We start from the raw sequence: 54,285 nt of genomic DNA on the forward strand, positions 1-54,285 counted from the left end.
CGTGACGATCGCGATCGCCCCTCTCGGTGGGGCAGGACGAAGGGGAAAATAATCACGATAGGGATGTTGTCAATAGTAATAGGAAAAAATGTTTGGGTGCTGTCTTGCGCCGCCCCACACTGTCATTCCGGGGCGAGCGCAAAACATGTCGGGATTCCGGGGCGCACTACGCGACTGCGCCGCTGCGCGCGCCCCGGAATGACGACCGTGTGTCGGGGAACGACATGCGTATGCAGTAGCTCGCGCTATTGCCCCTTCAGCGCGAGCTGGAAATCCTTCTCGGCCTGGGCGTCGCGCTCGTTCTTTTCCGGGCATTCACCCGGTTCGGCCTGGCACGGGCGGATTTCGTAATCATTGTCGAGTATGCGACGCGGAGTCGGCTTGGAGTCCTTGGCTTCGACATCGGTGACAAGGCCGCTCTCGGCGGCGAGTTTCCATACGTCAGCTTCGGTGGGGTAGGCTTTGCTCAGCTTCGCGTCGTCACAGAACAGTGCATAGGGCATCGGATTGCTCCGGTAAAAATTGATAACGTTCATGGCGGCGTCGGGTTCGCCCCGACGTATTCCCAGACATTTCAAAATTGCGCGACAGCCATCCGGCGACGTCGCGGGGGCGTTCAGCTCACCATCTTGTGAGGCTTGAACAGCCGGCCCTTTTCCGCCACCAGCACCACCGCGAATGCAGTGAGGGTGCAAAGGAAGAGGCCGGTCGCGAACGGCAACAATGTGCCGTCATAGTGTTGGCCGATGACCGTACCGATGGCGATACCCAGCAGCGTGGTCAGCGTACCGTAGAGCGAGGAAGCGGTGCCGGCGATGTGGCCCTGCGGCTCCATCGCCAGTGCGGTGAAATTCGAGAACATCAGGCCGAAGGCGAACATCATCAGCATCGACAGCGCGATGAACAGCCAGAGCGGCACGAAGCCCAGCGCCACGGTGAGCAACATCGCCGCGCCAACACTGACGAAGCCGAGCAGGGCGCCGTGGGAGAGTGAGCGCATGCCGAAGCGATGGACGACGCGCGAATTGAAGAAGCTGGCCGCAGCGACGCCGAAAGCGATGGAGGCGAATGCGAGCGGGAAATACGGCCCGAGATGGAAGATCTCCGTGAACACCTGCTGCGAGGTGAATACGAAGGCGAACAGCGCGCCCTGCAGGATGCCGGCTGCGAGACCGTAACCGATCGTCTGCCGATGGCTGACGGTCTGCCGATAGGCATGGAGCACGTCACGAATGGCGAGCGAGCGGCGTTTGGCGACCGGCAGCGTCTCCGGCATGCGCCAGGCGCTCCAGGCCAGCGTCAGCAGGCCGTACAGCATCAGCACGCCGAAGATGCCGCGCCATTCCGTCAGGACCATCAGGGCCTGGCCGAAAGACGGGGCGATGACCGGCACGGAAATGAACACCATGATGGCGAGCGACATGACACTGGCCATACGGCCGCCGGCATAGCAGTCCCGGACGATCGACACGGCGATCACGCGCGTCGCCGCGGTACCGACACCTTGCAGCAGGCGCGCAAGCAGCAGGATTTCAAACGACGGTGCGAACAGCGCGAGCACGCTCGCCGCGCAATAGACGGCCATGCCGCCGAGCAGGATGGGGCGCCGGCCGTAACGGTCCGACAGCGGGCCGATGGCGAACTGGGCCACGCCGAAACCGAGCAGGAAGACCGAGAGGACGGTCTGCAGGCGGTTGGCATCCGGGACCTTGAAGGCCGCGCCGATATGCGGCAGCGCCGGCAGCATGATGTCCATGGCAAGGGGGTTCAGCGCCATGATCGAAGCGATCACGACGACGAATTCGCCAAATTTCATGGGACGATGCGCGGGTGAAGCCACCGAGGCGTCGGCGTTGATGTCGGTCACAAAACGGTTCCTGAAAGCATTCCCGCCATTAGGGTCTTCATGCTGCAATGCACAAGTTGACTTTCGGCATGGCAGCGTCGCGGAAATCGGCGGATTTCCCCATTTAGTGAATTAATGTTCAGAAAATAGCCGGGGATCGTCGTCCCGGCGGTCTTAAACCCGGGAATTCCCGGCTGGCTCCCGCAGTTTGGCCCGGGTCAGCCGGATTATTTCCAGCAGGATCGCTTCACCCGCATCGGTGAGTTCGTCGGAGGTCATGCGCCGCGAGCTGGTGTCTTGTGCCAGCAGCGGCACATGGACGAAGGCGGCGAGGCGAGGGCCGCTCGGCGCGCGGGTGGCCTCGATGCCGCGCCAGGACAGATAATTGCAGAGATAGCGGCCGGCATCGCGTGAGGGGCGCACGTCAGCGCCGGTCGCGAGGGCGGCCCGGAACAGGCGCGCCGTGTGCGGGCCGAAGTTTCGCGCGCCGGCGCCAGGCACGATGCTGGCGCGGCGTACCGTTGCGTGGCCGGCATCAGGCCACAGCATGCTCACGGCATTGCGCGCACGCGTCTCGATCCGGATATAGGGCGTGCGTGCGGCGAGGCCGAACATCAGCAGGGCATCCGGACGATGGCGTGCGATCAGCTCGGGCAGTTCGCGATCGACGGTGGCGTAGGTGACGTCGAAAATATGCGCGATGCGGGTGACGTCAGCGAAAGCGGGGCGGCGCAGCGTTGCGAGTTTTCGCACCAGCGCCTGTGTCGGATTCACCGGCGCGCCGGGGAAGGGGCCGAAGCCGGTGATGAGGATGCGAGGGGATGTACCGGGACGGTTCAACATTCGCCTCCATGATCACAACGGGGCCCTAACCTCTCCCCGCTTGCGGGGAGAGGTCGCCTGTAACATGCGAAGCATGTGGAAGGCGGGTGAGGGGGACTCTCCACGAACTAGGAGCGAGTGGATAGTCCCCCTCACCCGTCTGGCTTCGCTGCGCTCCGCCAGCCGACCTCTCCCCGCGAGCGGGGAGAGGTTAGGGCGCGCTACTTCAACAACTCCGCGATCGCTTCCGCTGCGACAGCAGGCGTCATCCTGCCATCGGCGACGTCGCGCTCGGTCTGCTTGACCTTGCTGCGTATGGACGGATCGCCGCGCAGGCGCGCTTTCAGGCGATCCTCCAGCATGGTCCACATCCACTTCACCTGCTGCTCGCGGCGGCGGCCGGCGAAATCGCCGGACGCAGTCATGGCGGTGCGATGCGCGACGACTTTATCCCACAATTCGGCGATGCCGGTTTTCGCCAGCGCCGAATAGGTCACCACCGGCGGATGCCAGTGCTCCGAGCGCGGCGCCAGGATATGCAGCGCGCCGCGATAATCCGCGGCCGTGATATTGGCGCGCTTGAGATTGTCGCCGTCGGCCTTGTTGATGGCGATCATGTCGGCGAGTTCGATCAGGCCCTTCTTGATGCCCTGCAATTCGTCGCCGCCGCCGGGCAGCATGAGCGCCAGAAAGAAGTCGGTCATGTCGCACACCGCGGTTTCCGACTGGCCGATGCCGACGGTTTCCACCAGCACCACGTCGAATCCGGCGGCTTCACACAGCAACATGGCCTCGCGCGTCTTCGCCGCGACGCCGCCGAGCGTGCCGGAGGACGGCGAGGGGCGGATGAAGGCGTCGGGATGGGCGGACAGATCGTTCATCCGCGTCTTGTCGCCGAGGATCGAACCGCCGGTGCGCGCCGAGGACGGATCCACCGCCAGCACGGCGACCTTGTGGCCGCGCTCGATCAGATACATGCCGAGCACATCGATGGTGGTCGATTTGCCGACGCCGGGCGAACCCGTGATGCCGACGCGAAATGCACGGCCGGTGTCGGGCAGCAGCGCCTGCACCAGTTCGCGCGCTGCGGCCTGATGATCGGCGCGGCGGCTTTCCACCAGCGTGATCGCACGGGCCAGGGCGGCGCGGCTGCCGGCGCGAAGGTCACGTGCGAGCGCGTCGATGTCGATGGGGGCTCTTGTCACTGCGGCCCCTTGTCGTCGTCCTTCGGCCGCTCGCCGCCGAAGATCGCGCTGCCCTCAGCCGACAGATAGGGCTTGAGTTTGTCCCACGGTACGAAGGCGTCGTAATCGCCTTCCGCATAGGAGCCGTAATGGAAGGAGAGGCCGGAACTCTTGCCGGCCGCCGTCGACGGCGTCAGCGATACCGGCCCGATCTTCAGCAGTTTCGGCTCCAGCGCATCGACGAGGCTCATATCGGGATTGTCATTGTCGCGCTGTTTCTTCTCGACTTTCAGATCGGCGACGACCGCGTCGCGGATCGCCGTCATCGCCGGCCCACCATCGGCGAGCTCGGTGAAGAAGGGGCGGATGCTGATCATCTTGCCGGCCTGCCGATCCCACAGCAGCGTGTCGTTGGCACGATTGGGATGCGCGCCGCCGGTGAAGTTGTAGTCCGCGCGAATGATGCTGACATAGCGGCCCGCGACCAGCGAGCTTTGCGTATATGAGCGCTCGGACTCCCATGGCCGGTTGCGGATGTCGGCGGGCAGATCGCGCATGTCCTTGCGCTGCTCGGCCAGCTCCTTGAGCGTCTTCGCAGCCCAGCCATTGCTGGCGGATGTGAGATATTTCAGCAGCGGGGCATCGGACTTGATCGCGGCATCGAAGAAGACGGCGACTTCGGTGTATTTCGCCTTGAGCTGGATGTCGGGTGTCGGCTCGGCGGCGAGGGCGGCCTCACCGAACAGGAGACAGGTGAGCGCGACCAGCGCAAACGTCTTCAACACCCTTACTCCGCCGCCTCGCTATGGCCCAGCCGTGCATTCAGCTTGTGGATCAGCTCTTCGGCCGCTTCCGAGATCACCGTGCCGGGCGGGAAGATCGCCTCGGCGCCGGCCTTGTAGAGTTCGTCGTAATCCTGCGGGGGGACGACGCCGCCGATGATGATCATGATGTCCTCGCGGCCCTGCTTCTTCAGCGCGGCCTTCAGCTCCGGCACGGCGGTGAGATGGGCGGCGGCCAGCGACGACAGGCCGAGGATGTGCACGTCGTTTTCGACGGCCTGACGCGCAGCCTCATCGGCGGTGGCGAACAGGGGCCCGATATCGACGTCGAAACCGACGTCTGCGAAAGCGGACGCGATCACCTTCTGGCCGCGGTCGTGGCCGTCCTGGCCGATCTTGGCGACGAGAATGCGCGGGCGGCGGCCCTCGGCGTCCTCGAAGGCGTCGATCAGCGCCTGAACTTTCGCGACGTTGTCATTCATGGTGGACGCCTCGCGCTTGTAGACACCGGTGATGGATTTGATCTCGGCGCGGTGGCGGCCGAACACTTTCTCCATCGCATCGGAGATTTCGCCGACGGTGGCCTTGGCGCGGGCGGCATCGATGGCCAGCGCCAGCAGGTTGCCGTTGCCTTCCTTGGCGCTGCGCGTCAGCGCCGCCAGCGCGGCATCGACATCGGCCTGGCTGCGCTCGCTGCGAAGCCTCTTCAATTTGTCGATCTGCAGCCGGCGCACGGTGGAATTCTCCACCTTGAGCACGTCGATTGGGGCCTCGTTGTCCGGCTTGTATTTGTTGACGCCGATGACGGCCTGACGGCCGGCATCGATGCGCGCCTGGGTCTTGGCGGAGGCTTCCTCGATGCGCAGCTTGGGCACGCCGGCCTCGATGGCCTTGGCCATGCCGCCGAGTTCTTCCACTTCCTGGATATGCGCCCAGGCCTTGGTCGCAAGATCGTGGGTCAGGCGCTCGACATAATAGGAGCCGCCCCACGGATCGATGATGCGGTTGGTGCCGGTTTCCTGCTGCAGGAACAGCTGCGTGTTGCGGGCGATGCGTGCCGAGAAGTCGGTTGGCAGTGCCAGCGCCTCGTCGAGCGCATTGGTGTGCAGCGACTGCGTATGGCCCTGCGTCGCCGCCATCGCCTCGATGGTGGTGCGCATCACGTTGTTATAGACGTCCTGTGCGGTCAGCGACCAGCCGGAGGTCTGGCAGTGGGTGCGCAGCGACAGCGATTTCGGGTCCTTCGGATTGAACTGCGTCAGCAGCTTGGCCCAGAGCAGCCGCGCGGCGCGCATCTTGGCCACTTCCATGAAGAAGTTCATGCCGATCGCCCAGAAGAACGACAGCCGCGGCGCGAAACGGTCGACATCGATGCCCGCGGCGAGACCCGCGCGCAGATATTCGACGCCGTCGGCCAGCGTGTAGGCGAGTTCGAGATCCTGCGTCGCGCCGGCTTCCTGCATGTGATAGCCGGAGATCGAGATCGAATTGTATTTCGGCATCTTCGTTGAGGTGTAGGCGAAGATGTCCGAGATGATCCGCATCGAGGGCGCGGGCGGATAGATATAGGTGTTGCGCACCATGAACTCCTTCAGAATGTCGTTCTGAATCGTTCCGGTGAGTTTCTCCGGCGGCACACCCTGTTCTTCGGCAGCTGCGACATAGAGCGCGAGGATCGGCAGCACTGCGCCGTTCATGGTCATCGACACGCTCATCTGGTCGAGCGGAATGCCGGCGAACAGCGTGCGCATGTCGTAGATCGAGTCGATCGCCACGCCGGCCATGCCGACATCGCCCGACACGCGCGGATGATCGCTATCATAGCCGCGATGGGTGGCGAGATCGAATGCGACTGATAGGCCCTTCTGGCCGGCCGCGAGATTGCGCCGGTAGAACGCGTTGGAGTCTTCCGCAGTGGAGAAGCCGGCATACTGCCGGATCGTCCAGGGCTGGTTGACATACATGGTCGGGTAGGGGCCGCGCAGGAACGGCGCGATGCCCGGATAGGTGTCGAGGAAATCGATACCGGCGACGTCGGCCTCGCCATAGCCCGGCTTCACCAGGATGCCTTCGGGTGTGAGCCACGGTTCGCCCTGCGACGGCGCGCCGGCCGCGCGGGTGGCGAAATCGATCTCGGCGAAGTTTGGAATCTTGGTCATGGTCGTTTCTCGAATTCTCGATTGCGTTCGATGAGTCTCTGAACGTTCTTTTTGTAGGTCGGGTCGTCGGACGGGGGCGTTTCAGTTTTCCGCCAGAGTACCACGTCAAGCACTTTCTCAAGTACTGTCGCGATCGGCCACATCAGCAAGTCGAACAACAAACTGCCCATGCGTACGATCCTTGTTGAAACACTTCACCTCAATCATGATCCGGATGCTGATAGCTGAACACTTCCGCGCATTTCTCCGGTCCGTAATTCTGCATCGTGGTCTTGCTCGGCAGGTTCGCCACATTGCCGACCCAGCCGAGGCGCGACTCGCTGCCGAATTGCACCGTCGGCACCACGCGATCCGGGCGGTCGAAGGCGCCGGTCATGATCTCGATATTCGGGCCGCCGATGCGGCGGTAGCTCAGCGGTGTGCCGCATTTGGCGCAGAAGTCGCGCTCCGCAATCGACGATGACTTGAACGCCGACGGCTTGCCGCGGGTCCATGCGAAATTCTCTTTCGGGATATCGGCAAGCGAGGCGAAGGGCGCGCCGGTTGCCTTCTGGCACATGCGGCAATGGCAGATGCTCACCCGTGTCGGCGCAGCCGACAGCGCAAAGCGGATATTGCCGCATTGGCAGCCGCCGGTCAGCACGGGCTTGCTCGCCGTCGCCGTCGCCGTCATCGCTCACTCCCTCAGGCCGAATTCAGTAGATCATGGGCCTGTACCAGCATGGCCAGTGCATCGCCGCCGGCAAAGATGAAATCCCTCACACCTGCGGCACGCAAGGGCGCTTCCAGATCACCGGGGCGGCCTGCCAGATAGATATGTTTTGCGCCGGCGGTTTGCAGCGCCTTGGCGGCAGGCGCAGCCTGGCCGGCATAGAGCTTGTCGGAGGAGCAGATACATACCAGCGCAGCGCCGGAGGCCTGCCAGGCCCTGGCGAGTTCAGCCGGATCGGTGAAGCCGTCACTGTCGACGGCTTCGATGCCGCCGGTCTCGAAGAAGCTCTTGGCGAAGGTCGCGCGTGCGGTGAAATCGGCGGGCGTGCCGAGATTGGCGAGGAACACCTTCGGCCTTGCACCCTTGCGGGCCAGCAGGTGATCCGACTTGTCGCGCAGCGCCTCGAAGGGCGAGGCCAGCCGGATCGGTTCGAGCGGGTTGAACTTGATCTTGTCCTTGCCATAGGGCTTGCCGGGGATCGGCTTGACCTTCAGCACGGTGGCGCGGGCTTCGTGCAGGTTGGGGAATTCGCTGGCGCCGGTCAGCACCTCGCGCCGCTTGGCGATGCTGGCCTGGCGCGCGGCGCGGGTGGCGGCGATCCTGGGCTGGATCAGGTTGTTGCCCAGCGCCGGGAAGGCGCCGCCGGCTTTCTCGATATCCTGGAACTGGGCCCATGCGGCGTCGCACAGTTCGCGGGTCAGCGCCTCGATGCCGCCGGCGCCTGCTGCGGGATCGGAGACCTTGGCGAGGTTCGACTCCTCCAGCAGTATGAGCTGCGTGTTGCGCGCGGCGCGGCGCGCGAAGCCATCGGGCAGGCCGAGCGCCAGCGTATGCGGCAACACGCAGATGGAGTTGGCACCGCCGAGACCTGCGGCAAAGGTCGCCATGGTCGCGCGCAGCATGTTTACATAGGGATCGCGCTGCGTGAGCATGCGCCACGCGGTATCGGCCGCGATGAATATCGGCTTCGGCGTGAGACCGCAGCTTTCCTCGATGCGCGCCCACAGCAGGCGCAGCGCGCGGAATTTCGCCATGGTGAGAAACTGATCGGCGTCGGCTGCAAGACGCGCATAGACCATGCTGCGGGCGGTCTCGAGCGGAATGTTATGGTCTTCCATCGCGCGCAGATAGGAGACCATCACCGCGAGCACGTAAGCCAGCTCCTGCACTTCGGAGCCACCGGCATCGTGGATGATGCGGCCATCGGCGACAGCGAACGGGCCCTTGAAGCCTTGCGCCGCCAGTTTCTTGATGGCGTCGGTGACGGCGGGCGCCATTTCCCACCAGTTATAGGCGCTGGTGCCCCACACCGCGGTGGCGCCAATGGGATCGAGGCCAAAGCGGATATCGCATTTGGCGGGATCGATGCCCTTCGTCTTGATGTAATCGGCCAGATACGTCACGGCCATGCGCGACTGCGGGCCGGCATGGAGCTCGATGCCGATGCCGGCGTCGAGATAGATGCCGTCGAACAGCGTCTCGATGGTCTCGGACGAGGCGACGAGGCCGAAGCCACGCGCGCCATTGGCGCCCTCGAACACCAGCGTCAGCCCTGTGGCACCGTTTTCCAGATCGTGCAGCGCCTGCTTGTTGGACTTCGCGGCATCGGGGTGGTCGATCCGCTGCATGATCTGCCACGGCGCCGCGGGCGGGCGGCCGGCAATCGGCGCAGCATCATGGGCGCGGGGATAGATCGGCTGGATCTTGACGCCGTCATAGGTCTTGCTGATCAGCTTCTCGAATGGCGCGCCTTTCAGCACGCCATCGACGAGCTTGCGCCAGTCGTCATAGGTCGCAGGCGCAAAATCGGCGGCCAGCCGCAGGTCGTCAGTCGCAGTCGACATTTAGGAACTTCACTCCCGGCATTGCTTCGTTGTTGAACCGGAAAATGCCATGCCGAGAAGGGGTTGCCAATGCCTCTTAGGACATGGCCCTGCGCGCTTTTGGCGCGCGGAACAGGAAGCGGGGCTGTTTCCCTCTCCCCGCATTGCGGGGAGAGGGGTGAGGCCGGCGTTCAATCCAGGTCCGGCAGTCGCTCGATGCCGTCGGTTGAGAGGGCCTTCAGATGCTCGCTCACGGTCTTGCCCGATATCACCCGGTCCGGGGCGATCTCGGCCAGCGGCACCAGCACGAAGGCACGGGTGGTGGCGCGAGGATGTGGCAGGTGCAGTTCCGGCTTGGCCATGACCACGTCGTCATAGGCGATCATGTCGAGATCGAGCGGCCGCGGACCCCAGCGCCCCTCGGCAATGCGGTTGCGGCCGAACTTGTGTTCGATCTTGTGCAGCGTGAACAACAGCGCGTGCGGATCGAGATCGGTCTCGATCTCGATTGCGGCATTGACGAAATGGTCCTGCGGCACGTCGCCCACCGGCGGCGTGCGGTAGTCTGCCGAGCGTTCGACCAGCGCGGCCTGTGTCATGCCGCAGATATTGCTGATCGCCTTGCGGAACGTCGTGCGGACATCGCCGACATTGCCGCCGAGCGCGATGAGGACGCTGGCCATGGTCTATGACCTCGTACGGTTCAGTACCACGCCGACATCGTCGAAGATCGCGGCGATCGGTGCGTGCGGCTTGTGCACGGTGACCTTGATGGCGCTGACACGTGGAAAGTCCGCCAGCACGGCGTCGGCGACGGCGCCGGCCGCGCGTTCAAGCAGCTTGTAGTTGGTGTCCTTGAAGGCGGCGATGGCGGTGGCTACCACATTGGCATAGGACACGGTGTCCGCAAGCCGGTCGCTGCGCGCGGCCAGATCGATATCGGTGGTCAGTTCGATATCGATGATGAAGCGCTGCCCGACGACGCCTTCGTAATCGAGCACGCCGTGATGCGCATGCACAGATACGCCCTTGATGAAGATCATGTCGCTCATCTTAATTCCTCGATGGCTGCGGTGACACGCAGGGCCTGAACGGTTTCCGCAACGTCATGGGCGCGGACGATCTTGGCGCCGTGCCGCACCGCCAGCAGGTGCGCGGCGAGCGATCCGCCGATGCGCTGCTGCGGCTCCGACGGCACGACGGTCGATATGAATTTCTTGCGCGAGGCGGCGATCAGCACCGGCAGGCCGAAACTGTTCAACTCGTCGAACCGCGCCAGCGCGATCATGCTCTGCTCAGGTGTCTTGCCGAAGCCGATGCCGGGATCGAGCACGATGTGGCCCGCGGGAATGCCGGCGCTGGCGGCGATCTCCAGCGACCGCGCGAAAAAGTCCTTGATGTCGCGGACGATATCGATGCTGCCATCGACGTCGTTGCGGTTATGCATGACGACGACAGGCGCATTGTGCTCCGCGACGACGCGGGCCATGTCGGGATCGCCCTGCAGGCCCCAGATGTCATTGGCGATGGCCACGCCGGCGGCGAGCGCTTTTGCGACGACGGATGCCTTCATGCTGTCGATCGATACCGGCGTGCCGAGCGCGATGACGTCGGCCAGCACCGGCACGAGGCGTGCCCATTCTTCATCGGCAGTGACCGGCCGGGACCCATAGGGCCGTGTGGACTCGGCGCCGATGTCGATGATCCCGGCGCCTTCGGCGATCATGCGCCGCGCCTGCACCAGAGCGCGCTCGGGGGCATCGAACTGGCCGCCATCGGAGAAGGAGTCCGGGGTGACGTTCAGGATGCCCATCACGGCAGGCACCGGCGATGCCAGCAGCGCGGCCAGCACCGGGTGGGCCGTCGGAGCAGACGTGGTCGGACGCGCGATCATGAGGTCGCTTTGCGCGGTCGGGGGGAGGGAGTCAAGATAGGGCGATGACGCTTTCTTTTCCCTCCCCACGCAAGCGCGGGGGAGGGAGAGGAGCGTCGCTGCTACCTTCTCAATACGAGATCTTCAGCGGCAGCTGGCGGGCCTTCTCGATCAGGTCGCCGACGGACTTCTCGGAGGGCATTACCCGGACCAGCTTGCGCTTGTCATTGGCCTCGCGCATCGCCAGAGCCAGGCGGGCGGGATTGCGGTGGGCTAGTTCGCGCACGGTATTGACGCCGGAGGCACGGAGCAGTTCGGCCTTGGCCTTGCCCATGCCGGGGATGCGCAGATAGTCGGCGAGGTTCGCCCATTCGAGCAGTTGTTGTTCGCTGAACCCGGTCTTGGCGGCGAGTTCCTTGCGGCATTTGGCAGAGTGAGCGGCATCCAGCAGCCCTTCCATGGTGCGGATGCCTGCCTTTTTCAGTTTGGTCGCGGCGAAGGCCGTCAAACCGTCAATCTTGGAGATGGGATATGTCATGATACTCGGACGTATGAAGATACTTGAAGCTTACGCGCGCTGCTGACGTAACAGACGGTCAGGAGAACTGGCTCAGGCCAGGCGTGCCGGCAACGATCTCGTCCATGGCATCGGCGCCGATCTTCTCGCGGCCGAACTTGAACAGTTCGCGCGCGACGCTCTGGATCTCGCCCATGCCGAGGCCAAGACCCATCAGTTTGCTGCCCAGGGCCATGATGCCGCCGCCCATCAGGCTGCTCAGTCCACCACCGCCCTCTGACGATGCGATGGCTGCGTCCGCACCCGGAATTTTTTCGATGAGCGCATTGACCGGCGCGGCCGGTGCTTCCTTGCGCAGGAACCCCAGGATGATGCCGACAGCCTTTTCAGCCACGGCTTCATCGATGCCGACCTTTGCGGTCAGCGCTTTGATCAACTCGTCCATGATGCCCCGCCTCACATCGGTTGAGTGCCGATGCCCTTATGTTGAAAAATGATCTTGAGCCGCTGCGATTCGAATTACAAGCACGCCAACCCGCCCAACGTGCGATTCAGCGTGATCGCGCATCGAGTGTTGCACCAATGCAAGAGCAAACGTGAAATTTTGGTCAATTGTTCGCAGATGCGACAGGGCCGCAGTTTGGAAACAGCAAAACAAATGGCTTGGAGTGTCCGTCGGAATGACGGGCGGGTTTCAGGCGCGGCGGGAACTCTTTGCGTTTCAATCGCTCGTCAAGATGCAGTAAGATCATGGTGAGCCGCAAATTTTTCGAAATTTTTTTCTTGATGCGCGCGACAGAGGCGATCCGATGGCGACCACCGAACTGAAGTCAGGCGATACCGACGACAAGATCTTCATCGGCAAGGGCGACCAACAGGCATGGCTGACGCTGGCCCTCGGCAATCGCCATGGCCTCGTCACCGGCGCGACGGGAACGGGTAAAACTGTATCGTTGCAGGTGATGGCAGAGGGATTTGCGCGCGCCGGCGTGCCGGTTTTCGCCGCGGACATCAAGGGCGACCTCTCGGGCATTGCCGAAGTCGGCGAAGCCAAGGATTTCATCCTCAAGCGCGCCAAGGAGATGGCGCTGACATTTCAGCCCGATCAGTTCTCGACCGTGTTCTGGGACGTGTTCGGCGAGCAGGGGCATCCCGTGCGCGCGACGGTCTCTGAAATGGGACCACTCCTGCTGGCGCGGCTGCTCGATCTCAACGACGTGCAGGAAGGCGTGCTCAACGTGGCCTTCCGCGTTGCCGACGAGAACGGCCTGACCCTGCTCGACATGAAGGATCTGCGCTCGCTGCTCGATGCGATCGTGCCGATGACCGCCAAGAAGGACGAGGTCGATCCACTTGCCGATGTCCGCAAGTCGGCGGGGAGCTTCGGAAACGTCACCAAGGCAACGATCGGCACTATCCAGCGCCAGTTGCTGGTGCTGGAAAACCAGGGTGCCGATAAATTCTTCGGAGAGCCGGCACTTGAGCTGAAGGATTTTCTGAAGACCGACCGCGACGGCCGCGGCATGGTCAATATCCTGGTCGCCGACAAGCTGATGTCGAGCCCGCGGCTCTACGCAACCTTCCTGCTGTGGCTGCTCTCGGAACTGTTCGAGGAATTGCCTGAGGTTGGCGACCTGCCGAAGCCGAAACTCGTGTTCTTCTTCGACGAAGCGCATCTGCTGTTCAACGATGCGCCGAAGGCGCTGCTGGACAAGATCGAGCAGGTGGTGCGCCTGATCCGCTCCAAGGGCATCGGCGTCTATTTCGTGACCCAGAACCCGATCGATGTGCCCGATCGCGTACTCGCCCAGCTTGGCAACCGCGTGCAGCACGCCTTGCGCGCCTTCACGCCGCGCGATCAGAAGGCCGTGCAGGCGGCGGCACAGACCTTCCGCGCCAATCCGAAACTCGACACGGCCACGGTCATCACCGAACTCGGCAAGGGCGAGGCGCTGGTCTCGTTCCTCGAAGGCAATGGCACGCCGGCAATGGTCGAACGCATCATGGTGCGTCCGCCCACCGCGCGGATCGGGCCGATCACGCCTGAGGAGCGCAAGGCCATCATGAATGCCAGCCCGGTGAAGGGCAAATACGACACGGCCATCGATTCCGAGTCCGCCTACGAGATGCTGCAGAAACGCGTCGCGGGCGCCGCGGCAGCGCCGACCGATGCCGGCGGCGGGGCGGGAGGCGGCGGCTTGCTGGGCCAGCTCGGCGCCATCGTCGGCACGATCTTCGGCACCAATACCGGCCGGAACAGGCTCTCCACCGGCCAGGTGATCGCACGCAGCGTGACCCGCAGCGTCACCAACAAGGTTGTCGGCGGCGTCGTTGCCAATATCGGCAAGCAGGTCGGCGGCTCGCTCGGCAGTTCGATCGGCCGCGAGATCGTGCGCGGCGCGCTGGGCGGGATTTTGAAGCGGTAAACGCCGTTCACGAGCCGATATGCGCCGGCCCGCGGCTTTGCAGGTCCGGCGCCATCTGCTACCCACCGCGGTCTGAACGCGCTGCCCTGGCGCGTCGTTGAAGCGGGACAGCGAAGTGACGAAAAGTGACGGCGAAATGCCGGTTTTGCGGTGGCCGTCCTTGCGGCAGCCGCTGGACCTGCTGTTTCTTGCGACCTGCGTCCTGCTGACGGCGGATGTGTTGGTCCCGGAAATCTTCGGTCACGGCAAGACCAAGGACTACGCGCTGTGGTTCTGGGCCGGGCAACAGGTGCTGCACGGCGCGCCGCTCTATGAAGCGAAGACCAATGGCGCGCTGGACTTCATCTATCCGCCGCTGTCCGCGATCCTGCTGGCGCTGCCGAGCTGGTTCGGCAAGGTCCCGCTTTACCTCTTGCTCTCGATTTTGAATTCGGCGGCCTGGGCGATCACCAGCCAGCTCTCCAATGCCATGACCGGCTCGAAGAAGATTCCGGCGGCGTGGCTTGCGGCGCTGCCGGGCTTTGCGACCATCACCTTCGTGTTCGACATGTACGATCTCGGCCAGCCCAATCTGGTGCTGCTGGCGATGATGCTGCTCGGCTTCTGGTGGATGCAGAAGGACCGGCCATGGCTCGGCGGCAGCATGTTTGCGCTGGCGACGGCCATCAAGGTCTTCCCGATTGCAGTGCTGCCCTATCTGATCTGGCGGCGGCACTGGGCTGCGTCCGCCAGCATGATCATCTGTACGCTGCTGTTGCTCTACGTGGTGCCGGCGCCGTTTCGTGGCTTCGAGCGCAATGCTGCCGAGGTGAAGACCTGGTACACCGAAATGGTCGGCTCCAGCTCCGAGAAGGGCTTCGGCCAGCGCGATGAGCAGAACTGGTCCTGGGTCAATCAGTCGATCATCGCGATGACGCATCGCCTGGTGCGGCCGATCGACTATTTCCAGGACGATCCCAAGCGCGGATCGGCCACGATGAATGTGATCGATGTCAGCTACAAGACAGCGAACCTGATCGTGCTCGCAGTCTCCGGCCTGATCGGCCTCGGTTTCATCGGGTCGTTGCTGCCGCGATCGAAACTCACGCCGCGCTCGCGAGCCGAAGAACTCGGCGTCCTGTTCTGCCTGATGACGGTGGCATCGCCGCTGGCGCGGCAATATTATTTCATGTGGCTGTTCCTGCCGCTCACGGTGCTGATGCATCGCGCCGCCGATGATCCCAGGCCGAATGTGCGGACCGGCACATGGTTGCTGCTCGGCGTCGTCGGTGTGCTGCTGGCGCTGTCGATCCCGGTTTTTTCGCCGGTGCTGCAGGCCTGGGGCAATAATCTGCTGGCGACGGCCATCCTCGCAGGCGGATTGATCTGGCATATGCACCACCCGCCGGTGCTGCTAGATTCCGCGGACGTTCCGGACCACATCAGTTAAGGAAACTTGCCCATGCCCAACGCGCAGCTTGCCTCCGTTCTCGATCGCGTCGATGCCGATTTCGACAACAGTCTGGAGCGGTTGTTCGCGCTGCTGCGGATCAAGTCGATCTCCGCCGATCCGGCTTTCGCTGACGACTGCAAGGCGGCGGCAAAGCATCTTGCGGGCGAGATCGAGGGCCTGGGCTTCAAGACCGAGGTGCGGCCGACCGCAGGCCACCCGGCCATTGTCGCCACCGCCAAGGGCAATACCGGCAAGCGCCCGCATGTGCTGTTTTACGGCCATTATGACGTGCAGCCGGTCGATCCGCTGAATCTGTGGCATCGCCCGCCATTCGAGCCGCTCGTCACCAAGCACGCCGATGGCCGCGACATCATCGTCGCGCGCGGCGCACAGGACGACAAGGGCCAGCTCTCCACCTTTGTCGAGGCCTGCCGCGCCTGGGTGAATGTCACGGGCGCGCTGCCGATCGATCTCACCATCTGCATCGAAGGCGAGGAGGAAGTCGGCTCGAAAAACTTCGTGCCGTTCCTGGAAGCAAACAAGAAGGATCTCGCGGCCGACTTCGCCGTGGTCTGCGACACCGGCATGTGGGACCCCAATACCCCGGCGATCACCACCTCGCTGCGCGGCCTCGTCTATGAGGAAGTGAAGATCACCGCGGCCAATCGCGATCTGCATTCCGGTATCTATGGCGGCGGTGCGCGCAATCCGATCCGCGTGCTGACCAACATTCTCGGCAAGCTGCATGACGACAACGGCCGTATCACCATTCCCGGCTTCTATGATGGCGTGAAGGATCTGCCCGCCGATATTCTGGCGCAGTGGAAGGGTCTCGGCCTCACCGCGGAGACGTTCCTGAAACCAATCGGCCTGTCGATCCCCGCCGGCGAAAAAGGCCGCGAACTGATCGAACAGATCACCTCGCGTCCGACCTGCGACATCAACGGCATCGTCGGCGGCTATACGGGTGAGGGCTCCAAGACCGTGATCGCCTCGCATGCATCTGCGAAGGTTTCGTTCCGCATCGTTGAAGGGCAGGACCCCGGCAAGATCCGCGACGCGTTCCGCAAATTCGTGACCGATCAACTGCCGGGCGACTGCACCGCTGAGTTTCTCGATCACTCCAATGCGCCGGCCATCGCGCTCTACTGGAACATGAAGCCGCTGGCGGCAGCGCGCGATGCGCTCACCGACGAGTGGGGCAAGCAGGCGCTCTTGATCGGCTCCGGCGCATCGATCCCGATCGTCGCCGATTTCAAGCGCACGCTGGGGCTGGACTCGCTGCTGATCGGTTTCGGTCTGGATGACGACAACATCCATTCGCCGAACGAGAAGTATGACCTCAAGAGCTTCCACAAGGGCATCAGGTCGTGGGCGCGGATCATTGCTGCGCTGGCGGATGTGAAGAAGTAAACCGCCCGTTCGTCATTCCGGGCCGTTCGCGCCCAGGAATGGCAGGGTTGGCTGCGCGTTGACCCACATCAAGGCTTGCGTCAGGCTTTCCTGATCGAAAGACAAAAAAGGGAGAGAGCGCCATGTCCGCAACCGAGATCGCCAATACTCATTTCTCTGCCGCCATGGCGGCAGCACAGGCCGCAGGGGTCGATCAGGACAGCGTCTGCCGCTCCCTGATGAATCTCGTGGTCTCGAAATATCTCGAAACCAGGAGTGTGACTGACGTGCAGTCGGAGCTGCGTTTCGTTGCCGACAATTGCGATCCGGACACGGATTTCGCGTTCATGCGGCCGTGATGCCAAGAAAAAACGCCGCCCGGAATTGGACGGCGTTTTGAATCACTGTGTAGAGGTATGTAACCTCTCTATAGCACCAAATCTCAGGTCTTGTAAGACGGATCGCGGCGGTCGAGCTTGCGCAGCATCGGCGGCCAGACCAGCTTGGTGGAGCGCAGCTCCGACCTTTCGGGGTTCGAGACCAGTTCGGCATTTTTGTCGATCACGATCTGGTCGACCGGATAGGCGGTCGGGCCGAGCATCCGGGTGCGGACCTGCATGGTGCAGGCACGCTCCAGATAATACATGCGCTCGAAGGCCGAGGCGACCGAGCGGCCGACGGTCAGTGTGCCGTGATTGCGCAGCAGCATGGCGTTCTTGGTGCCGAGATCCTTTTGCAGGCGGGGGCGCTCGTCGTGATCGAGCGCGACGCCTTCATAGTCGTGATAGGCGAGGTCGGGGATCACGAGCTGGGCGGTCTGGTTCAACGGCTGCAGGCCCTCCATGCAGGAAGCGACCGCGGTGCCGTCCGGCGTGTGCAGATGCATCACGCAGCCGGCATCCTCGCGCACTTCGTGGATTGCCGAATGGATGGTGAAGCCGGCCGGGTTGATGCTGTAGTCGCTTTCGGAGAGCTGGTTGCCGTCGAGATCGACCTTGACCAGCGACGATGCGGTGATCTCTTCGAAGATCAGCCCATAGGGGTTGATCAGGAAGTGATGCTCGGGGCCGGGCACGCGGGCGGAGATGTGGGTGTCGATGAGATCGTCCCAGCCGTAGAGCGCAACGAGACGGTAGGCAGCGGCGAGATTGACGCGCTGGGCCCACTCGGCCTCGCTCATGGTGGACTGGACTTCCTTGAGGCGGGCTTCCGCTGGCGACATCTAAGTTCTCCCGGACTGGCTGGCAGTGTTCTGGCGTTTCGCTGATGCGAGCGTAGTCCCGCTCCGGCGGGGCGGCAAGCCGGCCGGTTTGCGGGCCAGTCATGCTTTCCAGGCGGCAAAAGGCCCGATCACGACATTCAGGAACTGAAACGCGCGCGATAGTCCTGCGGCGTAGCGGAAATCGTTCGCAGGAAGCTGCGGCGCATGGTCTGCTCGGAACCGAAGCCGCAGCGTTGCGAGATCCGTTTCACCGGCAGTTTCGTTTCCGGGAGCCGCCGCCGCGCGGCGTGGCGGTGTCGCGCAGGACCTGCCCGATGATGGCGGCGGCCTTGTCGATCTCCTGCTCGTTCCAGGCGGCGAAACCCATGAACAATCCCTGGTCGCTCGCCGGGCCGGTGAAATGTATGGAGAGCGGGCGGGCTGTCACGCCGAGCTTGGCCAGTCGCGCCGAAATGGTGCGGTCGTCGTATTGCGGATTCAGATAAGCGAGAAGCTGCATGCCGCCGGCCGGTGGTTCGATCGTCAGGTGATCGCCGGCATGCGTGCGCAGTGCCTGCAACAAATGATCGCGCCGGCCGCGATAGACGCGCGTCATCTTGCGGATATGTGCCGCGAAATGGCCGTCGTCGATGAACTCGGCCAGCGCATCCTGCACCGGCGCCGGCACGATATGGCTGCCGTGGCGCTGCGCCTTTTCGAACAGGTCGGCGAGGTCCGGCGGCACGATGGCGTAGCCGCTGCGCACATCCGAAAACATCGATTTCGAAAAGGTGCCGACATAGAACACGCGGTCATTGTCATCGAGGCCCTGCAGGGCGGCGACAGGGCGGCCGTCATAGTGGAATTCGCTGTCGTAGTCGTCCTCGACGATCGCCGCGCCGATCTCATTGGCAAAACCGAGCAACTGTTGCCGACGGCTCACCGGCATCAACCGCCCGGTGGGATGCTGATGCGACGGCGTCACGAAGATCAGCCGTGGACGATCGCGGCGGCCCCTGAACACGAGGCCGCCGCGATCCAGCGCAATGCCGCGCACACTGGCGCCAGCCGCATCCAGCGCCGCGCGGGCGCCGCCATAGCCGGGGCTCTCCACCCAGGCGAGATCGCCGGCATCAAGCAGCACGCGGGCGATCAGTTCGAGGGCGGCCTGCGCCGACGGCATGATGATGATCTGCCGCGCGTCGGCCCTGACACCGCGATGCTCAACGAGATGGCGGAGCAGGACGGTGCGCAGCGATGTGCGATTGATGGCGGGATCGCCGGTGGGCGCGCGTCGCGCCGCGCGGCGCAGGCAGCGCGCCCAGATGTCATGGGGGAACAGCCTGGCATCGGCCAGCACCGTGGCCAATGGCTGCGGCGGGCCGCTATTGACGAACGGCCAGTCTGATTTTCGCACGCGCTCGGCCCAGCGCGACAGGGCGATGGGTTTGGCTTTCTTGGCTGCAATGTTGCGCCCGGTCAGCAGCGCCTTGCGCTCGGCGGCGGCTACCGTCGGGCGTCGTCCCTGCGCGATCTCGAGATAGCCTTCCATCGCCAGCTGGTCGATGACCGCCGAGACGGTGTTGCGCGCGAGGCCGAGCTGTTTCGCGCAATCGCGGCTCGAGGGCAGGCGATGGCCCGGCGGCAGCGCGCCGCTCAGGATCCCCGTGCGGAGCTGATCGTAGAGCTGCCGCGTCAACGTCTCGCTGCTCGCGGACCCGCGTTCGAGATCGATCAGCCCCGCGAGAATGTCGCCCATCAACTGGCTCAGTCATTTTTCGTGAAATGGATCTTTGATTGGGGCCAGTAAAACCTAGTGTCGTGCCTCTGTCGAGTGCGCCATGCACCGATGCCGCGAGATGAAGCCATGTCCGATCATCCCCTGTCGCGCCGTACGGCGCTGCTCTTGTTTGCTGTCGTGGTCACCATGTGGGGGCTGAACTGGACGCTGACGAAATTTCTGGTGCAGCACCTTCCGCCGCTCTGGTCGGTGGCCATCCGCGCCGTGGTTGCCACGCTCGCTCTGGCAGCCATCACGCTGGCGCGCCGGCAACTCATCGTGCCGCGCCGCGGCGATCTGCCTGTGATCGTCAGTGTCGCGCTGCTGCATATGAGCGCGTTTTCGGCGCTGGTTGCCTTCGGCCTGCAATTCGTGCCGGTCGGGCGCTCGATCGTGCTCGGCTATACCACGCCGCTGTGGGTCGCGCCGGCCGCCTGGCTGCTGCTGCGCGAACCGGTCCCGCGAGAGCGCCTGTTCGGCATTGTGCTCGGGCTTGCCGGGATCGCGGTCATGTTCAATCCGGCGGCATTCGACTGGAGCAATGGCAATGCGCTGATCGGCAGCGGCTTGCTGTTGCTCGCGGCGTTGTGCTGGGCGGCAAATATCGTCTATGTGCGCGGCCACCGCTGGGTCTCCGAGCCGTTCCAGCTGGTGTTCTGGCAGGCGCTGCTCGCAAGCGTCCTGCTGACGACGCTGGCGCTCATGCGCGAAGGTGTCCCTGATATCGCCTGGACGCGCGCACTTGTCGGCGCTCTGCTGTTCGGCGGAATCTTCGGCACGGCGCTGGCGCATTGGGCGATGGTGATCATCAACCGCAGCCTGCCGGCGACCATCACGTCGCTCGGCCTGCTGGCGACGCCGGTGATGGGCGTTGCGATTTCCGCGCTTGTGCTGGGCGAGGCGATCGAGCTGTCGCTGATCGCCGCCATGGCGATGATCCTCGGCGGAATTGTCATCGGAACGATGTCGCGCCGGACGCCGGATGTCGCGCGGCCTATCCCAGCTGCTGCCCAGCCATCTCGCCAATCGCCTTGAACACCGTCTCCAATTGCGGCGGCGTCGGCGCGCCGCCCTGCGTATAGGCGGCGATGACGACGGGCTGGTCGGGCTTCGGCCAGGCCACGGCGATGTCGCCGGCGGCGTCCTTGCCGTTATTGCCGGTCTTGTCGCCGATCTTCCATGTCTTCGGCAGGCCGGCGCGCAGGCGCTTGTCGCCGGTCTTGCAGTTCACCATCCAGTCGATGAGCTGATCGCGCGAGGCTGATGTCAGCACGCCGCCGGTCACGAAGCGTTTGACGTTGCCGGCCATCGCGGCAGGCGTGGTCGTATCCTGCGGATTGCCGGGACGTGACCGGTTCAGCAGCGGCTCGTTGTGATCGAGGCGCGAGACGCCGTCGCCGGTCTTGTTCCAGAAGGCGGTGAGAGCGGCCGGACCGCCGACACGCGCCAGCAATATGTTGGCGCAGGTGTTGTCGCTGAGTTCGACGATGGCCTTGCACATGTCTGATACGGAGAGTGCGCCTCTGGCGAGATTGTCGCGCGCGACCGGTGCATATTCGAGCAGGTCCGCAGCGGCATAGGAGATCATCCGGTCGGGTTTGTCCTCGCCGCGATCGATGCGGGCAAGAACGAAGGCGGCGAGCGACGCCTTGAACGTACTGCACATCACAAAGCGCTCATTGGCGCGCCATGCGATCTTCGCGCCCGTTTTCAGGTTTTCGGCATAGACGCCGATCCGTCCACCGGTGTCGCGTTCATAGGCCTGCAAGGCCGTCGGCGCATCCTTCGCCTTTTCTTTTGCGAGAGCGGGCCACACTGCGAGCGCCGGCGCAGCCGCCAGCAAAGTCCGTCGATTTATGATCATGGCGTGTCATTCGCGGAGGAAGAGGGAGAATTGATGGCCGGGGATTTGGGAAGTCCGTAATTTCGCCGGGGAGGGGTTTGCGTTACACTCTGATTCTGGCGCGGCCCACGCCTCCCCCCTCCAACGGGAAAGTATCCATCATACCGGGCTCGCTCATCACCGAACCAACTGTTCGAGCATCAAGCATAAGGAGGGGTTGTGACAACGCTCGCACCAGGAGGTTCTCGCGATGCGTCTTTCTGCGCCTGTCTATCAATTGAAGCGCAAGGCCAGGCTTCTTTCCCGCACCGCTGATATTCCACTGCATGAGGCGCTCGACCGGATCGCCGTGCAGGAGGGGTTCGGCGCATGGAGTCTGCTTGTCGCCCGGATGTCGGCGGTCACGCCGGCGGCGAAACTGTTTGCGCAACTGTCTCCCGGCGATCTCTTGCTGATGGGCGCGCGCCCGGGCCATGGCAAGACGCTGATGAGCCTGAAGCTCGCCGTGGAAGCCATGCAGTCAGGCCAGCGCAGCGTGTTCTTCTCGCTGGAATACAGTGAAAAGGAAGTGCTGGATCGCTTCCGCGCCATCGGTGTGGAGCGGGAGCGTTTCGATGGTCTGTTTGACTTCGACAATTCCGACGACATCAGCGCCGACTACATCGTCAGGAAACTGGCTGACGCACCGCGCGGCTCGCTCATCGTGATCGACTATCTGCAACTGCTCGATCAGAAACGCGAGAACCCGGCATTGATGGCGCAAGTGCGCGCACTGCAGTCTTTCGCCAGGGAGCGCGGGCTGATCTTCGTCTTCATCTCGCAGATCCACCGGTCCTACGATCCGGCGGTGAAGCCATATCCCGATCTGGAGGATGTGCGATTGCCCAATCCGGTCGACCTCGGCCTGTTCAGCAAGACCTGCTTCCTGAACAATGGCGACGTCCGGTTTCGGGCGGCGCGCTGACGCGCGCGTGAAACGCTGTCATCCCGGCGCTTGACGCGCCGGGCTTCCTACGGCGCGGGGATCGCCAGCAGGCTGGAAATGCTGCTGCCGCGGATGTCGTAGACGCGGGCGAAGATGACGTCGTCGCGCTTGATCTCGGCGATCACGGGAGCGGTGAGGCCCTTGCAGTAGAACTCGCCGAGCGTCATCGCGAAGTCGGCCGACTGGCTGTCCCAGCCGATGGTGAAGTCGGGACCGAGGGCAACCTGCGCCGGGCGCTGCGGGCCGCACACGGCGACCTTCCACTTGCGGCCGGCCGGCGGGCTTTCCTGTCGCTCGGTGATCTGCTCCTTCAGCGCGTCCGACGCCTGCTTCAGCGCGAGGCCCCAGTAATCGAGCATGTAGAGCGCATCGGCCTGGCGCACGGTGCCGGCGATGTAGTTGAAGTGGGTGTACTGATACGGATGCAGCCGGATCATCTCGGCCATCGGCAGCATCAGGCCGAAGGAAAATACGGCGACGGCCGCCGCCTGCGCGCCGCGATGATTGACGCGCAGCCAGTCCATCGCCCAGGCAAAGGCGGCGCCGCCGAGCACGGCCATCGGCGGGATCACGAAGATGAAGTGCCGGATGCCGTTATACAGCGCCGGGCGCTTCACCATGGCGATCGCCAGCGGCAGCATGGCGGCGAAAGTGAGCATCAGGAGAATGGTCTTGCGACGCGCTGGCACGCTGTCGCGCGATAGCGACATGATGGTCAGCGCGATTCCGCCGAAGGTGAGGCTGAGCAGCACTTCCGGAAGCTGCAGCGCGAACAGCGTCGGCAGATAGGACCACGGCATGTCCGGCACCGAGATCATCGCGCCGTCGAACATCTCCTTCCACGGCTTCTCGAAGAAGTGAGAGAAGTAGCCCAGGGCGCGCAGCGGATTGGCGGGCTCGAGGATCGACCACGGCCATATAAGCCCCATGATCAGATAGCCGAAGGCGAGGCCCGGCAGCATGACGTAGAGCACATGCAGCAACCGATGCGCGCTCTCGCGCACGCCATTGGTGCGGACATCCTCGATCCACAGAGGCATGAAACCGATCACTGCGTAGATCAGCGTGAGGCCGGCGAGAATACGGCAGCCGATCGCGCAGCCGGCGCCGAGGCCCAGGATCAGGACGGTGCGCGGCGACGGATTCGGATATTCCTGTGCAAGACGCACCAGCCCGAGCATCAGGATGACCATCGCCACGGCGAAGGGCGCATCCTTCGGATTCATGAACATATGGCCGTAGAACGTCGGACACAGCGCCAGCAGCAGGAGCGTGGCGAGGCCGCCCACGGGGCCGGCGACGCGACGGCCGAGTCGCCAGGTGACGGCGAGGCCGATAATGCCGACGATCGCGCCGAGCAGGCGTCGCGTCTCGAACAGCTCCAGCGGGATGATCTTGTGCAGCAGTGCGGCTGCCATATCGAAGCCGCCGCCATACATGAAGAGATTGGCAAACGACAATGCGCCGGTGTCGGTGAAGCCCGACCCGTACATCTTCAATAGAAGATCGGCATACTCGGCGTGAGTATAATCGTCCCATCCGAGACCATAGTCCCGGAACGTGAAGCTTGCGACGATGCTGACAACGACAAGCGCCAGGATGGCGAGGTCGTCACACGTCCGTTCCACCGAGCGCCTTACTGGCGTGTCGATGGCCGCAGTCGTAATCGATGACATGGCGATGGATAACCCGGTGTCCCCAATGGCTCGGCTTTAGCGCTCTTTGAGCCTCGTTTCCCCGGCATCGATATAGCGCACTTCTCTTTTGAAGTAATTGAGAATTGTGGCTGAAATTTCTTAATGCGTTGCAACAAACAGGACAAGGTAAAAGCTTTACCGTTTAGCGATCAAGCGGCGTGGGCTTCCCAAATCCGTTGTCTCCGGTGGAAGAAAACTCTCCCAAAACGTACCACCGGGCGGATGTACAAGGGATGAATGCAAAATGCCGTTTGGCGGTGCACGCAATATGACGCTATCGTGGCGCCCGTGACGAGACTCGCGAGGTGTCCGTCGAGGAGTTCGAAGACTATGAAATTGCTGCTGATTGCCGGGATCGGGGTCATTCTGGCGGGCCTTGCCGCGATCGGCTTCGGAATTCCGGTCAAGGAATTCGGGTTCGGGAACACGCTGATCCTGACCGGAACTGTCGGGGCCTGCACCGGCCTGATCATGGTCAGTATGGCGCTGGCGGTCGGGGAGCTGAAGAAGTTCCGGCCGCAGGGCGAGATCGATGAACCGGTTCCGTCGCCCCGGCTGCCGCGCCGGGAACTGACCCTGCCGCCAGTCCCGCCGGAGGGCGCCGAGGAGGCGGATGGCGCGCCCGCGCCGGGCCCGCTGTTCAGCCGCGACCAGCCGGCCGCGCGGCCGGCCGGTCCCGAGCCCGGTGTGCCGCCGTGGCAGGACGAAGTGCTGCGTGACCGCGAGCGGCTTGCCACCGCCGCCGAGGCACCGGCACCGGAGGAGCCGAAGCGCCGCAATCTGCTGTTCCAGTCGTCGCGCCGCGAACGGGAGCGGGCCGAGGCCGCTGCCGCATTGGAGGCGGCAAAGCCGACGCCGGAACAGCCCGCCGAGCAGCCGAAGAGTTTCGAGGATGCCTGGCCGCAGCCTGACCGGTCGCGCTCGGATGCGATTCGCCGCGCCGCGCGTACGTCGTCCGCGGTGAGTGACAAGCTGCCGGATGCCGCGCTAATTCCGGATCGCTACGTTCCGCCACCGCCGGCCGAAGAGCCGCCGCAGGCATCGGGCGTCACCGTGCTGAAATCGGGCGTCGTCGATGGCATGGCCTATTCGCTGTATTCCGACGGCTCCATCGAGGCGCAGATGCCCGAAGGCATGATGCGCTTCGCTTCGATCGACGAGTTGCGCGAACATCTCGACAACAGGGGCTGACGCCGCTCAGCCCGTTCTGCCGTTGGCGCTCACTTTCAGCTGATCTCGACTAATCTTGCGTGCAGAATAAAATCGGTGCGCTATACGTTGCTGTTGCCCGCGCGGCTGCAATTCCCGCATAATTGCCAAGTAAAATGCGGCTCCAATCCTTGAAAGACGATAGCGCCATGAATGACATCGCCGGCAAGAGCTTCATCGATCTCACGGCGACGATCGTGTCGGCCTATGTCGGTCACAATCCGACCCCGGCCGCTGAACTGCCGGCGCTGATCGGTCAGGTTCATGCGGCGCTGGTTCGGGTATCCAGCGGCCGACCGGAAGTCGCTGCGGAGCCAGCGAAGCCGGCGGTATCCGTCAAGAAATCCATGACCGCCGAATATCTGGTCTGTCTCGAAGACGGCAAGCGCTTCAAGTCGCTGAAGCGCCATCTGCGGACGCAGTATGCGATGACGCCTGAGCAGTATCGGGAGAAGTGGGGTCTGCCGGCCGACTATCCGATGGTTGCGCCGAACTATGCGGTGGCGCGTTCGCAGCTCGCCAAGAAAATGGGGCTGGGCCAGCAGCGCCGCCGGCGGAAGTGATCCGGGCCAGCGATCCGCCCAAGTGGTACGCTCAAGTAAAACCAAGCAATAAATTCGGGTTCCGGCCTCAGGAACCAATATAGAACAAATCAGAGACGAAGAAAGTTCTACGTCTGGATGCGGGATAGATCTCCCGCCACGCACAATTGGTGTGTGACAAGACAGGCAAGCGAGACGTGAACTTTCAAGCGGACGTCGATGCCATCCAGCGCATCGGTGCCGGACCGCAAATTCCCGAAGTGATCTGTCGCACGACGGGGCGACGCCCGCGGGTCGTGGCCGAGGACGACGAAGAACTCTTCGCCGCCGGCAACCCGCTTCATTTTCACCAGGCCGCGGTTTTGAGTGATTGACCGAAGCCGTTGGCTCTTTTGAATAAAAGCCCAAGAAGGAATAAAGTCTAAGATTCTGCTTGCGGTTCTGTCTCGGGTGTGTGCTTATTGTCCTAAATGGAGTCGCCCCGATGAAAGCATCCCGCAACACCACGAAGCATCCAGACCATATCGATGGCCATCGGGCCCGGCATCTGTCGCTCGACACGCGGCAGATCCTCACCGAGGACGGCATCGCCAGCGTCCTCGTCAATGACGGCGAAAGCCCACTCGGCTGGCTGGCCCGGCGCAAGGGCCGTGATGGCCGCAGCATGATCAGCCCGCATCAGTTCATCGCCGGCGAAAGGCTGCGCGCCGATTTCACGCGCGGTAACATGGCGCCGCGCATGACGGCGAACTGGGCCGCGCCCACCGGCGGCCGACCACGCGGCGCCGGCAGCAGCCCCGGCGAGATGACGGACATGATGGTGACGTCGCGCCAACGCGTCAGTCAGGCGCTGGATGCCTGCGGACCTGAGTTTTCAGGGGTTCTGATGGATGTGTGCTGTTTTCTGCGCGGTCTTGAAGACATCGAGCGCGAACGCAACTGGCCGGCGCGCTCCGCAAAGGTCGTGCTGCAACTCGCGCTGGATCGCCTCGCGCGGCATTACGGTTTTGCCAGCGAGGTCAGGGGGCAGGCATCGAAAGTGCGCACCTGGCTCGCAGATGATGCGGCGTTCGAAAGCTAGCTCGCCGCCGCCAGGGTCTCGGTGGCGTCCCGGCGGATGCGCTCGACCATGGCGCGCAGGCCGTTGGAGCGTTGCGGCGTGAGGTGTTCCTTGAAGCCGAGTTCGTTGAATACCTTGATGGCGTCGGTGGCCAGAATGTCCTCGGCCTTGCGGCCCGAATACAGCGTCAGCAGGATCGCGATCAGCCCGCGAACGATATGCGCGTCGCTGTCGCCGAGATAATTCAGCACCGGCGCACCGTGGTCGCGGGCGACCTGGCGCGACAGCCAGACCTGGCTCGCGCAGCCACTGACCTTGTTGGCGGCGGAATGTTCCTCGTCCGGCATCGGCGTGAGAGTACGCCCGAGTTCGATGACGTACCGGTAGCGGTCGTCCCAGTCCTCGAGTAGCTCGAAATTATCGCGGATATCGTCAATCGTGGTCATCGGAACCTGCAAGCAATGTCAGGCCCTATATAAGGATCAACAGCGCCGAAAGCGACCGTCGTTTGCGGTAATTATCCGCCGAAATCAGCCGTTTATGGAGCAGCCGTGGGCGGCTGCCACTCGACCGCAAGGTCATCCTGGGTGAGTGTGTCAGGCTTGACCATGGCGACCGCACCCTGGTCCTCGTTTTCGCCACCGATCGAGCCGGTGGTATCCGGCTTCTTCTCGGTGATGATCTGGTAGATCTTCTTCGCGCCGTCCTTGGCGCGCTCGCCGATCACGGTGGCGGCATGGCCGCCGACTTCGCAGGTGGCCGGTTGGCGCTTGCAGAATTGAGCCATGTCGGACATCGCCGCACTCGCAGCCGATACCGCATCGGAAGCGCCGATCTGCGGCAGCTTGTCCGACTCCGGCGTCTTGTCCCTGGGCAGCAGCACGAGCACGAGCCCGAGCCAGAATGCCATGCGAAGCAGGAAGAACATCGCGAACCCCGTTAGTCTCTTCGAACCGTTGCGATTTGTCGCAATTGGGATCGAAGTTAGCAGCAGTCGATAAATTGCAAGTATTTGCGATGCGGTTAAATCGACGAAAATTCGCTTCATTCGGTTTGGCGTAAATTTTCCATTGATGATCTGTTCGTGCGTTTTCCGACACGATGTTGGGGATGCACACTTTCGAAACCATATGGACGCGGCCATGGAAACTACTCGTTCACCATCGTTGCCGAATGAAAATGCGAAAACTCCTCTTAAATCAGCGCTTGCGCATCAGGCATGGCGATCGCGGCGGTCACTTTAGCGTTCGCTTAATGTCGCTCTGACACGTTGGCGCAACGATAGAAGGAGGCGTTTCGGCGCGTCTGAATTTGACGATCAAGCCGAAGCGAGAGCAGTGACAGTATCGACCATCATCCGCGACTGCCTTGATGCCATGCTGCACCCTTCAGTGCGCTACGATGCGCTGACGAGCGCGCGTCATCGCGCCTTCATGGCGCCGCGTCTGCTCGGCAGTCTCGCGGCCTTCGCGGCTTTTCCTGTCTATCTCGCGATGCGCGGTGCGCCGAACGCGATCGAGGTTGCGGCCTTCGCCTGGCTGATGGCGCCGATCCTCGTGTCGTATTTTCTGTCGCGCACCGGTCGCTATGAGAGCGCACAGGTGTTGTCGTCCATCGCGCTCGCCGGCCTCGTGATGATGATGGCGATCTCCACTGGCGGCATCAACTCGTTTGCGGCGATCTGGCTTGTGGTGGTGCCGATCGAGGCGGCACTCTCGGCTTCGCGCCGGATCGTTGCCTTTGCCTCGGCGCTGGCGCTGTCCTGCGTCGGCATCCTCATCGTGCTGACCAGCCTTGATTGGTTGCCCGCATCCGAAGCCGGTGTCGCCGGCCATGGTGTGTTCATGGCGTTCGGGATTGCCTCCGCCACCATCTATGCTGCCGGTCTGGCTTTCGGCGCGGAGTCGCTCGCGCGCACCAGCGTCTCGCTGCTCTATGTCGAGGAAGACCGCTATCGCCTGCTGGCGCGGAATATGAGCGACGTGATCTCGCGTCATCGTCACAATGGCGCCGTGCAGTTCATTTCGCCTGCGGCTGAGGCACTCATCGGCGCGCCGGTGCAGCGGCTGCTCGGCCATGGCCTGTTCGACCGCGTGCATGTCGCGGATCGCCCGGCCTATCTCACGGCTTTGTCCGACGCCGCACGTGGCGGCGAGGCCCGCAGCGTCGAATTCCGTCTGCGCCGCGATGTCGTGCGCAGCAATGAGCGCCTGCGCCCATCGGGGTTCGAATTCATCTGGGTCGAAATGCGCTGCCGCCCGATGGAGCAGGGCGCCGATACGTCAATGCCCGCCGATGCGGAAGTCGTCGCCGTGCTGCGCGATGTCACCGACCGCAAGCTGCAGGAAGAGGCGTTGGCGCAGGCCCGCATCGAGGCCGAACGTGCCGATGCGTCCAAGACGCGTTTCCTCGCCACCATGAGCCACGAACTGCGCACGCCGCTGAATGCCATTATCGGCTTCTCGGACATGCTGGTGCAGGAAGAGCTGATGATGCTCGATGCGGCCAAGCGCAAGGAGTATGCGCAGCTGATCAACGATTCCGGGCAGCACCTGCTGTCGGTGGTCAACGGCATTCTCGACATGTCGAAGCTGGAAACCGGAAATTTCGAGATTTCGCCGGAACCGTTCGCGCCGCGTCCGGCGCTGATCAATTGCTGCAATCTGCTGGCGCTGAAGGCCCGCGAGAACGGCATCGATCTCATCACCGATGCGCCGAAGGATCTGCCTGAGGTCAACGGCGACCCGCGCGCATTCCGGCAGATCCTGCTGAATCTCGTATCCAATGCCATCAAGTTCACCGAGCGCGGCGGCAGCGTCACCGTGGCTGCGGGCGTCGAGGGTTCACGCTTGATGCTGCGCGTCAGCGATACCGGCGTCGGCATCGCATCGGACGATCTGGCACGCATCGGCGATCCGTTCTTCCAGGCCGGCAAGACCTATCAGCGGCGCCACGAGGGCACGGGCCTTGGTGTGTCCATTGTGAAGAGCCTCGTCGGCATGCATGGTGGCGAGATGCAGGTGCAGAGCCGGATCGACGAAGGTACCACCATCACGATCGCGCTGCCGCTTGAGTTTACGCCGCAGGCCGAACGCGCCAGCAATATCGCGACCTTGAATCCTGCGGTGCGCGCCGCGCCAATCGACCAAGCCCATCAGGTGAAGAAGAGTGCCTAAAGCCAGTTCCAAAGCGACCAAGTCCAAACGCGGGCGCGCCGTCGCCATCGTCGATGAGCCCGCCGAGCGCGGCATCGTGTTGCGCGTGCTGCTGCACAGCCCGAAGGACATGGTCGCCGGTCTGATCGCATTCGCTGCGGTCAGCGCGATCATTGCCAATGCGGTCTTCCTGCAGAAGGGCCATCATCCGTCGCCGATGTTCGGTTCCAGCACCGTCGTCGCATTTCCGGCTCCGGCACCCGTCGTCAATCCGCTGCCCAAGCCGCGCCCGCTGGACGCTGCGGCGTCGGACACCAAGCTCGATTCCCGCATGCTGGACTCCAAGCCTGTCAACAGCGCCAATGAACCGAAGCCGTCGCTTGCGGCCAGGCCCGTCGAACAGCGCGCGGCCGATCCGGTCGGCAATCTCCTGAAAGCGCCGGCCCCACCGCCAACAACCGCGGGCGCTGTGGCGCGCCCGCCGGCTGCGATCCCGAATGCAACGCGCACCGATCCGCTCGGCGATCTCATCAGCAATACGCGCCGCGTCGCGGCCGTGCAGCGTGCGCTGACGGAATACGGTTATGGCCAGTTGAAGCCGACCGGCAATGTCGGCTCCGATACCGCGGCCGCGATCCAGCGCTTCGAACGTGAGCGTAAATTGCCGGTCACCGGGCAGGTGTCCGACCGCATGGTGCGCGAACTCGCCACCGTCACCGGCCGCGCGATCGACTAGCGCCGATCCCGCGGCTGCCGGACCGGCGATGCGGTTCACGACATTTCGAGTTCGACGCGTGCCTGCTTCTTCGTCTTCGCGTCCGATACCTCGATTTTGACGCGCTCCCCGAGGGCAACGAGAAATCCAAACAGGCGCTCATAAGAGTAGCCGCTGAACTGTCCGCGCAGCAGCTTGGAGACGTCGGGCTGGGCAAGGCCAATCAGCTTGGATGCCTGTGCCTGGGTCAGTCCCTTGCTTTTGATGCGTGCGGCAATGCCGAGAACAATCTCGGCCTTGATGAGATGCTCATCAGCGTTTGGCAGGCCGAGATCGGCGAAGACGTTGCCGCTGCTCTTGGTGCTTGCTGGTTTTTTCATTGCTGCCCTCCATGGCTTCTTCGTAAAGCGCCATTGCGTCTTTTAGACGGGATTTGATCAGGTCAATCTCGGTCTTGGGGGTCTGGATTCCGGATTTCGACTTCTTCTGAAACGCGTGGAGAACGTAGACCATGCCCTTCAGTTTGATGGTGTAGACCGCGCGAAACATATCGCCATCAAAATCGGAGACGATCTCCACAACGCCTGCGCCGTGGAAGCCTTTCAAAGGCTTCGCATCGGGATGCTTCTTGCCTTTCTGGGCCGCACGCAGAGCAAAACCGATGCATACCTTCACAGGCACCGGAAACTCCGAAAGATCGTCTTTCGACGACCCCACGAATTCCAGGGGTGTGTCGGTGGGTGACATTCTGATATTGATGCCGGGCGACGTTGCGCGTTATAGTCATAATACTATAAACGGGCGTCGCGTCAATTGCGCATTTCGGTTGGTCCCCGCTCTCGAGGTCACCTCGCAATCTCGTTTTCTGGAGTAATCAAGGGCTCAGATGTCACGATTGAAGTCAGCCATTTGGGTCGCCGCCTATCTGCGCCGCTGCCAGACCGAGGGCGTGTTCGGCGCCGTGCGCCGTCGTGGTGCAGAGGACGCGGGCGCCGTATTCGTCAAGGTCGCGCTGCTGGATGGCACCGCGATGCTCTACACGCCGGCGCCGCAGAGCGCCTATGACGAGAGCCGCCCTGTCGATCGCGTGTTCGCGCCGTCGCCGCCTCAGCCGGTCGAGGAACGCAAGATCGAAGAGCGTTTGCAGAAGGAGATCTCGTTCGATCCCGATGTCTGGATCGTCGAGACCGAAGACAAGGCCGGGCGGCATTTTCTCGAACTGGCGAAGGGCTAACGGCCCGACGAATTCCGCGTTACGCGCGTGATATCCTCGCCAGGCTGGACGCTTGGCCGTGCCTGCGGCGCGCTCGGCCGTGCGCGCTGGCGCTCATCGTCATAAAGTGCAGGCCGGAATTTGGCGCGCGTCGCGGCCATATGCGCGCCGCGCCAGGCGGCCACCATGATCAGCGCCGAGCGCTCGCTGAGCACGTCATACATGCGCGCGATCCGGTAGACATTGGTCACCGACGTGCCGAATTCCGGATTGAGGAACAGCAGCACGCGCTGGAAGATGTCGCTCTTCATGCCGAGCGCCTTGGCGCAGCAGGCAAGGGGCTCGCCGCCGGGATCGTTGACGACCTGTTCGGCGATGGCAGCGGGCAGTATCAGGGCTTCACTCAGCTCGCGCGCAAAGTTGTCGCGGTCTTCGGCAAAGGCGGCCATTTCAAGAATGTGCATGGCGCGGGCGGCGCGCGCTGCGGGGATCCGTGCCGACGATCGCAGTGGCGTTTCGGCGAGATTATGCAGGATCTGCGCGCGTTCGCTGCTCGACGCCGCAAAGAACAATGTGCTGATCTCGGTCGCATCCTTTGGCGCCATCGCCATATTGGCGGCGACGCGCATCTGGGCTTCGCTCGGCTGCTTGACCGTCGGAGCCAAAACAGACTCGACCGCGGGAATGGGCTGCGCCAGCGGCACCTGTTGTCCGGGCTCGGTCGGGCGCAGATTGAGACGGTTCAGGATCGCGCGCGGTGTGTTCGGATAGATCGACAGCCGCGCGCGGACCGCGGCGCGGGTGGCATCGTCGACCTGATCAATCAGGCGGGCGGTGAGTTCGACGAACTGTTTCTCTTCGTCGATCGTGTGGTTCGGCGCCTGGACATAGAGATCCGTCAGCACGCGCAACAGGGTCGGCCGCACATCCACACCTTCGCGACGCGAGAGCGTCAGCAATCCATCAAAACCCGGAAACATCGGAGGTGAGGCAGGCATGGCGATACGCTTACTGAGGGAACCTTGCCTCAAATTATCGCAGACGCATTAATATGTGTTTAACCATGGCCGTTGGCCGAGGGAGAGCGGTTTCGCCGAGTCGTTTCAACGATGCAGGTGCGAGTGGAGCGCGCGTCCGTTGATATCGCGCGGCATCTCCGAGCCGTTGTGTGGACGACAGGCGCGGCATTAACAGACCGTTAACCATGAATGTCCTTAATGACGGTGCGTCGGCAAATGGGCGAAGCGGCGCGGAGAGACCGGATAATGAGCACCATCATCAAGTTTCCGGCGGATGCGGCAGCGCGCAGGCTGGGCGTGAATGTGGCGCCGTCTCCCCGCGAAACCTCCGCCGAAATCCTGATTCTCCCGGTGATCCGTATCGAGCGTCAGGTCGAAGACAGCAATGGTGGCAGTGGCCCGGAAGAGGGCACTGCGCCCGGACGCCGCCGCAAGCGCCGTGCGCGTTCCTGATTCAGGATCCAACACCATGTCGGCGATATCCCGTCCGGACCGGATACGGCTTCGGCGCCTGACGCCATTCTTGATATTCGTCACCTTGATCGGCAGCACGCTCGGCGGCTGCGCCGGCGGCGATTTCGGTCGCACCCGCAACAATGCGGTGACCGACGACATGCATCGCTGGATCGGCGTCGAGGCCACCGGCAGCGTCGGCCTGAAGTCGTCGGAATTCCAGCTCACTGATCTCGAACGCCAGATGCGCGATCTCGCTTATCCGCTGATCGAGCCGCCGCATTCGCGCCCCCTGTGGAAGAGTGTGTTCGGCGACTACAAGCCGATTGCATCGCCATGGCGGCAGAATGTCACCTACGATCGCACGGCCTATGGCCGGCTTCTGATCGACGAGCCGCATCGCTCGCATACGTCGCGCTACAGCGTGCTAATGGACGACGCGCGCGATGACATCCTGCGTTTCGAAGCGTTTTATGCGACGGCGGCAAAGGTCGTCGAGCTCGATCGCAAACGCAATGCCAGTCTGAAGCTGGTGTCGGCGCTGGAACCGAAGGAGCGCGCCGACGCCATCGCGCGCATGGATGAGAATGCGCTGATCGTGCAGTGGGTCGAGCAATGCCTGGAGCGCCGGGTGTCGTCCTATAAGTGGGCGCTGGAACGCATGGTGATCCACGCCCCCGATGGCATGGCATCGAGCGCGGATATGCTGATCGGCGAATTGGCGGCGCAGACCACGGCCATGGCCGGCAGCCTCACGCCGGTTCGCCCTGGCAAGACGCTGCGCGTCGGCGGATAACCAGAATTCTTGAGGTGATGCTTACGGGGATTGCGCACTGCTCGGGGCCGGGCTTGTGCTGCCGTCGGTTCGGGGATCGGCCTGTACGTCATTCACGGTCTGGCGGCCAAGAATCTGCCGCGCGCCTTTGCGCGAAAACGGCTGCACGATCTGCCCCAGAAAACCCGATGCAACCTTGCCGCTGATGCCGAGCCGGTCCGGCGACGCCTTGGCGGGATTGAGATAGGTGCCGAACACATGGTCCCACACCATGATGTTCTCGCAATAGTTGCTGTTGCCTTCCTGGAGCGTCTTCGAATGATGCCAGCGATGCAGCTTTGGCGTCGCAAAGATCGGATCGAACAGCGCCGTGCGCGTCTCCACATTGCAATGGGTGAGCAGGCCTGTGATCGCCGTCACGGCGCCGACCCACAGGAACACAGGCAACGGCGCGTCGAGCAGGTAGAGTGGTGCCTGGCTGAGCACCATCTTGATCAGCGAGTCGATCACGTGGAAGCGTCCGGTATTCACCACCCAGAGCCGGACCACGCTGTGGTGAAGCGCGTGGAAGCGCCAGAAGAACAGGTTTTCGTGTGCGATCCGGTGTGACCAGTAGAGTCCGAATTCGGCAATCACCAGCGCCAGCACGACCTGCGCGATCAGCGGCCAGTGTGCCGGCCACAGATGCGAGGCGTGATCGTTCGCCCGTGTCAGGGTTGCCATCGCCATCGGAGCGATCGCGGTGGCCGCGACCGCCAGTTGCGCCGTGCCCTTGGTCAGCAGCGTGTGCCCGATATCGTTGAGCGCCTCGCCGTCATGCTCCAGCCAGTCCTCACGATGTGGCATCAGCCGTTCGAGGGCGACGATGGCGAGAAACAGCGTCGCATAGACGGTATTGAACCAGAACAACGGCGCATCGCTGGCGAAGGCCATGCCGGCACCGAGCAGTGCCCCGAAATACAGCAGCGGCCACCAGATCAGGGACAGGAGGTGGGTGACGGCCGTATCGGACGGCTCTTGGTCGTGTTGCATGGAGGCCCCGCATTCGCGCCGATTCGTGGGTCGACGATGGAAGCGGAGCTTCGCTGTGGCAGATGGCAGCCAGATTACGCCAGAGGGCTCTTTAGACGTTTTCCATGCGGAAAAACGTCACGGTTACGTCTCACAAGTGATAATTCACACCGACACGGACATCGCCACAGCTACACGCCACGAGATTGGCTGTCGTCACCCCGAAGTATGATGTGGTAAAATATGCGCGTCTGCGCGTCCGGAAATTGACTTCGATCTCGCCGTGCCACACGAGGGCACGCGCAATCACGGATTTGGAATGTCATGGACGCTGTCGACAATGACGTGCTCTCCTCAATCATCGGAGATATCTACGATTGCGTTCTGAACCGTGAGGGATGGTCACGTGTTCTCATCCGCATCACGCAGACGATGGATGCGGCTTACACCACGATCGCCCTGGCAGGCACGTCGGACAATCACGGCCGGTTTGCTGCCCAGTCGCCCTGGGATGCCGAGCGCATGCGCGCGCTGCAGGACTACAGTTTCGACGATATTCCGGGCCTGAAAGCCGCCGTGGTCGGCGATATCGACACGCCGGTATCAACGCTCTCGCTGATGCCCGAAAGCGAGCTGCAGAAGACCGCGTTCTTTCGCAATTGGGCCGGCCCGCAAGGACTGCGCGAAGGAAGTGTCGTCAAATTCGTTCACACGCCGGATCGCATCGGTCTGCTTGGCTGCACGACCCGGGCGGAAAGGGCTGCCGTATCTGCCGCGGATCAACGGTTTCTGACCTTGCTGTCTCCGCATTTGCGCAGGGCAGCGATGATCAGCGACCTGCTCGATGACGTGCGCGTGACGGCGCATCTGTTTCGCGAATCCCTCGAGAACCTCGCGGTGCCCATCGTACTGACCGACGCGGCCGGATCGGTGCTCCATGCCAATGCAAGTGCCGAACGCATGTTCGCAACTGATGGTCCGATCCTGCGTCAGGGGCGAACCATTCAGGCACAGAACGCAATGATGGGCGATGCCTTGTTGCAGGCGATCGCAAGCGCCGCATCGGACGTCTCGCTCGGCGCCAAGGGCATCGGTCTGCCGGTGTCGGCGGCAGGGCAACCGCCCGCGGTCGCCTATGTCCTGCCTTTGACGGCTGGTACGGCGCGCGCCGCGTTTCGCCCCGCATGTGCGGCCGTCTTCGTGTCGACAACGACCTCGGCCTCTCCAATGCCGGAGGCGGTCCTGACAACGCTGTTTGAACTGACGCCCGCCGAAGCGCGTGTGCTGGTGAGCGCCGGAAAGGGGCTCAATCCGTCCCAGACTGCCACTCTGCTCGGGATTTCAGAGAATACGCTGAAGACGCATCTCAACCGGATTTACGCCAAGACCGGCAGGTCACGACAGGCCGATCTCGTGAAGCTCGTTGCCGATATCGGCACGCCGCTGGCTACGGGATGAAGTAGGATGGGGAGGGCGTCTTCGCGATACCCATCATGTTAGCGTGTGATCGATGGGTTTCGCTGCGCTCTACCCCATCTACGACTATCACGGTCGCTTATCAGCGCTTGCCCTTGACCTGTGCCGCTGGCGGATCGGTCTGCACGCGGCAATTCGAGGCGGCGAGGGACGCCTGGGCTTGGGCCATCAGGCCCGGTTCGGCGGCGAGGGCTTTCAGCACGATCAGGCCTGTCGCAGTCGGGGAGTCGATGATCAGCCGGTCGGCCGAAGTGACGTCCTCTTCCTCGGGAAGGGCTTCGTGCTGCGCCTCGGTCATCAGATCGAGCTCGATGACGCGGCGGCCGGCGGAGCGGTCGTTGATCGCGTAGTAAGCGACGTCGCTGCGGGTATAGAACGACACCGATGTGTAGGACTGGCTGACTGGCACCGTGAGCTTGATCGGTCCCTTCGACAGATCGTAGCGGCAGACAGCCATGGCGAAGGCCGGATCCATGAACGGCAGCAGCGCATTGGACGGCTCGGTCTGCGGCAGTGTTGTCACCGCATTTTCCTTCGTCACCGCGGCGAGGCGCGAATAGGCATCTTGTGTGGCAATGCGCGGCAGTGCCAGCACGCTGACAAGATGCACGATGCCGCCGAGCACGACACCGGCAATGAGTGCAAACAACAGCCGGATCATGGGCAGCCCACCGTGGCGATGGCGGGCATCGGCGCGTCCTTCTGCGTACGAGTCGCGACACCCACCGGGGTATCGTACAGCCGCAGCATCAACACGTAGCGTTCCAGCGCACTGGTCGGCAGCCAGTTGCCGGACCGGGAACGCGCAGCAATGCGGATTTCGAACGCGCCATCGGCACTGCGCACCACTTCCTGGCTGGTGAAGCCGTAGCGCTGCAACGTATTGGCCACGAGGCGGCCCTTGGTGTCATAAAGCGATAGTGTCCAGAACCGCGCCGCAGGCGTTACGCCGGACACGACGACATCGCAGCGACCATCGAGTGGCTTCTTCTTGTCGTCGGTGGTGGCGGTGAAGGTGACACCGTCGCCCGTGCCGATCGGCAATTCGCCCGACCGTGCAATGGACGCACGTGCATAGGGATCGATCTCGCTGGTGCCGGTGCGCGGGCGCGCGGTCCATGCACCGATGGTGAGCGTGCCGAGGTCTGTACCGCGGGTCGCGGTGGTCCACGTCAGACCGAGACCGACAGCAGTGGCGATCGCGAGCGCCAGGAGCGTGAGGAAGATCAGCCGCACATACGCACCGTCATGATAGCAGCTTCAGTTCTTGCGCGACGCGGGGGCGGTTGCGGATGTGGTTGCGGACGTCATTGGTTTGGCATCCGCTGCATCTGCATCATTGGCCGACGCGTAGCTCTCGGGGAAGGCCAGCGCGGAGGAGGCGCGGGGCTTCAGGGGTTCGTTGGACGATGTGCGGCCGGCGGTCTTGCCGGCGTCGTCGAGCAGCTTCTCGACGCGCAGCAGGATGTCGGCACCGCGGCGCGTCAGGACCGGCGGCGGGCCGGGCTTGGCGTCCTGCGCGTTGGCGGCCATGACGGACGACGCAGCGGCGGCCGGGTTCTTGGTGCCGAGGCCGACGCCGGGCAATTCCTTGATCTCAATGCCCTGGTGGGCAACCACCATGATGTCGTGCCAGGTCTGCGCCGGCAACGAGCCGCCGGTCATGCGGTTGGTCGGCGAATAGTCGTCATTGCCGTACCAGACCGCGCAGGTGAAGTTGCCGGTGTAACCGACGAACCAGGCGTCGCGATACGCATTGGTGGTGCCGGTCTTGCCCGCGGTCGGAATGCCGTCGAGGGCGGCGCGGCGCGCAGTGCCTTCGGAGACCACGTGGCTCATCATGCCAGCCATGTCGGCGGCGACGGAGGCAGGGATCGCCTGCAGCGGCTTCTTGCCGTCGCGGTCGAAGCGCCACACCAGATCTCCGGCGCCGGTGCGCACTTCCAGCACCGCATGCGGCGTTACCGACTTGCCCTTGTTGGGGAAGGTGACATAGGCGACGGCGTGTTCGAGCACGGACACTTCGGCGGAGCCGATCGGCAGCGATGGCGTATCGAGCAGCGGCGCCGTGATGCCGAAGCGGCGCGCGGTTTCGACGATCTTGGCGCGGCCGGCCTTGGCGGGGTTCGGTGCGCCCTTGCCGAGCGCGATCGAGATCTTCACGGGCACCACATTGATCGACCGCGTGATCGCCTGCGTCAGCGTCACATTGCCGGAATAGGAGTGGCCGTAGTTCTGCGGGCACCAGTTGCCGATACAGACCGGGCCGTCGAGGATGATTGACGTCGGCTTGTAACCGTTGAGGAGGGCGGTGGTGTAGACATAGGGCTTGAACGACGAGCCGGGCTGCCGCATGGCATCGACAGCGCGGTTGAACTGGCTCGCGCCATAGTCCCGTCCGCCCACCATGGCCCGCACGCCGCCGTCGAGATCCGACACGACGGTTGCCGCCTGCGTGGCGTGATAGTCGCGGCCGAACTGGCGCAGCTGATTTTCGATGGCGGCCTCGGCGGCACGCTGCACGTTCATGTCGATGGAGGTGCGTACCACGAAGACGCGTTCGACATAGGATTTCGGAAACGTATCGACGAGACGGCGCATCTCGTCGAACGCCCAGTCGAGATAGTAGTTCGGCGAGATTTCCTGACGACGATCGACCGCGACCGCCGGATTGCGCCGTGCACCGAACACCTGGCCTTCGGTCATGAAGCCGGCATCGACGAGGTTGTCGAGCACCTGGTTGGCGCGGGCGCGGGCGGCAGGCAGGTTGATGTGCGGCGCGTATTTGGTCGGCGCCTTGAACAGGCCGGCCAGCATCGCGGCTTCGGCGAGGTTCACGTCGCGCGCGGATTTGTTGAAGTAGAAATGCGCGGCGCCGTCGACGCCGAAGGTGCCGCCGCCCATGTAAGCGCGGTCGAGATAGAGTTTCAGAATTTCATTCTTGGTCAGGCGGGTTTCCAGCCAGATGGCCAGGAACGCCTCGTTGACCTTGCGCTCGATGGTGCGCTCGTTCGACAGGAACAGGTTCTTGGCGAGCTGCTGCGTCAGCGACGAGCCGCCCTGACGCACGCCGCCGGCCTGCGCGTTGGTGACGAGCGCACGCGCGGTGCCGGCGATGTCGATGCCGAAATGGTCGTAGAAACGGCGATCCTCGGTGGCGAGGGTGGCCTTGATCAGGTTATCCGGGAAATCTTCCAGCGGAATGGAGTCGTTGTGCTTGATGCCGCGACTGCCGATCGGATTGCCGTAACGGTCGAGGAAGGTGACGGCGAGGTCGGATTTCTTCAGCCAGTCCTCATCGGCGGTTTCGCGAAACGCGGGCTGCGCCAAAGCGAGCATCAGGATCAGACCACCAAGGCCGATGGTGGCCATTTCCGACAGCGGCTCGATGAAGACCCAGCGCTTCCAGCGACCGACATAGAAGCGGTCCATGAAGGTGGAGAACCGCTCATAGAGCTCGCGGGTGCCGCGGCCGGATGAGAACAGGCCGGAATCGATGCGCGCATCCAGATCCAGCAGGAAATGCCGGAACTTGGTCTTCCAACTGGATGGCACGATCTGAGGCACCGGGGCCCTTGGTTTGTTGCAGCGCTCGTGCGCCACCCCACCGGGCACCGCGCGGACGTCATGCTGAAATAATGCGGCAACCCGGCGGCAGGTTTGCGACCGCCGGAGAGTCGTTCAAGTTCTAGCCGAGCAGGGCGCATAAACCAATGGCATTGCTTATCATTTGCGCGACAGGGCTAACGACTCGCCGGGTTTTGCCCTTGTTTGCGGAGCCGCAATCACGATGTTGCTTGCAGAGCCGGCATGGCACCTCCTAGAAGGGCGTTTCGCCCGAGACTGGATCGATTCAAATCGCATGACAGCGCGTCCCCCGCGTCCTTCCGCTCAGGAAGGAATGTTCTGGAAAACCAAGACGTTGGAAGAGATGTCCGGCGCCGAATGGGAAAGCCTGTGCGACGGCTGCGGACGCTGCTGCCTGGAGAAGCTGGAAGACGAGGATACCGGCAAGATCTATTACACCCATGTGTCCTGCAAATTGCTCGATGCAGGATTGTGCGCCTGCAAGGATTATCCGAACCGCTCCGAGCATGTTCCCGATTGCGTGCGGCTCACTCCGGACAATGTCCGCACCCTGAGCTGGTTGCCGCCGAGCTGCGGCTACAAGCTCGCGGCCGAGGGGCGCGATCTCTACTGGTGGCATCCGCTGATCTCGGGCAGCCGGGAGACGGTCCACGAGGCCGGTGTTTCGGTGCGGGGGCGGGTTCAAGGTACCGAGGATACGATCCCGGATGAGGATCTGCAGGACCACATCGTGACCTGGCCGGCGCTGCTGCCGCGCAAGGCCAAGCTGAAGAAGCGGCCGGCGTAAAATCCCTCTCGTGCCGACCCGTTTACGCGCGTGGCGTCTGGCTGATAGCCGCGGGACGCTCCCATGCAAGGAAACAACTGTTGCTGAATGGGGCAGGAGAATAGATTTCTTCCAGGGAGAGTCTGTGCGCGGTACCGCGTGCCGAATGACCTCCTGAAGCTGCCCCCAAATCCTTTGAATCCGAAGTTTCATGAACAAGTTCGAGCGACAGAGCCGGTCAGCGGCCGATGATCAGATATTGCCCGGGGAAGCTCTGACGAACGAACTTTTTTCGGAGGAGGTCGCGCAGGAGCTGTCGCGGATCCCGACCGAGGTGATCGAACCCGGCGATGCGCCCCCGGTCGCGAAAGCGCCGCTGACCCCCGCCGAAGTCCGCACCATCCTGATGAGCCTGCTGCTGACCATGTTCCTGGCGGCGCTCGACCAGACCATCGTCGCGACGGCGCTGCCGACCATCGGCCGGCAATTCGCCGACGTGAACAACCTGTCCTGGGTGATCACGGCCTATCTGCTGGCCTCGACTGCGGTAGCGCCGGTATTCGGCACGCTGAGCGATATCTATGGCCGCCGCGCGATGATCATCACGGCGATGTCACTGTTCATGGTCGGCTCGATCATGTGCGCCTTGGCGCCGAACATGATCGTGCTGATCATCGCACGCGCGTTGCAGGGCCTCGGCGGCGGCGGCATCCTGCCGATCGTGCAGGTGGTGATTTCCGACGTGGTATCGCCGCGTGAGCGTGGCCAGTATCAGGCCTATTTCAGCGGCGTGTGGGTTGCGGCCGGCATCGGCGGCCCGATCATCGGCGGGTTGTTCGCCGAACATCTGCACTGGTCGATGATCTTCTGGATCAACATTCCGCTCGGTGTGGGATCGCTGGCGCTGCTGCTGCCAAAGATGAAGAAGCTTCCCGTGTTCCATCGCCGCCGCAAGGTCGACTGGCTCGGCGGCGTGCTGCTGATGGCCTCGGCTGTCGTGTTCATGCTGGTGCTGACATGGGGCGGCACCAAATTCTCTTGGGCATCGCCGACCATTGTCGCGATGATCGGCGCCGCGGCCGTGATGGCGTTCGCCTTCATCTGGCATGCGATCCATCACGACGAGCCGTTCCTGCCGCTGCCGCTGATGTCAGGCTCGGTGGTGCCTTTCGCGATGGCCGCCGGTGGCTGCGCCATGGGCGCGATGCTCGGGCTCACCGTGCATATGCCGCTGTATTATGAAGTCGTCTACGGCCTGACCGCAGGCGAGGCCGGCGTCGCGCTGATCCCGATCGCGGCGGTGTCGGTGGGAGGCGCCGCTTTTGCCGGCCACATGATGACCAAGGCGAAACACTACAAGCGCGTGGCCATCGCGGGCACAGCCATGTCGTCGCTGATGGGCCTGCTGCTGGCGCTCATGACGCCGTTGCCGCTGTGGGCGCTGCTGACGATGCTTGGCCTGTTCTCCATCGGGCTTGGCACGGTGTTTCCTGTCAGCCTCGTCTCGATCCAGAACGCCGTGCCGCGGCCGCAGATCGGCACGGCCACCGGCGCGATGAACTTCTTCCGCGCGCTGATGGCGTCGTTCACCGTTGCCGCTTTCACCACCATCCTGCTGATGGCGCTGGGTGCGGATATCTCGATCACGGGCGAACATGCCGCCAGCACACATCCGATCGCAGCCAGCGATATGGTCAGCGCCTTCCGTTACGTGTTCGAAGCCGCGGCAGCCTTGCTGGCGCTCTCGACACTGTTCCTGCTGCTGATGGAAGAACGCCCGTTGGCAGGGCCGGCAAAGGCGAAGCCGTCACTGGTGTCGGAATAGCAAAGCCGTCATCCGACTTCAGAAATGTCCCGTTGCAACGCGAGCCAAGGCGATGTCCTTGAAGCGGTTCGGTGGCAAACGAAAGGAAAGCCAGCCTGGCTGCATGCGCCAGGTTGAGATGCCATCAGGGCGAGCCTCAATGCTTCAGGTTAAGCGCAAACCGAGATGCAGACGATAACCGGCTCCACGATACTCCCAAGTCTCGCCGTCTCCTATTCGGGCGCATCCCGTCGCTGGCCGTGTCTTTGGTGCCTGACCCGCGGGTAGCTTGTAGTAGGACGCTGTGACGCTATGTTTGCTCGGAGCGAGCTCACACATAGTTACCGCATCATTAATTCATAATTGACGCTGTTGGTGAACCTTCCTGCAACCTCTACCGTCTAGGTTGAGTTCAGTTTCAGGGGGACGGCGTGGAAGAAATCTGCGGCCGTATGAGGAGATTTTTGTGTTGCGTTTGATTTCGAAATTTATCGACGATGAATCCGGTGCAACTGCCATCGAATATGCGCTGATTGCTGCCGGTATCAGCCTCGCGATTATCGTCGCTGTGCAGGGGCTCGGTACCACGCTGAACGGGCGTTACGCCGCCGTGAATACATCGCTGAAATAGGGCAGTGAAGACCGGTCGATACCGGGGCTCCGCCACTGCAAGCGACAAAGGACGTGGCTGTCTTGTCGGAACGCAATGTCGTGAATGTCCTGTCGATTGCAGTGCTGCTACCTATATGATCATGCGCGGGCCTCAAGCCTGCGCATTTTCATATGGATGATCATCATGATATTGAATTCGCGTTTGAATCTTTCGGCATTCGCCGGTTTGGGATTTGCTGCATTCGTCCTCGCGGGAGCGACACCGGCCTCGGCGGCTGGTGCGCAATACTGCATCGCCCAGAGCGGTTCCAATGGCGCGGCCTCGTATGTCGGCAACTGCATCTATTCTGATTATCAGCAATGCCTCAATGCCGCAGTCGGTACGCGAGGCAATTGCGTAGGTAACGTCGAGTATCGCGGCGGAGCTGCCACGGAAGCGGCGCCACAAGGTCGCCGGCGCGCGCGTTGAGCGATCGCCGGTTCGTGAAGGACGCATCTATGACGATAAGGATTCGCGGGCTCGTATGGGCCTTGGCTGCGATTGCAATCGCGGCGGCCATATTGCCGGCTCTGGATCCCGCGCAGGCGCGGCCATCTGTCGCGGCCCGCTCCGGCATTCCGCCATTCTGCGTGTTGACTGGCGGCCCCCGCGGGCCCGGCAGTGTGCCGCAGATCTGCCGGTTCTTCGACTATCAGCAGTGCCTGCAGGCCGCGGCTGACCTGCGCGGCAATTGCGTGGTCAATATCGACTATCCCGGCAAAATCACCGGTGCGCCGGGCGCGGCCTGGTCGCAGCCGCCGCGATAGCCAGCGCGTTGATCCTGCGGACAAAGTTTCGCAATAGGGACTAAAATCTAATTTAGGATTTTTAGCATTGACAGCGTCGCGCTGTCGAAGTAGCTTTACGGCATGCTCCACAATTGGGTTCGCAGCTGGCTGGCGTGTGAGCCCGTCAGATCGAGTGTGTTAGCCGGTGATCCGGTGAAGCCCGTAAAGTCGGAACATCGGTCCGCATCTCGCGTTGTTTTCTGCATGATGCCGCAAGGCATTCAACAGCAGTGAAACGAGGACGCCATGGCAACAAAGCAAAACGGGCCGATCGTCGAAAACGCGACCGAGGCACGCCAGGCCGAACCGGGCCCTTCGATCCTCGCGCTTCTGGCGATCAGCATCGGCCTCGCAGTGCTGATCCTCGGCGTGGTCTGGTTTGTGTTCTTCAGGACGTGATCACCTGCGGCGATCGGCCGATCAAATTCAGTCAGTTCGGCACTCTCGACTGACTGCAGCAACGAGTTCCCGACATGGACCGAAAACCAATAGCCCGTCCGGCGAAAAAGCCGGCGCGGGCCGCTGTCGTGAGTAACGCTGTTCCAAAAGCGACTGTAGCGAAGAAACGCGAAGCGGCGGCTGCAAAAATCCGCGCCAGCGTGGATGCTCGAAAGAAGACCATAGCGGCAACCTGCGCAAAGCAGCGAGCCGCTGTCGATCGGCTCCACGATTTGCCGCCCGACGCGCCGCTCACCGTTCGCGTCACCCGTGCCATCGCGTGCGAACTCGATTCGATCGAGAGGATTGTCGGGCGCACGCGCGTGAATGAATCGCTGCGTACCGACGTAGAGCGCCGCGCCCGCACGCTTGCTTCATTGGCGCGCACATTGACCGAACTGAAAAAAGTGCAGGGCGGTACCGATCAAAGGCCTGCCGAAGATGACGATCGCCCCCGGGATCTCGATGAACTCCGTCGACGCATTTCTGAACGTCTTGCGAGACGGCTTGGCGACAGACAGTCAGTTTCTCTCGACGGCAATGACGCGCAGCGAGAGAGACTTCCTGAGTGAGTGCTGGGACGTCTTTGCGCATACGCATCAGGTGCCGCCCGACCTCGCGCCGAATGGCGCGCCATGGCTGACCTGGTTGATGATTGGCGGACGAGGGGCGGGCAAGACCCGCGCCGGCGCTGAATGGGTGCGCGCACAAGCGCTCGGTCAGGCACCGCTGGCGATGGAAGCGGCGGGCCGCATTGCGTTGGTTGGTGAGACCGAACACGAGGTGCGTGAGGTCATGATCGAGGGCGTGTCGGGCCTTCTCAACGTGCATCCGCATCGTGAGCGACCTGTCTGGATCCCGTCGCGCAAACGACTGGAATGGAGCAATGGCGCCGTCGGACAGGTGTTCTCTGCGGAAGATCCCGAGAGCCTGCGGGGCCCGCAATTCTCCTGCGCGTGGTCCGATGAAATGGGCAAATGGCGCTATGCGGAAGCGACTTTCGACATGCTGCAATTCGGGCTCCGGCTGGGGAGCCAGCCGCGGCAGATGATCACCACGACGCCGCGGCCGACGGCGCTGCTGAAGCGCCTGATCAGCGAGCCGACGACGGCGACCACGCGCGCCGCGACGGTGGTGAATGCGTTCAACCTTGCGCCGACCTTCTTGCAGAGCGTGATGGGCCGCTATGCCGGCACGCGGCTGGGGCGGCAGGAACTGGACGGCGAGATCATCGAGGACCGGCCGGACGCGCTGTGGTCGCGCGCATTGCTCGAACAATGTCGCGTGCGCGAGGCGCCGCCATTGCAGCGCATCGTCGTGGCCGTCGACCCGCCGGTGTCGTCCGGCAAGCGTGCCGATGCCTGCGGCATTGTCGCGGCGGGGATCGCCGAGGACGGTGTGGTTTATGTGACGGCCGATGACACCGTCTCTTCAGTGACGCCGACGGCCTGGGCCAACAAGGCCATCGCGCTGTGGCGCAGGCTGGAGGCCGACGCGCTGGTGGTGGAAGTCAACCAGGGCGGCGAGATGGTGCGCAGCGTGATCAAGGAGGTGGACGACACAGTGCCGGTGACGCCGGTGCGCGCCTTGCGCGGCAAATGGCTGCGCGCGGAGCCGGTGGCGACCTTGTACGAGCAGGGCCGCGTGAAACACGCCGGCAGCTTCGCCGCGCTGGAAGACGAGATGTGCGACTTCGCAAGTTCCGGGCTGTCGTCGGGCCGCTCGCCGGATCGTCTGGATGCGATGGTCTGGGCCGTCGCATCGCTGGCCCTAGTGCCGCGCGGCAGCGGGCCGCGGATACGTATGTTGTGAGCACTGCCCTGGGGCACAGCCAGTTGGATCATGCCATGTTCGATCGCCTGAAAGCCTATCTCGCGCCACCGGAAGCCAAGGCGTCGCGGACCGCGAAACTGCTCGCCTTGGAGAGCGGCGGGCGGGCGCGCTGGACGCCGAAGGATTATGCGGCGCTGGCGCGCGAGGGCTATCTCGCCAACGCCATCGTGCACCGTGCTGTCAGGCTGATCGCGGAGAATGCGGCGGCCTGCAGCTTTCTGGTCTTCGACGGCGCGCAGGAACGCGACGGGCATCCGCTGGCGCAGCTCCTGACGCGGCCGAATCCGCGGCAGGACGGCGGTTTGTTTTTCGAGACGCTCTATGCGCATCTGCTGCTCGCCGGCAATGCCTATGTCGAAGCCGTGACGCTCGATGACTCCGTGCGACAGCACAGCGTGCGCGAGCTCTATGCGTTGCGGCCGGATCGCATGAAAGTCGTGCCCGGCAGCGATGGCTGGGCCGAAGCCTATGACTACAGCGTCGGCGGGCGCAGCGTGCGCTTCGACCAGCAGGCGTCCCCCGTGCCGCCGATCCTGCATCTGACCTTCTTTCATCCGCTCGACGATCATTATGGCCTGGCGCCGATCGATGCGGCCGCCACCGCGCTCGACACCCACAATGCGTCGTCGAAATGGAACAAGGCGCTGCTCGACAATTCGGCGCGGCCGTCGGGCGCGCTGGTCTATGCCGGGCCGGAGGGATCGGTGCTGTCCGATCCGCAATTCGATCGCCTCAAGCGCGAACTCGAAGGCAATTATCAGGGCGCCACCAATACCGGGCGTCCGCTGCTGCTGGAAGGCGGGCTCGACTGGAAGGCGATGTCGCTGACGCCGAAGGACATGGACTTCCTCGAGGCCAAGCACAATGCCGCGCGCGAGATCGCGCTCGCCTTCGGCGTGCCGCCGATGCTGCTCGGCATTCCCGGCGACAATACATTCGCGAATTTCCAGGAGGCGAACCGGGTGTTCTTCCGCCAGACCGTATTGCCGCTGGCGACGCGCACCGGCAACGCGCTGGCGCAATGGCTCGCGCCTGCGTTCGGCGACGGCATCCGCATCGACATCGACACCGACCGCGTGGACGCGCTGGCGTCGGACCGCACCGCGTTGTGGGAGCGCGTCAGCAGCGCGGATTTCCTGACGCTGAACGAGAAGCGCGAAGCGGTGGGCTATGCGCCGGTGGAGGGCGGGGACCGGCTGGGCTAGGGGCGGGACCTTCGCAGCGATCACATCAAGAATGATGTCGAGCACCTTTGCAGGATGACCAGATGTCCTGAGCTCTGTTCGCCCCGTTTGCCATCGCCAGGACAGCCATGAAGCAATTCATGGAGACCGACGGCGAATTGCCGGATAGAATCGCATGGATTGCGGCAAACGATTTGCCTCCGGGAACATGTCCCGTTCCGAAACGACCCGGAGTTGATGACAGTCGGCAGCTGAGAGGGTTCCGTAATGCCCTGCACTTACGTCATCCCCGATCTGCACGGCCGGCGCGATCTGCTGGATCGCGCGCTGGCTGAGATCGAGACGCATCGGGCCGGCGAAAATGCCACCCTCGTCGTGCTCGGCGATTACGTCGACAAGGGGCCGGACTCGCGCGGCGTGATTGCGCGGTTGCGGGCGGGGGTGGCACCTGGCCTGCGGGTGGCGATGCTCAAGGGCAATCACGATGCGCTGATGGTTGCGGCATTGCGCGGCAATGTGCCGATGGAGAACTGGCTGGCGAAAGGCGGTGATACCGCGCTGTCGTCCTATGGCGATGATGCGGCGTATGTCCCGATGCATGATATCGACTGGCTCGACGGCCGGCCGCTGTGGCACATCGATGCGCATCGCATCTATGTTCATGCCGGAGTCGATCCCGCGCTGCCGCTGGCGCAGCAGGATCCGTCGGTTCTGATGACCAAGCGCTATGCGGACGATGACGCATCCGGCCATGATGCAGGAGAGGGCGCGCGCCATGTGGTGCATGGCCATGACCGCCATCCCGATGGGCCGTTGCTGAAAGGCGGCCGCACCAATCTCGATACCTATGCCTGGAGAACCGGCCGGCTGGTGGTCGGCGTGTTCGATGACGCGCGACCAGGCGGGCCGGTGGAGCTGATCGAGATCATCGCACCGCCAGCACCTTGAAGCGGACATAACCTCTTGAACCAAAGACCGCGCTGCGACGCCTAACCGGCAACGCTATTGAACCGGCCCACTGCCATGTCCTCGATCATCGAAGCCGTCGTCGAATTCCTTGCCGAGCTCGTCTGGGGGTGGGTGACAGTGCGATGGCCGTGGGTCGGGGACGCCGTGGGAGCGACCTGTCTCGTGGCCGGCGCGGTCGTGGCACTGTCGTCATCCGGGACCGAACGCTTGCAGGCGCTGGTGATCGGTGGTTTTGTCGGCATCGGTTTTGGTGTGTTGCTGCTGGTGTGGGCCTGGCGCCTGCGCCGCGCGGCGGCGACGCGGACGGAGCGATCGCCATTGTGACATCGGCGATGCTCGGCGCCAGCCAGGCGCTGCGCGATATGTGGCACCACTTGCGATCTCCGCGACCGCGACGGCCAGCCGATGCAACCGCTGTTGGGATAGAGCTCGGGGAGGCGCATCGATGCCGGACTGGATCTTGCCGCTGCTGTTGATCATGGCGATCGTAGCGTTTCTGTATCGCGCCTTCCTGCCCACGCCGCGGGCGCCGCCCAGCGGCAGCAACCACGACGAAGGCGTGACCAATTACCGGGACGTGCACCGCGATCGCTGACGGATATCGGCGCGTATCGCGCTGCGTGCAACGGCTCCCCGCAAAGGCGTCTAGTGCGTGGTTTGTGCCGTGACCCAGTCGGGATCGATGCGGGTCGCCTCGGCGATATCGTTGCGTGCGCCTTCGGCATCGCCGGTGACGCGTTTCTGCACGCCGCGGTAATACAGCGCCTTGGCATTGTCGGGTGTGTGCGTCAGCACGGTATCGAAATCGGCGATGGCGCGCTGCGGCTCGTGCTTGTCGATCAGGGCCGCGCCGCGGTTGAACAGATAGAGCTCGGACTCGGGGTTGAGCTTGATGGCCATGCTGAAATCGGCGATGGCGCGGTCGAGATCGTTCCGCATGTAGTGGATGACGCCGCGGCTGTTATAGGCGCTGGGAAAGTCCGGGCTGATCCGTATCGCTGTCTCGAAATCGGCGATGGCGCGGTCCCTGTCGCCCTTGTCGTCAAAGGTGCGGCCGCGCCAATACACTGTCACGGCATTGGTGGGATCGAGACGGATCGCTTCGCTGTAATCGGCGATGGCGCGGTCGAGATCGTGCTTGTCTTTCCAGGCCCGGGCGCGGCTCTCATGGGCGGAAGCGTCGTCCGGCGCGAGGTGGATCGCGGCATCGAAATCGGCAATGGCAGGGTCGGGCTTGGCGGTGTCGAACCAGATGCTGCCGCGGTGCTTGTAGAAGTCTGCATCGTCGGGCCGCAGCCGAATGGCGGCGCTGAAATCGGCGATGGCCCGGTCATATACTTTCATGACCTGCCAGAGGCGGCCACGCATGGCGTAGCCCGATGCGTCGTCCGGCTCGAGCCTGATGGCGGCGTCGGCGTCGGCGATGGCTGCATCCGTTTCGCCATCGCTCTCATGCAAGAGCAAGCGGCTGCGATGCAGCGCCGCCAGATCGCCGCCGCGATAATAGTCGAGCCCGATGGCGCGGTCGCAGGCAGCCATCGCCTTCGTGCCGCGGCCTTTCAGGCAAATGGCGTAATCGCCGCCCGGGCCGGCCAGCGTCAGCACGGTGGCGGAGGTCGGTGTCGCGATGGCTGTGGTGGCCAGCGCGGCGGCGAGCATCGCCGTGCGGAACGATAAGGGAAGGGCGAGGTTCGCGGGCAGGCGGAAGCGTGCGGTCGGATGCATGACATGCGCTCAAGTGGGGGGCCGGGATGGCGTTTCCCTTTGTCTGCATCAGCGACTGAAAGGTTCGACGGCGCGCGAACGCGGCAGCGGGGCGCAAGATGGAAGTACAATCGCCATGGATGACCTGATCCGCATTTTCACCGAGCGCGGCGACCTCGCGCATCTCGCGCTGTTCCTGTGGGCGAGCGTCGCCAGCGCCGCGGCCTTGTTCGCGCTGCGCGAACTCGCCGGCGCCTCGCGCCGCTTCGATGAATTCGTGCGGCAGCTCGCGCGCTTCAACCGCCGTGCGCATCGCCGCCACCGCATGCGCGACGAGACCGACGACACCTGAAGAGGGATCATCCATGGACAGTCTGCACGACGTGATGCGTTCGATCCGCCCGGAGACCAAATCGGGCAAGGATCATCTCAGCGTCTTCCGCGAATTTCTGGCCCATCTCGATCACCTGCAGCGCAAGGCGCAGGCAGCGAAGCCGCGCGCCAGGCCTGCAGCGAGACGCAAGCCGGCGCGGCGCGCGAAAGTGTAGTTCGCCGTTTTCCTGTCCTCCTCGCTCATGCCGCGGCGTAGCTGCGGGAGGGAGGGGACATTCCTGACATCGATTGTCGCTTCTTCCCCCGCATGTTGCGAGGCCGCCGATGCATGCCCCGTCGCCATTCCCGTCGCCATCGTTATCCCCTTGGCCATCCCCCGCGCGCGTGGCGCTCACGCCCGACGGCGTGATCGAGGGCTATGCCAGCCTGTTCGGCGAGATCGACCAGGCGCGCGACATGGTGATGCCCGGCGCCTTCACGCAGACGCTGAAGCAGCGGGGCATCAGAAAGATCCCGATGCTGTTCCAGCACGATCCATCGGAGCCCGTGGGTGTCTGGCTGGAGCTGCGCGAGGACCTGCGCGGGCTGTGGGCGCGGGGCCGCCTGATCCCCGACGTGAAACGCGCGCGCGAATTGCTGGCGCTGCTGCAGGCCGGCGCGGTGGACGGGCTGTCCATCGGCTATCGCACCCGGCGCGGCCAGATCGAGCCGAGGACGCGCATTCGCCGGCTCTATCAGGTCGATCTCTGGGAGGTCTCCATCGTCACATTCCCGCTTTTGCACGGCGCGCGTGTCAGCGCCGTGAAGCAGGCGCCGATGTCGCAGCTGCGCGCCCAGGCGGAGCGCGACTGGACCAGTCTCGCAAGCCAAAATCTCACGGGGATCACCCGCGCCGCGGATGCACCGGCGCCGGTGGCGCGGCGCGGGAGCAAGGCGGGCGGGCCTATGCAGGCCTGTTCGCTGCGCTCGCGCGCCGGCCGCAAAATGGCGCTGGGCAAAATCGGCTGCGCCGCTGCGTTGCGCGGGGCAACGCGCGAACGGCTCTAGCTTCCTATGTTGACGCGTTGTCCTGACGCGAACCGGTATCCGCCTCGCGCGACAACGCTCTAGTGCAGCTCGGCGCGATCGATCGGCAGGTGCAGCCGCGCGGCGCGCTCGTCGCGATCCTGTTTGCGGAATTCGCACTCGCGCTGTTCGAAGGCGATCATTTCCTGCTGCGCCTGTTGCAGGAACTTCTCGTATGTCGTCATCGGTGGTCGCGCATGTCTCATCGCGTCAGCTCCGTGCTGTCACTCTACCGAAATACCGAACCATAAACGCCCTTCAGGCTAACGGGTTCAATGCGCCAGATCAAATTTGATGTCGCGGCTCGGCCGTTCCGTCGGCCAGGAGCTGATCGCTCAGGACCTGCGACCGGCCGCGACGTCGTCGTGCGTGCGGCTTCGCCATGTCTCTACCCGGATGATCGATCGATGCATTTCAATATTACTGACGCTGCGCTCGAACAGAAGGTTGGCTAGCGTGCTTCATCCTCCTTTATGGTCGCAACGATCCGTTCAAGAAATGGTTTGAGCCGCCAATAGCTCGCTCTCGACTGGGTTATCTCTACCTCGATCTGTTTTTCTGCTTCGGTTTCAATGTGAGCCAAGTTTCGTAACTCGTAAGTACGTTTTATGTCTCCTGAGATTGCTTCATCGAGGAATCCAATTCGTACGGCACAATCAACTTTATCCTTGAATGGAATGCTATTCTTTGGAGTTTTTGCATCTCTATAGACGCAAGGAAAGATCGCCTCATCGCCATACTTCATTGACGTCTGGCTTCCTAAGGCGGAGACGGGTTTGTAGGCTTTGTGTGTCTGGAGAGCTTTTACTTCGGGGTGATCTTTATAGCGGCTCCACAGTAGATACGAGATAACCGCTTCGTATATCGAAGCGTATTGCATTATCTGAAATTTGACGAAGGCGTGAATCTCGTCACCATCTGCCAAGAGAGCTTCCATTAGTTTGGAAATGTATCTGGCTGAGTAATAGGCGCGGCCTAGGCGCTTTCTAAGTTCTGGATCTTCGATGAACGAGAATTGATCAATATGCCATTGAATATCGCCTGGCAGATCCTTTGTGCAGTACGTGCGTACGGTGTCTCTGATACTTTGTTCTAATGGCATGGCGTCCTGCAGGTCTATGGCTGGGGGTAGATGGAATCAATGTGATATCGGCCCACCTTAATCAAACGCGATCGAATGTCTGTCTGCTCATCGTTCCGGCCGCGGTTTGCTGAACCGATAGGCCGGCGGCAGTTTCAGTTGCGGCAGGTCCGCGGGCTTGTCCGGAAAGTAGAATTCGCTGCCGCGCAGCCATCGTGCCTGAAAGTGATTCCAGAACAGGATGGCATCCATCTGCCAGGTGAATTCGAAGACACGCCAGCGGCCGTTGCCGCCGATCCGCTCGCCGGTGGGATTGAAGGGGATGCCGTTCAGCTTGCAGATCTCGTCGATCTCGAACCAGTTCTCGCGCAGATAGCTGTCTTCGAGCGCGACATGATAGGGGCGATCTGGCCGCCATCGATATCTGCCCGTCCCACGCGGATAGAAGCCATGCCGCTTCATCAGGAATTCCGGCAGCCGCGCGATGCCTTTGGCGATGCGCCGGGCTTCGTCCGATGTCAGCTTGTCGTGGCCGAAACTGTATTTCTGCAGGTCGTCGCGACTGTAGACCCACGCCACCGTGATGCCATTGGCATCGACCACGCGAAAGCTCTCGGCGTTGTCGCTCTCGACCCGCCACGGCGGTGGGAAACGTCTCTTTTGGCCCTCTGACGGCATGAGAACAAAATAAGAACATTGCGGCCGGGCGGTCAACCCGGCGCGGCGGCAAACCCCACCCAAAATTCAGTTTTTACAATGCGTTACGGCATCGCCGTACCGCTCCTTCACCCGTGTCTTACCTGGAGCAGCAGATGACCTTCGACCACAACCAGAGCGCGCCCGAAATCAAGGCCGGCATTCCATCCGGCGATGCGCAGGACGTCTATGACGCGATGATGCGCACCTTCGAGGACTTCAAGTCCGAGAACGACGCGCGCCTCGCCAGCATCGAGAAACGATCCGGCGATGTCCTTGTCG

General features: G+C 63.2%; 63 protein-coding genes (1 of these 63 only partly in view). 32 read left to right on the forward strand and 31 right to left on the reverse strand.

The window, feature by feature from the left end; all coding sequences use genetic code 11:
• Window positions 1-245 precede the first annotated feature (245 nt).
• The 13 genes from ACEK02_RS03740 to ACEK02_RS03800 form a co-directional block, all read right to left on the reverse strand.
• Window positions 246-503, reverse strand: a complete 258-nt coding sequence (locus tag ACEK02_RS03740) for a hypothetical protein (protein WP_371420573.1) — start codon at window positions 501-503, stop codon at window positions 246-248.
• 113 nt (window positions 504-616) lie between these two features.
• Window positions 617-1,867, reverse strand: coding sequence for a multidrug effflux MFS transporter (locus tag ACEK02_RS03745; RefSeq protein ID WP_371420460.1), 1,251 nt, complete (start codon window positions 1,865-1,867; stop codon window positions 617-619).
• A 153-nt stretch (window positions 1,868-2,020) separates the two neighbouring features.
• The gene (locus ACEK02_RS03750; RefSeq protein WP_371420461.1) at window positions 2,021-2,689 is read right to left on the reverse strand and encodes a pyroglutamyl-peptidase I; all 669 of its coding nucleotides are present in this window, start codon (window positions 2,687-2,689) and stop codon (window positions 2,021-2,023) included.
• Between the two features lie 200 nt (window positions 2,690-2,889).
• Window positions 2,890-3,873 (reverse strand): methylmalonyl Co-A mutase-associated GTPase MeaB, encoded by a 984-nt coding sequence (meaB, locus tag ACEK02_RS03755; RefSeq protein WP_371420462.1) that lies wholly within the window; start codon window positions 3,871-3,873, stop codon window positions 2,890-2,892.
• Window positions 3,870-4,637, reverse strand: a complete 768-nt coding sequence (locus tag ACEK02_RS03760; protein ID WP_371420463.1) for a hypothetical protein — start codon at window positions 4,635-4,637, stop codon at window positions 3,870-3,872. Before ACEK02_RS03760 ends, meaB begins: the two co-directional genes overlap by 4 nt.
• A gap of 2 nt (window positions 4,638-4,639) precedes the next feature.
• A complete protein-coding gene (gene scpA, locus ACEK02_RS03765; protein WP_371420464.1) occupies window positions 4,640-6,793 on the reverse strand; it encodes a methylmalonyl-CoA mutase in 2,154 nt (717 codons plus the stop codon).
• A 199-nt stretch (window positions 6,794-6,992) separates the two neighbouring features.
• Window positions 6,993-7,466, reverse strand: coding sequence for a GFA family protein (locus tag ACEK02_RS03770; protein ID WP_371420465.1), 474 nt, complete (start codon window positions 7,464-7,466; stop codon window positions 6,993-6,995).
• 11 nt (window positions 7,467-7,477) lie between these two features.
• Window positions 7,478-9,349: a methylmalonyl-CoA mutase family protein gene (locus tag ACEK02_RS03775; RefSeq protein ID WP_371420466.1), complete on the reverse strand. Its 1,872-nt coding sequence runs from the start codon at window positions 9,347-9,349 to the stop codon at window positions 7,478-7,480.
• A gap of 170 nt (window positions 9,350-9,519) precedes the next feature.
• Window positions 9,520-10,011, reverse strand: coding sequence for a 2-amino-4-hydroxy-6-hydroxymethyldihydropteridine diphosphokinase (gene folK, locus ACEK02_RS03780; RefSeq protein ID WP_371420467.1), 492 nt, complete (start codon window positions 10,009-10,011; stop codon window positions 9,520-9,522).
• Window positions 10,012-10,014: 3 nt separating this feature from the next.
• Entirely contained in the window at window positions 10,015-10,380 is a 366-nt protein-coding gene (gene folB, locus ACEK02_RS03785) for a dihydroneopterin aldolase (RefSeq protein ID WP_371420468.1), read from the reverse strand.
• Window positions 10,377-11,222: a dihydropteroate synthase gene (gene folP / locus ACEK02_RS03790; protein WP_371420469.1), complete on the reverse strand. Its 846-nt coding sequence runs from the start codon at window positions 11,220-11,222 to the stop codon at window positions 10,377-10,379. The genes folB and folP overlap by 4 nt, the downstream gene beginning before the upstream one ends.
• Before the next feature lie 109 nt (window positions 11,223-11,331).
• Window positions 11,332-11,739: a DUF4332 domain-containing protein gene (locus tag ACEK02_RS03795; RefSeq protein WP_371420470.1), complete on the reverse strand. Its 408-nt coding sequence runs from the start codon at window positions 11,737-11,739 to the stop codon at window positions 11,332-11,334.
• 58 nt (window positions 11,740-11,797) lie between these two features.
• Window positions 11,798-12,163, reverse strand: a complete 366-nt coding sequence (locus ACEK02_RS03800) for a hypothetical protein (protein ID WP_068734292.1) — start codon at window positions 12,161-12,163, stop codon at window positions 11,798-11,800.
• 364 nt (window positions 12,164-12,527) lie between these two features.
• On the opposite strand from ACEK02_RS03800, the gene ACEK02_RS03805 reads away from it, so the two are divergent.
• The 4 genes from ACEK02_RS03805 to ACEK02_RS03820 all read left to right on the forward strand — a co-directional run bounded on the left by ACEK02_RS03805 (window position 12,528) and on the right by ACEK02_RS03820 (window position 17,327).
• Window positions 12,528-14,144 (forward strand): helicase HerA-like domain-containing protein, encoded by a 1,617-nt coding sequence (locus ACEK02_RS03805; protein WP_371420471.1) that lies wholly within the window; start codon window positions 12,528-12,530, stop codon window positions 14,142-14,144.
• 136 nt (window positions 14,145-14,280) lie between these two features.
• On the forward strand, window positions 14,281-15,573 hold the full coding sequence (locus ACEK02_RS03810) for a glycosyltransferase family 87 protein (RefSeq protein ID WP_371420574.1): 1,293 nt from the start codon (window positions 14,281-14,283) through the stop codon (window positions 15,571-15,573).
• A 12-nt stretch (window positions 15,574-15,585) separates the two neighbouring features.
• Entirely contained in the window at window positions 15,586-16,989 is a 1,404-nt protein-coding gene (locus tag ACEK02_RS03815) for a M20/M25/M40 family metallo-hydrolase (RefSeq protein WP_371420472.1), read from the forward strand.
• 122 nt (window positions 16,990-17,111) lie between these two features.
• Window positions 17,112-17,327 (forward strand): hypothetical protein, encoded by a 216-nt coding sequence (locus tag ACEK02_RS03820; protein ID WP_371420473.1) that lies wholly within the window; start codon window positions 17,112-17,114, stop codon window positions 17,325-17,327.
• 83 nt (window positions 17,328-17,410) lie between these two features.
• Here the strand turns inward: ACEK02_RS03820 and ACEK02_RS03825 are convergent, their stop codons facing one another.
• From ACEK02_RS03825 to ACEK02_RS03835, 3 genes are all read right to left on the reverse strand, one after another.
• Window positions 17,411-18,190 (reverse strand): class II aldolase/adducin family protein, encoded by a 780-nt coding sequence (locus ACEK02_RS03825; RefSeq protein WP_371420474.1) that lies wholly within the window; start codon window positions 18,188-18,190, stop codon window positions 17,411-17,413.
• Window positions 18,191-18,327: 137 nt separating this feature from the next.
• Window positions 18,328-18,441 carry a hypothetical protein gene (locus ACEK02_RS03830; protein ID WP_371420475.1) on the reverse strand — a complete coding sequence of 38 codons (114 nt, stop codon included), beginning with the start codon at window positions 18,439-18,441 and terminating at the stop codon, window positions 18,328-18,330.
• Window positions 18,438-19,928: a PLP-dependent aminotransferase family protein gene (locus ACEK02_RS03835; RefSeq protein ID WP_371420476.1), complete on the reverse strand. Its 1,491-nt coding sequence runs from the start codon at window positions 19,926-19,928 to the stop codon at window positions 18,438-18,440. The genes ACEK02_RS03830 and ACEK02_RS03835 overlap by 4 nt, the downstream gene beginning before the upstream one ends.
• Window positions 19,929-20,036: 108 nt before the next feature.
• Here ACEK02_RS03835 and ACEK02_RS03840 point away from each other — a divergent pair, with 108 nt between their 5' ends.
• Window positions 20,037-20,984, forward strand: coding sequence for a DMT family transporter (locus ACEK02_RS03840; protein ID WP_371420477.1), 948 nt, complete (start codon window positions 20,037-20,039; stop codon window positions 20,982-20,984).
• On the opposite strand, the gene bla is transcribed toward ACEK02_RS03840, so the two are convergent.
• Window positions 20,944-21,813: a class A beta-lactamase gene (gene bla / locus ACEK02_RS03845; RefSeq protein ID WP_371420478.1), complete on the reverse strand. Its 870-nt coding sequence runs from the start codon at window positions 21,811-21,813 to the stop codon at window positions 20,944-20,946. The genes ACEK02_RS03840 and bla overlap by 41 nt on opposite strands.
• A 229-nt stretch (window positions 21,814-22,042) precedes the next feature.
• Between bla and ACEK02_RS03850 the strand changes: the two genes are divergently transcribed.
• A complete protein-coding gene (locus tag ACEK02_RS03850; protein ID WP_371420479.1) occupies window positions 22,043-22,756 on the forward strand; it encodes a DNA helicase in 714 nt (237 codons plus the stop codon).
• 47 nt (window positions 22,757-22,803) lie between these two features.
• Here the strand turns inward: ACEK02_RS03850 and ACEK02_RS03855 are convergent, their stop codons facing one another.
• Window positions 22,804-24,453 (reverse strand): glycosyltransferase family 39 protein, encoded by a 1,650-nt coding sequence (locus tag ACEK02_RS03855; protein WP_371420480.1) that lies wholly within the window; start codon window positions 24,451-24,453, stop codon window positions 22,804-22,806.
• Between the two features lie 351 nt (window positions 24,454-24,804).
• Between ACEK02_RS03855 and ACEK02_RS03860 the strand changes: the two genes are divergently transcribed.
• From ACEK02_RS03860 to ACEK02_RS03875, 4 genes are all read left to right on the forward strand, one after another.
• Complete coding sequence (locus tag ACEK02_RS03860; RefSeq protein WP_371420481.1) at window positions 24,805-25,665, forward strand: hypothetical protein; 861 nt, start codon at window positions 24,805-24,807, stop codon at window positions 25,663-25,665.
• 167 nt (window positions 25,666-25,832) lie between these two features.
• Entirely contained in the window at window positions 25,833-26,246 is a 414-nt protein-coding gene (locus ACEK02_RS03865; RefSeq protein WP_371420482.1) for a MucR family transcriptional regulator, read from the forward strand.
• A gap of 149 nt (window positions 26,247-26,395) precedes the next feature.
• On the forward strand, window positions 26,396-26,599 hold the full coding sequence (locus tag ACEK02_RS03870) for a hypothetical protein (protein ID WP_371420483.1): 204 nt from the start codon (window positions 26,396-26,398) through the stop codon (window positions 26,597-26,599).
• A 110-nt stretch (window positions 26,600-26,709) separates the two neighbouring features.
• On the forward strand, window positions 26,710-27,306 hold the full coding sequence (locus ACEK02_RS03875) for a DUF6456 domain-containing protein (protein ID WP_371420484.1): 597 nt from the start codon (window positions 26,710-26,712) through the stop codon (window positions 27,304-27,306).
• On the opposite strand, the gene ACEK02_RS03880 is transcribed toward ACEK02_RS03875, so the two are convergent.
• Window positions 27,303-27,731: a SufE family protein gene (locus ACEK02_RS03880; protein WP_371420485.1), complete on the reverse strand. Its 429-nt coding sequence runs from the start codon at window positions 27,729-27,731 to the stop codon at window positions 27,303-27,305. The genes ACEK02_RS03875 and ACEK02_RS03880 overlap by 4 nt on opposite strands.
• A 92-nt stretch (window positions 27,732-27,823) precedes the next feature.
• Window positions 27,824-28,213: a DUF5330 domain-containing protein gene (locus tag ACEK02_RS03885; protein WP_371420486.1), complete on the reverse strand. Its 390-nt coding sequence runs from the start codon at window positions 28,211-28,213 to the stop codon at window positions 27,824-27,826.
• A gap of 409 nt (window positions 28,214-28,622) precedes the next feature.
• Between ACEK02_RS03885 and ACEK02_RS03890 the strand changes: the two genes are divergently transcribed.
• Entirely contained in the window at window positions 28,623-30,461 is a 1,839-nt protein-coding gene (locus tag ACEK02_RS03890; protein ID WP_371420487.1) for a PAS domain-containing sensor histidine kinase, read from the forward strand.
• A complete protein-coding gene (locus ACEK02_RS03895) occupies window positions 30,454-31,176 on the forward strand; it encodes a peptidoglycan-binding protein (RefSeq protein ID WP_371420488.1) in 723 nt (240 codons plus the stop codon). Before ACEK02_RS03890 ends, ACEK02_RS03895 begins: the two co-directional genes overlap by 8 nt.
• Before the next feature lie 35 nt (window positions 31,177-31,211).
• Here ACEK02_RS03895 and ACEK02_RS03900 read toward each other — a convergent pair whose 3' ends face one another.
• Both ACEK02_RS03900 and ACEK02_RS03905 read right to left on the reverse strand, forming a co-directional pair.
• A complete protein-coding gene (locus ACEK02_RS03900; RefSeq protein ID WP_089267016.1) occupies window positions 31,212-31,535 on the reverse strand; it encodes a helix-turn-helix domain-containing protein in 324 nt (107 codons plus the stop codon).
• On the reverse strand, window positions 31,468-31,902 hold the full coding sequence (locus ACEK02_RS03905; RefSeq protein ID WP_371420489.1) for a type II toxin-antitoxin system RelE/ParE family toxin: 435 nt from the start codon (window positions 31,900-31,902) through the stop codon (window positions 31,468-31,470). Before ACEK02_RS03905 ends, ACEK02_RS03900 begins: the two co-directional genes overlap by 68 nt.
• A gap of 139 nt (window positions 31,903-32,041) precedes the next feature.
• Here ACEK02_RS03905 and ACEK02_RS03910 point away from each other — a divergent pair, with 139 nt between their 5' ends.
• Window positions 32,042-32,389 (forward strand): DUF1491 family protein, encoded by a 348-nt coding sequence (locus ACEK02_RS03910; protein WP_371420490.1) that lies wholly within the window; start codon window positions 32,042-32,044, stop codon window positions 32,387-32,389.
• On the opposite strand, the gene ACEK02_RS03915 is transcribed toward ACEK02_RS03910, so the two are convergent.
• Window positions 32,386-33,366, reverse strand: a complete 981-nt coding sequence (locus tag ACEK02_RS03915) for a DUF2336 domain-containing protein (protein WP_371420491.1) — start codon at window positions 33,364-33,366, stop codon at window positions 32,386-32,388. The two genes, ACEK02_RS03910 and ACEK02_RS03915, sit on opposite strands and share 4 nt — an antisense overlap.
• 267 nt (window positions 33,367-33,633) lie before the next feature.
• Here ACEK02_RS03915 and ACEK02_RS03920 point away from each other — a divergent pair, with 267 nt between their 5' ends.
• Entirely contained in the window at window positions 33,634-33,840 is a 207-nt protein-coding gene (locus ACEK02_RS03920; RefSeq protein ID WP_371420492.1) for a hypothetical protein, read from the forward strand.
• A 16-nt stretch (window positions 33,841-33,856) separates the two neighbouring features.
• Window positions 33,857-34,636, forward strand: coding sequence for a hypothetical protein (locus ACEK02_RS03925; RefSeq protein ID WP_371420493.1), 780 nt, complete (start codon window positions 33,857-33,859; stop codon window positions 34,634-34,636).
• 21 nt (window positions 34,637-34,657) lie between these two features.
• On the opposite strand, the gene ACEK02_RS03930 is transcribed toward ACEK02_RS03925, so the two are convergent.
• Window positions 34,658-35,647 (reverse strand): sterol desaturase family protein, encoded by a 990-nt coding sequence (locus ACEK02_RS03930; RefSeq protein WP_371420494.1) that lies wholly within the window; start codon window positions 35,645-35,647, stop codon window positions 34,658-34,660.
• A 303-nt stretch (window positions 35,648-35,950) separates the two neighbouring features.
• On the opposite strand from ACEK02_RS03930, the gene ACEK02_RS03935 reads away from it, so the two are divergent.
• A complete protein-coding gene (locus tag ACEK02_RS03935) occupies window positions 35,951-37,084 on the forward strand; it encodes a helix-turn-helix transcriptional regulator (protein WP_371420495.1) in 1,134 nt (377 codons plus the stop codon).
• Window positions 37,085-37,184: 100 nt separating this feature from the next.
• Here ACEK02_RS03935 and ACEK02_RS03940 read toward each other — a convergent pair whose 3' ends face one another.
• The 3 genes from ACEK02_RS03940 to ACEK02_RS03950 are packed head-to-tail and all read right to left on the reverse strand — an operon-like array spanning window position 37,185 to window position 40,669.
• Entirely contained in the window at window positions 37,185-37,763 is a 579-nt protein-coding gene (locus tag ACEK02_RS03940; protein WP_371420496.1) for a DUF1254 domain-containing protein, read from the reverse strand.
• Window positions 37,760-38,338 (reverse strand): DUF1214 domain-containing protein, encoded by a 579-nt coding sequence (locus tag ACEK02_RS03945; protein WP_371420497.1) that lies wholly within the window; start codon window positions 38,336-38,338, stop codon window positions 37,760-37,762. The genes ACEK02_RS03940 and ACEK02_RS03945 overlap by 4 nt, the downstream gene beginning before the upstream one ends.
• Before the next feature lie 24 nt (window positions 38,339-38,362).
• Window positions 38,363-40,669: a transglycosylase domain-containing protein gene (locus ACEK02_RS03950; RefSeq protein WP_371420498.1), complete on the reverse strand. Its 2,307-nt coding sequence runs from the start codon at window positions 40,667-40,669 to the stop codon at window positions 38,363-38,365.
• A gap of 295 nt (window positions 40,670-40,964) precedes the next feature.
• Between ACEK02_RS03950 and ACEK02_RS03955 the strand changes: the two genes are divergently transcribed.
• The 12 genes from ACEK02_RS03955 to ACEK02_RS04010 all read left to right on the forward strand — a co-directional run bounded on the left by ACEK02_RS03955 (window position 40,965) and on the right by ACEK02_RS04010 (window position 49,719).
• Window positions 40,965-41,477, forward strand: coding sequence for a YcgN family cysteine cluster protein (locus ACEK02_RS03955; RefSeq protein WP_371420499.1), 513 nt, complete (start codon window positions 40,965-40,967; stop codon window positions 41,475-41,477).
• Window positions 41,478-41,667: 190 nt separating this feature from the next.
• A complete protein-coding gene (locus tag ACEK02_RS03960) occupies window positions 41,668-43,281 on the forward strand; it encodes an MDR family MFS transporter (protein ID WP_371420500.1) in 1,614 nt (537 codons plus the stop codon).
• A 445-nt stretch (window positions 43,282-43,726) separates the two neighbouring features.
• On the forward strand, window positions 43,727-43,891 hold the full coding sequence (locus ACEK02_RS03965) for a Flp family type IVb pilin (protein WP_093759013.1): 165 nt from the start codon (window positions 43,727-43,729) through the stop codon (window positions 43,889-43,891).
• A 156-nt stretch (window positions 43,892-44,047) separates the two neighbouring features.
• A complete protein-coding gene (locus ACEK02_RS03970) occupies window positions 44,048-44,341 on the forward strand; it encodes a DUF3551 domain-containing protein (RefSeq protein WP_371420501.1) in 294 nt (97 codons plus the stop codon).
• Between the two features lie 29 nt (window positions 44,342-44,370).
• Window positions 44,371-44,679: a DUF3551 domain-containing protein gene (locus ACEK02_RS03975; RefSeq protein ID WP_371420502.1), complete on the forward strand. Its 309-nt coding sequence runs from the start codon at window positions 44,371-44,373 to the stop codon at window positions 44,677-44,679.
• A gap of 267 nt (window positions 44,680-44,946) precedes the next feature.
• Window positions 44,947-45,099 carry a hypothetical protein gene (locus ACEK02_RS03980; RefSeq protein ID WP_371420503.1) on the forward strand — a complete coding sequence of 51 codons (153 nt, stop codon included), beginning with the start codon at window positions 44,947-44,949 and terminating at the stop codon, window positions 45,097-45,099.
• A gap of 74 nt (window positions 45,100-45,173) precedes the next feature.
• A complete protein-coding gene (locus ACEK02_RS03985) occupies window positions 45,174-45,710 on the forward strand; it encodes a hypothetical protein (protein WP_371420504.1) in 537 nt (178 codons plus the stop codon).
• Window positions 45,679-46,950 carry a DNA-packaging protein gene (locus ACEK02_RS03990; RefSeq protein ID WP_371420575.1) on the forward strand — a complete coding sequence of 424 codons (1,272 nt, stop codon included), beginning with the start codon at window positions 45,679-45,681 and terminating at the stop codon, window positions 46,948-46,950. Before ACEK02_RS03985 ends, ACEK02_RS03990 begins: the two co-directional genes overlap by 32 nt.
• 35 nt (window positions 46,951-46,985) lie before the next feature.
• On the forward strand, window positions 46,986-48,176 hold the full coding sequence (locus ACEK02_RS03995; RefSeq protein ID WP_371420576.1) for a phage portal protein: 1,191 nt from the start codon (window positions 46,986-46,988) through the stop codon (window positions 48,174-48,176).
• Window positions 48,177-48,422: 246 nt separating this feature from the next.
• A complete protein-coding gene (locus tag ACEK02_RS04000; protein WP_371420505.1) occupies window positions 48,423-49,103 on the forward strand; it encodes a metallophosphoesterase in 681 nt (226 codons plus the stop codon).
• Between the two features lie 75 nt (window positions 49,104-49,178).
• The gene (locus ACEK02_RS04005; protein WP_371420506.1) at window positions 49,179-49,448 is read left to right on the forward strand and encodes a hypothetical protein; all 270 of its coding nucleotides are present in this window, start codon (window positions 49,179-49,181) and stop codon (window positions 49,446-49,448) included.
• A gap of 121 nt (window positions 49,449-49,569) precedes the next feature.
• Entirely contained in the window at window positions 49,570-49,719 is a 150-nt protein-coding gene (locus ACEK02_RS04010) for a hypothetical protein (protein WP_371420507.1), read from the forward strand.
• A gap of 50 nt (window positions 49,720-49,769) precedes the next feature.
• On the opposite strand, the gene ACEK02_RS04015 is transcribed toward ACEK02_RS04010, so the two are convergent.
• Window positions 49,770-50,849: a tetratricopeptide repeat protein gene (locus ACEK02_RS04015; RefSeq protein WP_371420508.1), complete on the reverse strand. Its 1,080-nt coding sequence runs from the start codon at window positions 50,847-50,849 to the stop codon at window positions 49,770-49,772.
• Window positions 50,850-50,964: 115 nt separating this feature from the next.
• Here ACEK02_RS04015 and ACEK02_RS04020 point away from each other — a divergent pair, with 115 nt between their 5' ends.
• From ACEK02_RS04020 to ACEK02_RS04030, 3 genes are all read left to right on the forward strand, one after another.
• Complete coding sequence (locus ACEK02_RS04020; protein WP_371420509.1) at window positions 50,965-51,180, forward strand: hypothetical protein; 216 nt, start codon at window positions 50,965-50,967, stop codon at window positions 51,178-51,180.
• A 13-nt stretch (window positions 51,181-51,193) separates the two neighbouring features.
• Window positions 51,194-51,376, forward strand: a complete 183-nt coding sequence (locus ACEK02_RS04025; RefSeq protein WP_371420510.1) for a hypothetical protein — start codon at window positions 51,194-51,196, stop codon at window positions 51,374-51,376.
• A gap of 109 nt (window positions 51,377-51,485) precedes the next feature.
• Window positions 51,486-52,208, forward strand: a complete 723-nt coding sequence (locus ACEK02_RS04030) for an HK97 family phage prohead protease (RefSeq protein WP_371420511.1) — start codon at window positions 51,486-51,488, stop codon at window positions 52,206-52,208.
• A 59-nt stretch (window positions 52,209-52,267) separates the two neighbouring features.
• Here the strand turns inward: ACEK02_RS04030 and ACEK02_RS04035 are convergent, their stop codons facing one another.
• The 3 genes from ACEK02_RS04035 to ACEK02_RS04045 form a co-directional block, all read right to left on the reverse strand.
• Window positions 52,268-52,432: a hypothetical protein gene (locus ACEK02_RS04035; RefSeq protein WP_371420512.1), complete on the reverse strand. Its 165-nt coding sequence runs from the start codon at window positions 52,430-52,432 to the stop codon at window positions 52,268-52,270.
• 245 nt (window positions 52,433-52,677) lie between these two features.
• Window positions 52,678-53,328 (reverse strand): hypothetical protein, encoded by a 651-nt coding sequence (locus tag ACEK02_RS04040; RefSeq protein ID WP_371420513.1) that lies wholly within the window; start codon window positions 53,326-53,328, stop codon window positions 52,678-52,680.
• An 87-nt stretch (window positions 53,329-53,415) separates the two neighbouring features.
• The gene (locus ACEK02_RS04045; protein WP_371420514.1) at window positions 53,416-53,910 is read right to left on the reverse strand and encodes a hypothetical protein; all 495 of its coding nucleotides are present in this window, start codon (window positions 53,908-53,910) and stop codon (window positions 53,416-53,418) included.
• A gap of 209 nt (window positions 53,911-54,119) precedes the next feature.
• Between ACEK02_RS04045 and ACEK02_RS04050 the strand changes: the two genes are divergently transcribed.
• On the forward strand, window positions 54,120-54,285 hold the beginning of the coding sequence (locus ACEK02_RS04050; RefSeq protein WP_371420515.1) for a phage major capsid protein. 1,091 nt of this gene lie beyond the right edge of the window; 166 of the gene's 1,257 nt are visible here — the first part of the coding sequence; the start codon lies at window positions 54,120-54,122; its stop codon lies beyond the right edge, outside the window.

It is taken from the genome of Tardiphaga sp., assembly GCF_041424195.1.
Classification (GTDB): Bacteria; Pseudomonadota; Alphaproteobacteria; order Rhizobiales; family Xanthobacteraceae; genus Tardiphaga.

Coding starts and splice junctions, on each gene's coding strand:
- ACEK02_RS03740 (WP_371420573.1), bottom strand. CDS start 503: ATGCCCTATGCACTGTTCTGTGACGACGCGAAGCTGAGCAAAGCCTAC.
- ACEK02_RS03750 (WP_371420461.1), bottom strand. CDS start 2,689: ATGTTGAACCGTCCCGGTACATCCCCTCGCATCCTCATCACCGGCTTC.
- scpA (WP_371420464.1), bottom strand. CDS start 6,793: ATGACCAAGATTCCAAACTTCGCCGAGATCGATTTCGCCACCCGCGCG.
- ACEK02_RS03770 (WP_371420465.1), bottom strand. CDS start 7,466: ATGACGGCGACGGCGACGGCGAGCAAGCCCGTGCTGACCGGCGGCTGC.
- ACEK02_RS03775 (WP_371420466.1), bottom strand. CDS start 9,349: ATGTCGACTGCGACTGACGACCTGCGGCTGGCCGCCGATTTTGCGCCT.
- folK (WP_371420467.1), bottom strand. CDS start 10,011: ATGGCCAGCGTCCTCATCGCGCTCGGCGGCAATGTCGGCGATGTCCGC.
- folB (WP_371420468.1), bottom strand. CDS start 10,380: ATGAGCGACATGATCTTCATCAAGGGCGTATCTGTGCATGCGCATCAC.
- folP (WP_371420469.1), bottom strand. CDS start 11,222: ATGATCGCGCGTCCGACCACGTCTGCTCCGACGGCCCACCCGGTGCTG.
- ACEK02_RS03795 (WP_371420470.1), bottom strand. CDS start 11,739: ATGACATATCCCATCTCCAAGATTGACGGTTTGACGGCCTTCGCCGCG.
- ACEK02_RS03800 (WP_068734292.1), bottom strand. CDS start 12,163: ATGGACGAGTTGATCAAAGCGCTGACCGCAAAGGTCGGCATCGATGAA.
- ACEK02_RS03805 (WP_371420471.1), top strand. CDS start 12,528: ATGGCGACCACCGAACTGAAGTCAGGCGATACCGACGACAAGATCTTC.
- ACEK02_RS03810 (WP_371420574.1), top strand. CDS start 14,281: ATGCCGGTTTTGCGGTGGCCGTCCTTGCGGCAGCCGCTGGACCTGCTG.
- ACEK02_RS03815 (WP_371420472.1), top strand. CDS start 15,586: ATGCCCAACGCGCAGCTTGCCTCCGTTCTCGATCGCGTCGATGCCGAT.
- ACEK02_RS03820 (WP_371420473.1), top strand. CDS start 17,112: ATGTCCGCAACCGAGATCGCCAATACTCATTTCTCTGCCGCCATGGCG.
- ACEK02_RS03825 (WP_371420474.1), bottom strand. CDS start 18,190: ATGTCGCCAGCGGAAGCCCGCCTCAAGGAAGTCCAGTCCACCATGAGC.
- ACEK02_RS03835 (WP_371420476.1), bottom strand. CDS start 19,928: ATGGGCGACATTCTCGCGGGGCTGATCGATCTCGAACGCGGGTCCGCG.
- ACEK02_RS03840 (WP_371420477.1), top strand. CDS start 20,037: ATGTCCGATCATCCCCTGTCGCGCCGTACGGCGCTGCTCTTGTTTGCT.
- bla (WP_371420478.1), bottom strand. CDS start 21,813: ATGATCATAAATCGACGGACTTTGCTGGCGGCTGCGCCGGCGCTCGCA.
- ACEK02_RS03850 (WP_371420479.1), top strand. CDS start 22,043: ATGCGTCTTTCTGCGCCTGTCTATCAATTGAAGCGCAAGGCCAGGCTT.
- ACEK02_RS03855 (WP_371420480.1), bottom strand. CDS start 24,453: ATGTCATCGATTACGACTGCGGCCATCGACACGCCAGTAAGGCGCTCG.
- ACEK02_RS03860 (WP_371420481.1), top strand. CDS start 24,805: ATGAAATTGCTGCTGATTGCCGGGATCGGGGTCATTCTGGCGGGCCTT.
- ACEK02_RS03865 (WP_371420482.1), top strand. CDS start 25,833: ATGAATGACATCGCCGGCAAGAGCTTCATCGATCTCACGGCGACGATC.
- ACEK02_RS03875 (WP_371420484.1), top strand. CDS start 26,710: ATGAAAGCATCCCGCAACACCACGAAGCATCCAGACCATATCGATGGC.
- ACEK02_RS03880 (WP_371420485.1), bottom strand. CDS start 27,731: ATGACCACGATTGACGATATCCGCGATAATTTCGAGCTACTCGAGGAC.
- ACEK02_RS03885 (WP_371420486.1), bottom strand. CDS start 28,213: ATGTTCTTCCTGCTTCGCATGGCATTCTGGCTCGGGCTCGTGCTCGTG.
- ACEK02_RS03900 (WP_089267016.1), bottom strand. CDS start 31,535: ATGAAAAAACCAGCAAGCACCAAGAGCAGCGGCAACGTCTTCGCCGAT.
- ACEK02_RS03905 (WP_371420489.1), bottom strand. CDS start 31,902: ATGTCACCCACCGACACACCCCTGGAATTCGTGGGGTCGTCGAAAGAC.
- ACEK02_RS03910 (WP_371420490.1), top strand. CDS start 32,042: ATGTCACGATTGAAGTCAGCCATTTGGGTCGCCGCCTATCTGCGCCGC.
- ACEK02_RS03915 (WP_371420491.1), bottom strand. CDS start 33,366: ATGCCTGCCTCACCTCCGATGTTTCCGGGTTTTGATGGATTGCTGACG.
- ACEK02_RS03920 (WP_371420492.1), top strand. CDS start 33,634: ATGAGCACCATCATCAAGTTTCCGGCGGATGCGGCAGCGCGCAGGCTG.
- ACEK02_RS03925 (WP_371420493.1), top strand. CDS start 33,857: ATGTCGGCGATATCCCGTCCGGACCGGATACGGCTTCGGCGCCTGACG.
- ACEK02_RS03930 (WP_371420494.1), bottom strand. CDS start 35,647: ATGCAACACGACCAAGAGCCGTCCGATACGGCCGTCACCCACCTCCTG.
- ACEK02_RS03935 (WP_371420495.1), top strand. CDS start 35,951: ATGGACGCTGTCGACAATGACGTGCTCTCCTCAATCATCGGAGATATC.
- ACEK02_RS03940 (WP_371420496.1), bottom strand. CDS start 37,763: ATGATCCGGCTGTTGTTTGCACTCATTGCCGGTGTCGTGCTCGGCGGC.
- ACEK02_RS03955 (WP_371420499.1), top strand. CDS start 40,965: ATGACAGCGCGTCCCCCGCGTCCTTCCGCTCAGGAAGGAATGTTCTGG.
- ACEK02_RS03960 (WP_371420500.1), top strand. CDS start 41,668: ATGAACAAGTTCGAGCGACAGAGCCGGTCAGCGGCCGATGATCAGATA.
- ACEK02_RS03970 (WP_371420501.1), top strand. CDS start 44,048: ATGATCATCATGATATTGAATTCGCGTTTGAATCTTTCGGCATTCGCC.
- ACEK02_RS03975 (WP_371420502.1), top strand. CDS start 44,371: ATGACGATAAGGATTCGCGGGCTCGTATGGGCCTTGGCTGCGATTGCA.
- ACEK02_RS03980 (WP_371420503.1), top strand. CDS start 44,947: ATGGCAACAAAGCAAAACGGGCCGATCGTCGAAAACGCGACCGAGGCA.
- ACEK02_RS03985 (WP_371420504.1), top strand. CDS start 45,174: ATGGACCGAAAACCAATAGCCCGTCCGGCGAAAAAGCCGGCGCGGGCC.
- ACEK02_RS03990 (WP_371420575.1), top strand. CDS start 45,679: ATGACGCGCAGCGAGAGAGACTTCCTGAGTGAGTGCTGGGACGTCTTT.
- ACEK02_RS03995 (WP_371420576.1), top strand. CDS start 46,986: ATGTTCGATCGCCTGAAAGCCTATCTCGCGCCACCGGAAGCCAAGGCG.
- ACEK02_RS04000 (WP_371420505.1), top strand. CDS start 48,423: ATGCCCTGCACTTACGTCATCCCCGATCTGCACGGCCGGCGCGATCTG.
- ACEK02_RS04005 (WP_371420506.1), top strand. CDS start 49,179: ATGTCCTCGATCATCGAAGCCGTCGTCGAATTCCTTGCCGAGCTCGTC.
- ACEK02_RS04010 (WP_371420507.1), top strand. CDS start 49,570: ATGCCGGACTGGATCTTGCCGCTGCTGTTGATCATGGCGATCGTAGCG.
- ACEK02_RS04015 (WP_371420508.1), bottom strand. CDS start 50,849: ATGCATCCGACCGCACGCTTCCGCCTGCCCGCGAACCTCGCCCTTCCC.
- ACEK02_RS04020 (WP_371420509.1), top strand. CDS start 50,965: ATGGATGACCTGATCCGCATTTTCACCGAGCGCGGCGACCTCGCGCAT.
- ACEK02_RS04025 (WP_371420510.1), top strand. CDS start 51,194: ATGGACAGTCTGCACGACGTGATGCGTTCGATCCGCCCGGAGACCAAA.
- ACEK02_RS04030 (WP_371420511.1), top strand. CDS start 51,486: ATGCATGCCCCGTCGCCATTCCCGTCGCCATCGTTATCCCCTTGGCCA.
- ACEK02_RS04035 (WP_371420512.1), bottom strand. CDS start 52,432: ATGAGACATGCGCGACCACCGATGACGACATACGAGAAGTTCCTGCAA.
- ACEK02_RS04040 (WP_371420513.1), bottom strand. CDS start 53,328: ATGCCATTAGAACAAAGTATCAGAGACACCGTACGCACGTACTGCACA.